The 54492-nt window shown below is 63.7% G+C and carries 61 protein-coding genes (1 of these 61 only partly in view); 27 read left to right on the forward strand and 34 right to left on the reverse strand.

The features are described 5' to 3' along the window. Positions 1 to 308: 308 nt before the first annotated feature. A complete protein-coding gene (locus FJ425_RS08420; protein ID WP_140722735.1) occupies positions 309 to 767 on the reverse strand; it encodes a hypothetical protein in 459 nt (152 codons plus the stop codon). A gap of 118 nt (positions 768 to 885) precedes the next feature. Between FJ425_RS08420 and FJ425_RS08425 the strand changes: the two genes are divergently transcribed. Both FJ425_RS08425 and FJ425_RS08430 read left to right on the forward strand, forming a co-directional pair. Then, complete coding sequence (locus tag FJ425_RS08425) at positions 886 to 1125, forward strand: hypothetical protein (protein WP_140546833.1); 240 nt, start codon at positions 886 to 888, stop codon at positions 1123 to 1125. 51 nt (positions 1126 to 1176) lie between these two features. Further along, positions 1177 to 1341, forward strand: coding sequence for a DUF1127 domain-containing protein (locus FJ425_RS08430; protein WP_140546832.1), 165 nt, complete (start codon positions 1177 to 1179; stop codon positions 1339 to 1341). 53 nt (positions 1342 to 1394) lie between these two features. Here FJ425_RS08430 and FJ425_RS08435 read toward each other — a convergent pair whose 3' ends face one another. Continuing rightward, complete coding sequence (locus FJ425_RS08435) at positions 1395 to 1901, reverse strand: DUF1993 family protein (RefSeq protein ID WP_140722738.1); 507 nt, start codon at positions 1899 to 1901, stop codon at positions 1395 to 1397. 140 nt (positions 1902 to 2041) lie between these two features. Here FJ425_RS08435 and FJ425_RS08440 point away from each other — a divergent pair, with 140 nt between their 5' ends. Beyond that, positions 2042 to 3091, forward strand: coding sequence for a DUF1176 domain-containing protein (locus FJ425_RS08440; protein ID WP_140722740.1), 1050 nt, complete (start codon positions 2042 to 2044; stop codon positions 3089 to 3091). A 16-nt stretch (positions 3092 to 3107) separates the two neighbouring features. On the opposite strand, the gene FJ425_RS08445 is transcribed toward FJ425_RS08440, so the two are convergent. The 7 genes from FJ425_RS08445 to FJ425_RS08475 all read right to left on the reverse strand — a co-directional run bounded on the left by FJ425_RS08445 (position 3108) and on the right by FJ425_RS08475 (position 9480). Beyond that, complete coding sequence (locus FJ425_RS08445; protein WP_140722743.1) at positions 3108 to 3995, reverse strand: alpha/beta fold hydrolase; 888 nt, start codon at positions 3993 to 3995, stop codon at positions 3108 to 3110. A gap of 33 nt (positions 3996 to 4028) precedes the next feature. Continuing rightward, positions 4029 to 5645: a molybdopterin-binding/glycosyltransferase family 2 protein gene (locus tag FJ425_RS08450; RefSeq protein ID WP_140722746.1), complete on the reverse strand. Its 1617-nt coding sequence runs from the start codon at positions 5643 to 5645 to the stop codon at positions 4029 to 4031. Beyond that, positions 5642 to 6346, reverse strand: a complete 705-nt coding sequence (locus FJ425_RS08455) for an XdhC family protein (protein WP_140546888.1) — start codon at positions 6344 to 6346, stop codon at positions 5642 to 5644. The genes FJ425_RS08450 and FJ425_RS08455 overlap by 4 nt, the downstream gene beginning before the upstream one ends. A gap of 6 nt (positions 6347 to 6352) precedes the next feature. Further along, positions 6353 to 6691 carry an XdhC family protein gene (locus tag FJ425_RS08460; protein WP_140722749.1) on the reverse strand — a complete coding sequence of 113 codons (339 nt, stop codon included), beginning with the start codon at positions 6689 to 6691 and terminating at the stop codon, positions 6353 to 6355. A gap of 86 nt (positions 6692 to 6777) precedes the next feature. Beyond that, positions 6778 to 8028, reverse strand: a complete 1251-nt coding sequence (locus FJ425_RS08465) for a VWA domain-containing protein (protein ID WP_181175847.1) — start codon at positions 8026 to 8028, stop codon at positions 6778 to 6780. Positions 8029 to 8033: 5 nt separating this feature from the next. Beyond that, positions 8034 to 8957, reverse strand: coding sequence for a MoxR family ATPase (locus FJ425_RS08470; protein WP_140546891.1), 924 nt, complete (start codon positions 8955 to 8957; stop codon positions 8034 to 8036). Between the two features lie 28 nt (positions 8958 to 8985). Then, a complete protein-coding gene (locus FJ425_RS08475; protein WP_140546892.1) occupies positions 8986 to 9480 on the reverse strand; it encodes a flavin reductase in 495 nt (164 codons plus the stop codon). A gap of 191 nt (positions 9481 to 9671) precedes the next feature. Here FJ425_RS08475 and FJ425_RS08480 point away from each other — a divergent pair, with 191 nt between their 5' ends. Then, positions 9672 to 10742 carry a branched-chain amino acid ABC transporter substrate-binding protein gene (locus FJ425_RS08480; protein ID WP_140627589.1) on the forward strand — a complete coding sequence of 357 codons (1071 nt, stop codon included), beginning with the start codon at positions 9672 to 9674 and terminating at the stop codon, positions 10740 to 10742. Further along, positions 10742 to 11758, forward strand: a complete 1017-nt coding sequence (locus FJ425_RS08485; RefSeq protein WP_140627587.1) for a P1 family peptidase — start codon at positions 10742 to 10744, stop codon at positions 11756 to 11758. Before FJ425_RS08480 ends, FJ425_RS08485 begins: the two co-directional genes overlap by 1 nt. Positions 11759 to 11765: 7 nt before the next feature. On the opposite strand, the gene FJ425_RS08490 is transcribed toward FJ425_RS08485, so the two are convergent. Next, positions 11766 to 12023 carry a DUF2171 domain-containing protein gene (locus tag FJ425_RS08490; RefSeq protein ID WP_140546895.1) on the reverse strand — a complete coding sequence of 86 codons (258 nt, stop codon included), beginning with the start codon at positions 12021 to 12023 and terminating at the stop codon, positions 11766 to 11768. A 275-nt stretch (positions 12024 to 12298) separates the two neighbouring features. On the opposite strand from FJ425_RS08490, the gene purB reads away from it, so the two are divergent. Next, positions 12299 to 13606 carry an adenylosuccinate lyase gene (gene purB, locus FJ425_RS08495; RefSeq protein ID WP_140627585.1) on the forward strand — a complete coding sequence of 436 codons (1308 nt, stop codon included), beginning with the start codon at positions 12299 to 12301 and terminating at the stop codon, positions 13604 to 13606. Between the two features lie 245 nt (positions 13607 to 13851). Here the strand turns inward: purB and FJ425_RS08500 are convergent, their stop codons facing one another. After that, positions 13852 to 14664 (reverse strand): VOC family protein, encoded by an 813-nt coding sequence (locus FJ425_RS08500; RefSeq protein ID WP_140627583.1) that lies wholly within the window; start codon positions 14662 to 14664, stop codon positions 13852 to 13854. A gap of 199 nt (positions 14665 to 14863) precedes the next feature. Between FJ425_RS08500 and FJ425_RS08505 the strand changes: the two genes are divergently transcribed. Beyond that, positions 14864 to 15421 (forward strand): alpha/beta hydrolase, encoded by a 558-nt coding sequence (locus tag FJ425_RS08505; protein WP_140542656.1) that lies wholly within the window; start codon positions 14864 to 14866, stop codon positions 15419 to 15421. Between the two features lie 7 nt (positions 15422 to 15428). Here FJ425_RS08505 and FJ425_RS08510 read toward each other — a convergent pair whose 3' ends face one another. Next, the gene (locus FJ425_RS08510; protein ID WP_095765209.1) at positions 15429 to 16202 is read right to left on the reverse strand and encodes an HpcH/HpaI aldolase/citrate lyase family protein; all 774 of its coding nucleotides are present in this window, start codon (positions 16200 to 16202) and stop codon (positions 15429 to 15431) included. Between the two features lie 207 nt (positions 16203 to 16409). Continuing rightward, a complete protein-coding gene (locus FJ425_RS08515) occupies positions 16410 to 16730 on the reverse strand; it encodes a DUF1476 domain-containing protein (RefSeq protein WP_095765208.1) in 321 nt (106 codons plus the stop codon). A gap of 274 nt (positions 16731 to 17004) precedes the next feature. Here FJ425_RS08515 and purC point away from each other — a divergent pair, with 274 nt between their 5' ends. From purC to FJ425_RS08540, 5 genes are all read left to right on the forward strand, one after another. Then, positions 17005 to 17799 carry a phosphoribosylaminoimidazolesuccinocarboxamide synthase gene (gene purC / locus FJ425_RS08520; RefSeq protein WP_040995384.1) on the forward strand — a complete coding sequence of 265 codons (795 nt, stop codon included), beginning with the start codon at positions 17005 to 17007 and terminating at the stop codon, positions 17797 to 17799. Between the two features lie 64 nt (positions 17800 to 17863). Beyond that, positions 17864 to 18103, forward strand: coding sequence for a phosphoribosylformylglycinamidine synthase subunit PurS (gene purS, locus FJ425_RS08525; protein ID WP_140627581.1), 240 nt, complete (start codon positions 17864 to 17866; stop codon positions 18101 to 18103). 2 nt (positions 18104 to 18105) lie between these two features. Further along, entirely contained in the window at positions 18106 to 18774 is a 669-nt protein-coding gene (gene purQ, locus FJ425_RS08530; protein WP_140627579.1) for a phosphoribosylformylglycinamidine synthase subunit PurQ, read from the forward strand. A gap of 37 nt (positions 18775 to 18811) precedes the next feature. Continuing rightward, entirely contained in the window at positions 18812 to 19222 is a 411-nt protein-coding gene (locus tag FJ425_RS08535; protein WP_140627577.1) for a hypothetical protein, read from the forward strand. A 7-nt stretch (positions 19223 to 19229) separates the two neighbouring features. Then, positions 19230 to 19895, forward strand: a complete 666-nt coding sequence (locus FJ425_RS08540; RefSeq protein ID WP_140627575.1) for a Pr6Pr family membrane protein — start codon at positions 19230 to 19232, stop codon at positions 19893 to 19895. A 3-nt stretch (positions 19896 to 19898) separates the two neighbouring features. Here the strand turns inward: FJ425_RS08540 and FJ425_RS08545 are convergent, their stop codons facing one another. Further along, entirely contained in the window at positions 19899 to 20147 is a 249-nt protein-coding gene (locus FJ425_RS08545) for a DUF1127 domain-containing protein (RefSeq protein WP_140628201.1), read from the reverse strand. A gap of 91 nt (positions 20148 to 20238) precedes the next feature. Between FJ425_RS08545 and FJ425_RS08550 the strand changes: the two genes are divergently transcribed. The 6 genes from FJ425_RS08550 to FJ425_RS08575 all read left to right on the forward strand — a co-directional run bounded on the left by FJ425_RS08550 (position 20239) and on the right by FJ425_RS08575 (position 26907). Then, positions 20239 to 21648: a PLP-dependent aminotransferase family protein gene (locus FJ425_RS08550; protein ID WP_140627573.1), complete on the forward strand. Its 1410-nt coding sequence runs from the start codon at positions 20239 to 20241 to the stop codon at positions 21646 to 21648. 149 nt (positions 21649 to 21797) lie between these two features. Next, positions 21798 to 24029, forward strand: coding sequence for a phosphoribosylformylglycinamidine synthase subunit PurL (gene purL, locus FJ425_RS08555; RefSeq protein WP_140627570.1), 2232 nt, complete (start codon positions 21798 to 21800; stop codon positions 24027 to 24029). A 93-nt stretch (positions 24030 to 24122) separates the two neighbouring features. After that, positions 24123 to 24650, forward strand: coding sequence for a hypothetical protein (locus tag FJ425_RS08560; protein WP_140627568.1), 528 nt, complete (start codon positions 24123 to 24125; stop codon positions 24648 to 24650). A 101-nt stretch (positions 24651 to 24751) separates the two neighbouring features. Further along, complete coding sequence (locus FJ425_RS08565) at positions 24752 to 24985, forward strand: BolA family transcriptional regulator (protein ID WP_140542647.1); 234 nt, start codon at positions 24752 to 24754, stop codon at positions 24983 to 24985. Positions 24986 to 25160: 175 nt separating this feature from the next. Further along, on the forward strand, positions 25161 to 25496 hold the full coding sequence (gene grxD / locus FJ425_RS08570) for a Grx4 family monothiol glutaredoxin (protein ID WP_059185116.1): 336 nt from the start codon (positions 25161 to 25163) through the stop codon (positions 25494 to 25496). Between the two features lie 142 nt (positions 25497 to 25638). Beyond that, positions 25639 to 26907: a multidrug effflux MFS transporter gene (locus FJ425_RS08575; protein WP_140627566.1), complete on the forward strand. Its 1269-nt coding sequence runs from the start codon at positions 25639 to 25641 to the stop codon at positions 26905 to 26907. Between the two features lie 45 nt (positions 26908 to 26952). Here FJ425_RS08575 and FJ425_RS08580 read toward each other — a convergent pair whose 3' ends face one another. The 3 genes from FJ425_RS08580 to rpsD all read right to left on the reverse strand — a co-directional run bounded on the left by FJ425_RS08580 (position 26953) and on the right by rpsD (position 29438). Then, positions 26953 to 27780, reverse strand: coding sequence for an inositol monophosphatase family protein (locus tag FJ425_RS08580; protein WP_140627565.1), 828 nt, complete (start codon positions 27778 to 27780; stop codon positions 26953 to 26955). After that, positions 27770 to 28654, reverse strand: a complete 885-nt coding sequence (gene ttcA, locus FJ425_RS08585; RefSeq protein WP_181164845.1) for a tRNA 2-thiocytidine(32) synthetase TtcA — start codon at positions 28652 to 28654, stop codon at positions 27770 to 27772. The genes FJ425_RS08580 and ttcA overlap by 11 nt, the downstream gene beginning before the upstream one ends. Before the next feature lie 166 nt (positions 28655 to 28820). After that, on the reverse strand, positions 28821 to 29438 hold the full coding sequence (gene rpsD, locus FJ425_RS08590; protein ID WP_140627561.1) for a 30S ribosomal protein S4: 618 nt from the start codon (positions 29436 to 29438) through the stop codon (positions 28821 to 28823). Between the two features lie 361 nt (positions 29439 to 29799). Between rpsD and FJ425_RS08595 the strand changes: the two genes are divergently transcribed. After that, the gene (locus FJ425_RS08595) at positions 29800 to 30003 is read left to right on the forward strand and encodes a hypothetical protein (protein ID WP_140542642.1); all 204 of its coding nucleotides are present in this window, start codon (positions 29800 to 29802) and stop codon (positions 30001 to 30003) included. A gap of 64 nt (positions 30004 to 30067) precedes the next feature. Here FJ425_RS08595 and FJ425_RS08600 read toward each other — a convergent pair whose 3' ends face one another. Further along, on the reverse strand, positions 30068 to 30250 hold the full coding sequence (locus tag FJ425_RS08600; RefSeq protein WP_095765193.1) for a DUF3008 family protein: 183 nt from the start codon (positions 30248 to 30250) through the stop codon (positions 30068 to 30070). Between the two features lie 164 nt (positions 30251 to 30414). Between FJ425_RS08600 and FJ425_RS08605 the strand changes: the two genes are divergently transcribed. Beyond that, entirely contained in the window at positions 30415 to 31812 is a 1398-nt protein-coding gene (locus FJ425_RS08605) for an RNB domain-containing ribonuclease (protein WP_140722752.1), read from the forward strand. Here the strand turns inward: FJ425_RS08605 and murI are convergent. The 3 genes from murI to FJ425_RS08620 form a co-directional block, all read right to left on the reverse strand. Next, the gene (gene murI, locus FJ425_RS08610; protein ID WP_140542640.1) at positions 31809 to 32609 is read right to left on the reverse strand and encodes a glutamate racemase; all 801 of its coding nucleotides are present in this window, start codon (positions 32607 to 32609) and stop codon (positions 31809 to 31811) included. The genes FJ425_RS08605 and murI overlap by 4 nt on opposite strands. Before the next feature lie 168 nt (positions 32610 to 32777). Next, positions 32778 to 33383 (reverse strand): hypothetical protein, encoded by a 606-nt coding sequence (locus tag FJ425_RS08615; RefSeq protein ID WP_140542639.1) that lies wholly within the window; start codon positions 33381 to 33383, stop codon positions 32778 to 32780. An 81-nt stretch (positions 33384 to 33464) separates the two neighbouring features. Further along, a complete protein-coding gene (locus FJ425_RS08620) occupies positions 33465 to 34313 on the reverse strand; it encodes an RNA methyltransferase (RefSeq protein ID WP_140722755.1) in 849 nt (282 codons plus the stop codon). Between the two features lie 208 nt (positions 34314 to 34521). On the opposite strand from FJ425_RS08620, the gene FJ425_RS08625 reads away from it, so the two are divergent. Beyond that, a complete protein-coding gene (locus tag FJ425_RS08625) occupies positions 34522 to 35733 on the forward strand; it encodes an NADP-dependent isocitrate dehydrogenase (RefSeq protein ID WP_140722758.1) in 1212 nt (403 codons plus the stop codon). A gap of 78 nt (positions 35734 to 35811) precedes the next feature. Next, positions 35812 to 36438: a glutathione S-transferase family protein gene (locus FJ425_RS08630; RefSeq protein WP_140722761.1), complete on the forward strand. Its 627-nt coding sequence runs from the start codon at positions 35812 to 35814 to the stop codon at positions 36436 to 36438. Between the two features lie 233 nt (positions 36439 to 36671). On the opposite strand, the gene alaS is transcribed toward FJ425_RS08630, so the two are convergent. Continuing rightward, positions 36672 to 39341, reverse strand: a complete 2670-nt coding sequence (gene alaS / locus FJ425_RS08640) for an alanine--tRNA ligase (RefSeq protein ID WP_140722764.1) — start codon at positions 39339 to 39341, stop codon at positions 36672 to 36674. Positions 39342 to 39768: 427 nt separating this feature from the next. Continuing rightward, positions 39769 to 40866, reverse strand: coding sequence for a recombinase RecA (gene recA / locus FJ425_RS08645; RefSeq protein WP_095765184.1), 1098 nt, complete (start codon positions 40864 to 40866; stop codon positions 39769 to 39771). A gap of 373 nt (positions 40867 to 41239) precedes the next feature. Between recA and FJ425_RS08650 the strand changes: the two genes are divergently transcribed. Together FJ425_RS08650 and FJ425_RS08655 are read left to right on the forward strand one after the other, a co-directional pair. Continuing rightward, entirely contained in the window at positions 41240 to 42178 is a 939-nt protein-coding gene (locus FJ425_RS08650) for a carbohydrate kinase family protein (RefSeq protein ID WP_140722767.1), read from the forward strand. Positions 42179 to 42221: 43 nt separating this feature from the next. Beyond that, complete coding sequence (locus FJ425_RS08655) at positions 42222 to 43139, forward strand: pseudouridine-5'-phosphate glycosidase (protein WP_140722770.1); 918 nt, start codon at positions 42222 to 42224, stop codon at positions 43137 to 43139. Positions 43140 to 43173: 34 nt separating this feature from the next. On the opposite strand, the gene FJ425_RS08660 is transcribed toward FJ425_RS08655, so the two are convergent. Both FJ425_RS08660 and FJ425_RS08665 read right to left on the reverse strand, forming a co-directional pair. After that, positions 43174 to 43674 (reverse strand): N-acetyltransferase, encoded by a 501-nt coding sequence (locus FJ425_RS08660; RefSeq protein WP_140723071.1) that lies wholly within the window; start codon positions 43672 to 43674, stop codon positions 43174 to 43176. 166 nt (positions 43675 to 43840) lie between these two features. Beyond that, complete coding sequence (locus FJ425_RS08665; RefSeq protein WP_140627536.1) at positions 43841 to 44164, reverse strand: TfoX/Sxy family protein; 324 nt, start codon at positions 44162 to 44164, stop codon at positions 43841 to 43843. Between the two features lie 89 nt (positions 44165 to 44253). Between FJ425_RS08665 and FJ425_RS08670 the strand changes: the two genes are divergently transcribed. After that, complete coding sequence (locus FJ425_RS08670) at positions 44254 to 44751, forward strand: GFA family protein (RefSeq protein WP_140627534.1); 498 nt, start codon at positions 44254 to 44256, stop codon at positions 44749 to 44751. A gap of 79 nt (positions 44752 to 44830) precedes the next feature. After that, entirely contained in the window at positions 44831 to 45289 is a 459-nt protein-coding gene (locus FJ425_RS08675) for a RidA family protein (RefSeq protein ID WP_140627532.1), read from the forward strand. Positions 45290 to 45311: 22 nt separating this feature from the next. Here the strand turns inward: FJ425_RS08675 and sufA are convergent, their stop codons facing one another. The 7 genes from sufA to FJ425_RS08710 all read right to left on the reverse strand — a co-directional run bounded on the left by sufA (position 45312) and on the right by FJ425_RS08710 (position 52519). Further along, entirely contained in the window at positions 45312 to 45692 is a 381-nt protein-coding gene (gene sufA / locus FJ425_RS08680; RefSeq protein ID WP_140627530.1) for a Fe-S cluster assembly scaffold SufA, read from the reverse strand. Between the two features lie 93 nt (positions 45693 to 45785). Further along, positions 45786 to 46178, reverse strand: a complete 393-nt coding sequence (locus tag FJ425_RS08685) for an SUF system Fe-S cluster assembly protein (protein ID WP_095765178.1) — start codon at positions 46176 to 46178, stop codon at positions 45786 to 45788. Between the two features lie 5 nt (positions 46179 to 46183). Further along, on the reverse strand, positions 46184 to 47464 hold the full coding sequence (locus tag FJ425_RS08690) for a cysteine desulfurase (RefSeq protein ID WP_246673187.1): 1281 nt from the start codon (positions 47462 to 47464) through the stop codon (positions 46184 to 46186). A 60-nt stretch (positions 47465 to 47524) separates the two neighbouring features. Next, the gene (gene sufD, locus FJ425_RS08695) at positions 47525 to 48796 is read right to left on the reverse strand and encodes a Fe-S cluster assembly protein SufD (protein ID WP_140627528.1); all 1272 of its coding nucleotides are present in this window, start codon (positions 48794 to 48796) and stop codon (positions 47525 to 47527) included. Between the two features lie 25 nt (positions 48797 to 48821). Next, positions 48822 to 49577 (reverse strand): Fe-S cluster assembly ATPase SufC, encoded by a 756-nt coding sequence (sufC, locus tag FJ425_RS08700; protein WP_140627527.1) that lies wholly within the window; start codon positions 49575 to 49577, stop codon positions 48822 to 48824. Positions 49578 to 49603: 26 nt separating this feature from the next. Further along, positions 49604 to 51121 (reverse strand): Fe-S cluster assembly protein SufB, encoded by a 1518-nt coding sequence (sufB, locus tag FJ425_RS08705; protein WP_140542626.1) that lies wholly within the window; start codon positions 51119 to 51121, stop codon positions 49604 to 49606. A 237-nt stretch (positions 51122 to 51358) separates the two neighbouring features. Then, positions 51359 to 52519, reverse strand: coding sequence for a cysteine desulfurase family protein (locus FJ425_RS08710; protein ID WP_140627525.1), 1161 nt, complete (start codon positions 52517 to 52519; stop codon positions 51359 to 51361). 267 nt (positions 52520 to 52786) lie between these two features. Here FJ425_RS08710 and FJ425_RS08715 point away from each other — a divergent pair, with 267 nt between their 5' ends. Next, on the forward strand, positions 52787 to 53461 hold the full coding sequence (locus FJ425_RS08715) for an alpha/beta hydrolase (RefSeq protein WP_095765174.1): 675 nt from the start codon (positions 52787 to 52789) through the stop codon (positions 53459 to 53461). 25 nt (positions 53462 to 53486) lie between these two features. Here FJ425_RS08715 and FJ425_RS08720 read toward each other — a convergent pair whose 3' ends face one another. After that, entirely contained in the window at positions 53487 to 54350 is an 864-nt protein-coding gene (locus tag FJ425_RS08720) for a phosphatase PAP2 family protein (protein WP_181164829.1), read from the reverse strand. A gap of 42 nt (positions 54351 to 54392) precedes the next feature. After that, a protein-coding gene (locus FJ425_RS08725; RefSeq protein WP_140722772.1) for a glycosyltransferase family 39 protein crosses the window boundary here: on the reverse strand, positions 54393 to 54492 show its 3' end. It continues 1544 nt past the right edge of the window; the window shows 100 of its 1644 coding nt (coding positions 1545-1644); its start codon lies beyond the right edge, outside the window — the gene reads right to left on this strand; its stop codon occupies positions 54393 to 54395.

The following is a 54492-nucleotide window of genomic DNA, read 5'->3' on the forward strand; positions in this document are numbered from 1 at the left end:
TTTCAACACGGCCAGTTTGGCACATTCGATGCCGCAAGGGGCCGTCCACCCATCATTCTAGGGCGGAGCAAGGAGCGAAGCGACGCGCGCAGACCCTAGAATCCATTCCGTTACCTTAAGGCGTTGCAGCGATTACAGAATTCTGCACCGTTGCACTCTACGTTGAAGGTCACGGAATGGATCCTTGGGTCTGCGCTCCGCTTCGCGTCGCTACGCCCAAGGATGACGAATATTGGAGAGCTCCAGCCAATTTCGATGGCTTGCGACGGGTCGCCGAAGCGAACAGTTGAAGTCTCTGATGGAGGGAACTACCGCCTGGCCCCGGCCAAAGCCCGCCGCTTGGCCTCGTCGATCAGCATGTTGGCCACCTGCATGCGGATCATGGCGCGCTGGCGCAGATGCGGCGCGACCCGGTCCGGGTGGTTGGCGAAAGCGAAGTTACGGCGGATGCGACCGAAATCGGCGTTCTTGGCGGGGCGGTCGAGGCCGAGCTCGCCGGCGATCGCTTCGGGATCGATCGGCGGCAGCTTCTCCTCCGGCCAGTGCTCTTCGCCGGCAAGCGCCAGTTTCGCCTGATCGAGAAGTGCTGCGAACTCGGCAGCAAGGTCGGAGCCTTGCTCGCGATATTCGGCGGCGACGCTCTCGCCGGCGACCTTGATGCGGCCGGAATGCAGTTCATCGGCAACGGACAGATAATCGAACGGGATGGACGGCCGGGCGCCCTCGTCCTCGCCTTTCTCGGAGGCGACGATCAGGTCGTCGAGCAACGAAGCGAAATCGAGCTTGTTCCCGGTGCCGATCTCAACCTCCCTGTCGTGACGGCATGCAGTGATGCCGCCAAGATAGGGCGCTCTCGTTAAGAATGAATTCTGGTGATGTTAACAATTGGCGGCTTTTCCGCCCGGCAAGACGGCATCGGACAAGACGGCATCGGAAAATAAAAAGCCGGACTGCTCATTCGTGCAGTCCGGCAAGGTCGCCAGGAGTGGCGAGGAAAAAGCCAGCCATGTGCCGGCACGGGTGCCTACGGTCGAGCCTGCCGAAAAGTTTCACGGAAAATCGATTGTGGCGGGAAAAATTGTCGCGGCATGGCAGCCATGCAAATGCTGCACTGCACAATTTTAACAAATCGCCTATATGCTTGGAGTCGGGAGGACCAACTGGGGCAACTGAGTCATGGGGTTCTTCACTGAAATGTTCGCTCGGCCGAGGCCGCAGGAACACCAGCGTTACCGCTCGGCGCTTGCGCTTCTGAACGCGATGAGCAATGCGGACCGCGCCGATATCGGCGTCAAGCCGGCGGATTTTCCGCGCATCGCTCGCGAAATGTCGATCCGCTGAGCTGAGCCAAAGAGGTTTCCCGGAATCCCGGGAAACCTCCAAGCCATTCAAAATCAACGATTTCCGAGGAAAGTCTGCTTGCTGAGCGGCACGCCATTGTGGCGCAGGATGTCGTAGGCCGTGGTGACGTGGAAATAGAAATTCGGCATCGCCAGATGCAGCAGATATTGCAGGCCGGGCAGCGTGGTTTCGCGGCCGCCGAGCCGCACTTCGACCGTCCTGTCCTCAGATCCTTCCAGATCGGCCGCCGCAAACGTCGCCAGATGATCGACCGTCTTGGCGATCCGGGCCTGCAACTCGGCAAAGCTCGCTTCATTGTCCTCATATTTCGGCACCTCGCGCCCGGCGAGCCGCGACGGCGCGCCCTTGGCATGGTCGGTGGCGATCTGGACCTGTCTGGCCAGCGCAAACATGTCGGGCGCCAACCGCGCCGTGAGGAACACCTGCGGATCGATCTTGCGTTCGCCGGCATTCTGCTCTGCCGCCGTCAAGACGCTGGCCAGCGCCTTCAGCCTGGCTGAAAAAACGCCCACCGATATGTCGTACATGGAAATGGTCACGGGCAAATCTCCCCACGCGGCCCAGCGCCGCGGGCCGTGAACTAGCGCCTCCCGCCACGATTCTTCAAGCGGCCATGTCCACGGCGTCACCGCGCCGCCGCAATCGCCGTGGTAGTATTTTCGTTACCGCGGGGGATTCGATGAAAAGAGCTACTTTCGCAGCGACTGTCTTTTTCTCATTGGCCGGCTTCACGCATTCCGCGCTCGCGGCGGATGCGCCCTATGTCGATGACCGATCAAGCGCCGATGCGGTCGTCCGCTCGCTTTACAGCGCCATCAACCGTCACGAATTCGCCCGTGCCTGGGGCTATTTCGGCGATACGAAGCCGGCAAAGGATTTCAACGCCTTCGTCAAGGGTTACGACGGCACCGACAGCGTCGAAGTCAAGACTGGCGCTGTCTCGGAGGACGGTGCTGCCGGCAGCATCTACTACAGCGTCCCGGTTGCCATCCAGGCGACCGACAAGAAAGGCGACGCCAAGGTTTTCGCCGGCTGCTACACGGTCCGCCAGGTCAATGCGCAGATCCAGGAGCCGCCCTTTCAGCCGATCTTCATCGACAAGGGCGCGTTGAAGCCGTCGACCGAGGATTTCGACAGCGCCGTGCCGGCAAGCTGCGGCGAGGGTCCGCCGCCGCCGAAGAAGGACGAGGCCCTGGAACAGGCCAAGAAGGCCTTCCTCGCCACCTATGCCGGTCAATGCGACAAGCAGGATCCAGACGGCAAGCCGATCGGCGAGCCCGAGGCTCATTCCATCCACTATAAGGACAAGGACTCCCAGCCCAGCGACCCGGAACGCGAGACGCGGCTGTTCCGCTTCTTCTGCTCGATGGCCGCCTACAACGAGACGGCGGTCTACTACATCGCCGACGATGTCAACGGCGTCTCACAGTTGCAGTTCACCGAGCCGGATCTCGACATCCGCTATGAGAACAACAACAGCGAAGGCAAGATCGAATCGATCCACATCATCGGTTTCAAGACCAGCGGCTGGGCGACCAACTCGGACTATGACGACAACACGAAAACCATCACCACATCCAACAAATGGCGTGGTGTGGGGGATGCCTCGTCATCGGGAACCTACCTCTTCCGCAACGGCGATTTCTCGCTTGTCCAGTATGACGTCGATGCATCCTACGACGGCGAGCAAAATCCGCAGACGGTCATCGACTACAACACGGCGCCTTGAGCCCCGGCAGAGGAAATCAGGGAGCCCGCGTCAGCATCCAGTTCAGCGTGCCGCGCCAGTCGACCATGCGGATCGGTGTGCCGTGCGTGCCGGTCTCGAAGCGCACGAAGCGGGTCGGATAAGCCTTCCTGGCGAGGATCGAACGGAAAAAGGCTTCCTGCTTCTCCACCGGGAAGACCACGTCGTGGCTGCCCTGGCCGAAGAACACCGGCACGCGGCGCTTGAAGGCGGGGCTGGTGAGAAAGCTGTCGTCCCACAGCGACCCGAGCAGCAGCAGGCCGTTGATGCGGCCGCCAGTATCTTTGCGCGCGGCGAGCTTCCAGCAGATCAACCCGCCCATCGAGCCGCAGGCGACGAAGATCTTCGCGCCCGGCGATGTCTCGGCATAGTGGTCGATGAGCGCTGCGACCTGCGCCGCGCCCTTGTCCCCGAAATCGGGAAAATCCGGCGAAAGATAGAGACCGTTGTTGGCGGCCATCAGGTTCTTGATGCGGTTGAAATTGCCGCCGAAGGTGAAGTCGTCGACGCCTTGCTTGCGGCTGCCGCCTTGCCCGTGCAGGTAGAGCACGATGATGGACGCGCTTTCCGTCCGGCCGACCGCGACATGCCTGATATCGCCGGCATCGGTCTTCAGCATCAGGTCCTGCTGCACCTTGCGCACACCGGGATCGGTGTATTGCGCATGCACGCGCTTTTCCGGCACCTCGTCGCGTTGGTTGATGTCGCGCATCTCGCGATAGTCGAGGACGGTGTAAGCGCCGTTGTCGCCGGTCGACAGTGTCGCCGGATAGGCAAAGAGATCGTCCTTGAAGGATTTTAGCGAAAGCGTTTGCCCCTCGGCCGTCGAGAGGGAAAGCGCTGTCGCGGCGATCAGGGCGAAGAAAAGTCGGAAACGCAAAGCCATGCCGAGAGGCATGCGAAATTCGGCTCCGCTTTGTCAATCCTGCAGAACGCCGCCCGCCCCTTCCAGCGCCTCGCGTGTGTCGACATCGATCGAGGCACCCTGCCCGATCTCGACATCGATGACGTCGAGGCCCTCGGCTTCGACCAAATGCCGCGCCCCGGTATCGCCCTCGAGCTGCGCGACGGCCGCGAAAAGCGATCGCGGCAAAAGCACCGGATTGCCGCGCTTGCCTTGGTGCGAAGCGCGCACCACGGAGCGACCGTCGGAGCTGCGGAACGCGTCGATCAGGCTGTCGAGGTCTTTCGACGAAACGCCGGGCATGTCGCCAAGCACGATCATGGCGCCGGCCGCGTCGGGCGCGACCTTGGCGATGCCCGCCTTCAACGACGAAGCGAGGCCATCGGCGAAGTCCGGATTGTCGGCGACCCTCACACCGAGACCGGAAAGCGCGGAACGCACGCGCTGGCGCTGGTGGCCGGTGACGACGACGGTGGCGGCGGCCTTCGAGGCCAGCGCGCGGGAGGCGGTACGGCGCACCAGCGGCTCGCCGTCAAACAGCGCCAGAAGCTTGTTCGGCCCGCCCATGCGGCTCGAGCGGCCGGCGGCCAGCAGCACGATATCGACTTTCAGCGCCGATCTTGCCGGCTGCGGCGCCGGCTCGCGCGGCTGCGGTCTGGTCGGGATTTCCATCAAAAGCCCGCCGACGCCCATTCCGGCAATATCGCCCGCCGTCACCTCAAGCCCGGCAACCAGGCGATCGAGTACCCAGTCGAAGCCATTCTCCTTCGGACTGCGCGCGCATCCGGGCGCACCGACGACACGCTTGCCGTCGAGCGTTCCGAGCACCAGCAGATTGCCGGGATCGACCGGCATGCCCGCGCGGACGACGGTACCCCCGGCCTGTTCGATCGCGGCCGGCACGACATCGGCGAAGTCGCTCATCGCCGAGGCGCCGAAGATCACCACCATGTCGTTGTCGCGCGCCAGCGCGGTTGCGGCCGCGGCGACCGGCGCCACGTCGTGCGGCGTGCGCCGCTCGGCCGTCAGTCGGCCGCCGAAACGCGCCAGCCGCGCCTCGGTGACGCGCAGCGTCTTGTCGAGCACGCTCGGCTTGACGCCGGGAAGCACCGTCTGGATGACCCCGACAGTAACGGGCCGATAGGCATTGACGGCAAATATCTCGCGGCCGGCGCAAATTCTCACCACGCTGTCCACCAGGCTTGCGGCGACGGCAAAGGGGATGATCTTGACCGTCGCCACCATCTGGCCCTTCTCGACCGGCGTGTGCTGCGCCAGCGTCGCGATGGTGATGGCTGGATCGACGGCATTGATGGCGTCGATCATTGCGGCGTCGACGGTAAAGACGCCCGAGGCTTCCGCGTACAAATTCACCCGCCCGGTCGCAGCCGGCTTGACCTCGATGTTGCGGTGGCTCATGGCGGCGGCGATCTTAGCGGCAGCGGCATCTTCGCCAAGATCGTCCTCGGCAAGAACCGCGGCGACGACCTCGCCGACGCCCGCCGCCTTGAGCGCCGCGATATCCTCGCGGCTCAATCGGTGCGCTTTGCGGAAGCGTTTTTCGCCAGCGGTGGTCGCATGCGCCAGCACCGCCCCTTCCGCCTCGTCGATCGGCACCAGCCCGAATTTCACGCCACGGCGCCTTTTGCTTCGAGACCGCGCGAGCGGAAGGCGTGGATTGTCTGCGCAAGGACGGCGACGGCGATCTCGGCCGGACTGGCAGCACCGATATCGAGGCCGATCGGCGCGTGGATGCGCGCGATCTGGTCGGCACCGGCGCCGAGCGCCAGCAGGCGTTCGACACGCTTGGCGTGGGTCTTGCGGCTGCCCAGCGCCCCGACATAGAAGCATCGGGCGTCGAGCGCCGCCTTCAGCGCGAAATCGTCGATCTTCGGATCGTGGGTGACGGCGGCAAGGGCGGTATAGCTGTCGAGCGGCGCGCGCTTCAGCACATCCTGCGGCCATTCGGCGTGCAGCGCGACGTCGGGGAAGCGTTCCGGGGTAGCGAAGGCGGTGCGCGGATCGATGATCTCGACCGGATAGCCGGCGATCCTGGCCATCGGCGCCAGCGCCTGGCTGATATGAACGGCGCCGATCACCACAAGGCGCGGGCGCGGCAGATGCGCGTTGAGAAAGAACGTCCGCCCTTCCGCCTCCACCGACCTCGAATTGCCGGTGCGGAACGCATCGGAGATTGCCGCCCCGAGATCGCCCGCAACATGGTCGCCCTCGCGCACGATGCGGTCGCGGCCGTCGCCAAGGTCGGTGACAAGCACCGCGGCGCGGCGGGCGCGGCGTTCTTCGTTGAGTGTCTTCAGGACGTAGGGATCCATCTGTGATCAGCCCAGCCGCTCGACATAGACCTTGATGCGGCCGCCGCAGGACAGGCCCACCTGCCAGGCGGTCTCGTCGGCGACGCCGAATTCCAGCATCCTGGCCTTGCCCGAGCCGATGACGTCCATCGCCTCCGTCACCACGGCGCCCTCGACACAGCCGCCGGAGACCGAGCCATGGAAATTCCCCTCGGCGTCGATGACCAGATGGCTGCCGACCGGGCGAGGCGCCGAACCCCAGGTCTCGACCACGGTCGCGATGGCGACATCCTTGCCATCCTTCATCCAGCCTTCCGCGATGATCAGGGGATCGCGGGCCTCATCGAGATAAATGCTCTCATCCATCGTCGCTTCTCGCAAAGTCTGTTTTTCAAGGAAAACCTTGGTCGTCCCTACGGTAAACGTTGGTTTCCCGCCAAGGAAACATATGGCTACGCGGCCTGCCTCTCGCCAGTTCGCGCCCAGCGGCGCGGATCGACCGAAGCCGCCGGCCGCTGGTCGAGCGAGGCGCAAAGATCGGCCAGCGCGTCGAGATTATGCACCGCCCGAAATTCGTCGACATAGGGCAGCATCGCTTTCACGCCACGGGCGCGGGCCTCAAAGCCGTCGAAGCGCAACAGCGGATTGAGCCAGATCAGCCGCCGGCAGGATTTATGCAACCGCTCCATCTCCTGCGAAAGGCCGGCGACGTCGTCGCGCTCCAGCCCGTCGGTGATGAGAAGCACCACGGCGCCCTGCCCCAGCACGCGCCGCGACCACAGCCGGTTGAACTCGGCAAGCGTGTCGCCGATGCGGGTGCCGCCCGACCAGTCCTTCACCGCCGCCGAGCATTCGGCCAGAGCCTCGTCGGGATCGCGATGGCGCATCTGGCGGGTCAGGTTGGTCAGCCGCGTGCCGAAAACGAAGGCGTGCACGCGCCGGCGCTTCTCCGTCAGCGCATGCAGGAAATGCAGGAAGATGCGGGTGTACTGGCTCATCGAGCCGGAAATATCGGCCAGCACGACCAGCGGCGGATGCGCTTCGCGCGGAGAGCGGAATTTTGGCAGGATAAGTTCGCCGCCGGTACGCGCGGCCGAGCGCATCATGGCGCGCGGATCGATGCGGCCCCCTTGCGCGTCCGCCTTGAAGCGCCGCGTGCGGATCAGATCGAAGGGCAGGCGCAAGGCCATAATCGCCTTTTTGGCTTCGGCCATCTCCGCCGCATCCATCTGGGCAAAATCCTTGCCGCGCAGCACCTCATTGCCGGAAAAAGTCATCCGTGCATCGACTTCGATTTCCGGCACTTCCCGGACCGGCTGGTTCTTCCGATGGCCCTCGAACATCGCCTGGCTGACGCGGTTCTCGGCCGCCCGCGGCTTCTGCTTTTCGCAATCGTCCGGTGCGACCGGCGAGAACATCGCCAGCAGTTTCTCGATCAGCTCGCGCGATTTCCAGAACAGGCGGAAGGCCTCGTCGAAGACGGGATGATCCTCGCGCCGCGAGACGAGCACTGCATGCAGCGTCCAGTAGAAATCGTCGCGCGAGCCGATGCCGGCGGCAAGCACCGCCTCGATGGCGTCCTTCACCGAGGCCGGGCCGACGCGCATGCCGGCCTTGCGCAGCGCCCGCGCGAAATAGACGATGTTATCGGCGATGCGCCCATCGGCGAGCGCCTCCTTGGGTTCCGGACGCGGCACAGGCATCGCGCCTACTCCGCCGCCGACAGCTCGGCCTTCACCTCATTGAGGATGCGCCGGCCCTCGCCCTCGCCGATACGGGCGATATCGTCCTGGTATTTTAGAAGCACGCCGATTGTGTCCGACACGGTCTCCGGATCGAGCGCCACCTTGTCGAGCTCGGTCAGCGCGCCAGCCCAGTCGATGGTTTCGGCGACGCCGGGCGCCTTGAACAGCTCGACCTGGCGCAGCTTCTGGATGAAGGACACGACCTCTGCCGACAGCCGGCGGTTCGCCTGCGGCACCTTGCGCCGCACGATCTCCAGCTCGCGCTCGGCGTTCGGATAGTCGACCCAGTGGTAGAGGCAGCGACGCTTCAGCGCGTCGTGGATTTCGCGCGTCCGGTTGGTGGTGATGATGACGATCGGCGGCTCTTCCGCCTTGATCGTGCCAAGCTCGGGAACTGTGACCTGGAAATCAGAAAGGATTTCGAGCAGGAACGCCTCGAAAGCTTCGTCGGTGCGATCGAGCTCGTCGATCAGGAACACCGGCGCCGCGCCAGCCTTGCCGGTCAGCGCGTCGAGCACCGGACGGCGGATCAGGTATTTCTCGGAAAAGACGTTGCGCTCCATATCGGAGCGGACGACCGTGCCCGCCGCTTCCTCCATGCGGATCTCGATCATCTGCGCGGCATAATTCCACTCATAGACGGCCGACGAGACGTCGAGCCCTTCATAGCATTGCAGCCGGATCAGCCGGCGGCCGAGCGCGCCGGCCAGCACTTTGGCGATCTCGGTCTTGCCGACGCCCGCCTCGCCTTCGAGGAACAAGGGCCGCTTCATGCGCAGTGAAAGAAACAGCACCGTTGCCAGCGAACGGTCCGCGACATAATCCGCGCCTGTCAAAAGATCGAGCGTTTCGTCGATCGTCTTCGGCGCGGGGCGCGGCGCGGTCATCTTGTCTCCGTGGATCCCGCTTGCACGTTCAAAGAAAATGATAGCCGCGGTTGTGGTAGATCAGCGGTCGCAAATTATCGCCGATGCGCAGGCCTGTCACCTTGCCAAAAAGCACACGGTGGGTGGCAAGGTCCTTGCTATCGATGATCTCGCAGTCGAACACGGCCAGCGCGCCTTTCAGCGTCGGGGCGCCGGTCGAGATCACATCCCATTCGGCAAGCGCGAAGCGCTCCTCCACCGGCAGGCCGGTGACGCCTGAAAAGGCGACCGATACGGCTTCCTGGTCCGATGCGAGTGTGTTGAGCGCGAACTTGCCGTTCTTGACGAAAGCCTCGTTCTTGGCGTTCTCGCGGTTGAGGCAGACCAGCACCGTCGGCGGGGTGTCCGAAACCGAACAGGCGGCGATCACCGTCGCGCCCCTTTTGCCGCCAGGCCCGTCGGTCGTCACCACATGCACATGGCCGGCAAAATGGGCCATCGCATCGCGATAATGCTGCGGCCCGATGTCATTGATCTTCAGCACCCGATGTCCACCTGTCGAAACCAGTCCGTTATATATGGCGGCATATTGCACGCCACAAGTTGCATAGCATGGGCGAAGTGCTTGACCGCAATCCGCAAATTCGCGTGTTGCGCGGCGCTTAGCCAGCCTTTAGGCATTTCCTGGAATAGTGTCGGGACTGTATTCCCGGCATGGAGGATCTCTTAGCCCGAATGCGTCTTCTCACGACGACATCAGCCGCGCTGCTCTGGTTGTCGCTGGCCGCGAGCGCCGACGCCGAGACGCTGGTCGGCGTTGCCGCGCCGCTTTCCGGCCCATCGGCGATCCTCGGCAAGCAGATCGCGGCCGGCGCCGGCCTGGCGGCCGAAGCGAACGGCATCGCGATCAAGGCCGTGGACGATGCCTGCACCGCCGATGGCGGCGCCGCGGCGGCGAAGGAATTCGTCGACGCCAAGGTCAATGTCGTGGTGGGCTTTCTCTGCACCGACGCGATCGAGGCGGCGCTGCCGATCCTCAAGGATGCCAACATCCCGGTCATCACCGTCGGCGTGCGTACCGAAAGCCTGACCGACCGGCGCGCCAAGACCGGCTGGCCGGTCTACCGGCTCGGCCCGCGCGGCGACGATGAGCGCAATGCGGTCGCCGCCAAGCTAATCCAGCTCTGGCGCGACGACCTGTTCGCCATCGTCGATGACGGCACCATCTATGGCCGCGAGATGGCCGAGACCTTTCGCGCCGCAGCCGAGCAGGCTGCCTTGAAGCCGGTCTTCACCGACACGTTCCGGCCGCAGCTCGACAACCAGATCGGGCTGATCGGCCGGTTGAAGAAGGCCGGCGCGACCAAGGTGTTCGCCGGCGGCGACGGCGACGACATCGCCATCATGGGCCGCGACGCCGCCCGTCTCGATGCCGGCATCACCTTTGCCGGCGGCGAAAACCTGCGCACGCCGCCGGGCGATGTGCCCTATGCCGTCGGCACGCTGATGATCGCCCCGCCGGAATGGTCGGAGATCGCCGATCCCAAGGTGGTGCAGGCATTCGCAGCGAAGAACATCGTGCCGGACGGCTACACGCTTCCGGCCTATGCCGCGGTCGAGGTCGCCAAGGCCGCGCTGGCCGGTGCGGAAAGCGCTGGGCAGCCGCTCGGCGAAGCCCTGACCGGCCGTGATTTTGCGACCGCGATCGGCACCGTCCGCTTCGACGACAAGGGCGATCTCAGCCAGAACCCGTTCCGCCTCTTCCGCTTCGACGGCACGCATTTTGAGCCGCTGGAGGACAAGTGATGTTCCGCACTGGTCCGCGCAATCTGATCACCGACGTCGCCGGCCTTCGCGTCGGCAATACCGCCGACGCCAGTCTCAAATCCGGCGTGACGGTGGTGCTGTGCGACGAGCCCGCGGTTGCCGGCGTCCAGGTACTGGGCGGCGCGCCGGGCACGCGCGAGACCGACCTGCTCGAGCCGCAGAACTCGATCGCGACGATCCATGCCGTCGTTCTGTCCGGCGGCTCCGCCTTCGGCCTCGACGCAGCCTCGGGCGTGCAGGCGGCGCTGCGCGAAAAGGACATCGGCGTCGAGGTCGGCGGCTTCCGCGTGCCGATCGTGCCGGCCGCGATCCTGTTCGACCTGCGCAATGGCGGCGACAAGGATTGGGGCCGCTATCCACCCTATCGCGAGCTCGGCTATGAGGCCGTGCAGGCGGCAACCGTCGACTTCGCCATCGGCACGGCGGGCGCCGGCACCGGCGCCCTGACCTCCGGCCTGAAAGGCGGGCTGGGCTCCGCCTCGACCGTGCTCGACAGCGGCGTCACCATCGGTGCGCTCGCCGCCGTCAATCCGACCGGCTCGGTGACGGTCGGCCGCAGCCCCCATTTCTGGGCGGCGCCCTTCGAGATCGGCGACGAGTTCGGCGGCCTCGGCTACCCGGCCCCGCTGCCTGAAGATGCCAGGAAGATCCTGCTGAAATACCGCGACAGGCAAATGGGCGGCGAGGTCGAAGGCGGCAGCACCACCATCGCCGTCATCGCCACGGATGCTGTCCTGACCAAGGCCGCGGCCAAGCGGCTGGCGATTTCGGCGCATGACGGCTTCGCACGCGCCATCTGGCCGACGCACACGCCGGCGGACGGCGATCTCGTGTTTGCCCTGGCGACCGGCAGGAGCGGCATCGAACTCGGCGCCGATGCCGCGATCGACCTGTTCGCCGCGGCAGGCGCCACCATGGCGCGCGCGATCAGCCGCGGCGTCCATGCCGCGACACCGGCCGAGGGCGACCTGTTTCCTGTTTGGTCGTCGCGTTGACGGCTAATCAAGTCGGATCGGATTTTTCTTCCTCGAAGGTAACCGCGACATCCGAATTCGCGGAGAGCCACACCTTCTGGCCGTCGATTTCCGCGACCAGGGCAAGCGAAATGTAGTGATGATGGTTCTTGTGCGAGCCCATGCCGCTGTCGGCCTTGGTCAGCTTGATCCGGTCACCCTCGACTTTGTCGACTGTGCCGATATGGACGCCGTCGGCGCCGATCACTTCCATGTGTCCGCGTATCTTGCTGATGTCGGTGCTCATGCTGGTTCTCCGCTGGATGGCGATTTGCCCTTTCGGATGCGAGACGGCCGACAATAACCAATGAACGCCGGATTGGATGCATCGCACGGCGCGTCTCGTCCATCGTGGCGTGATTAGCATGACGCTGATGAGACAGATGACAAACCGACGACGCTCTCGGTTTGCAACACTTGTCGGGGTCAGCATCTGGTTTGCGCGGCAGCGGCGTTGAGCATTGGGCCTGGCTCTGTTAGGACGCGGCCGACGCTTTCTCCCAGGCAGGACTTAGAAAACGGATGATCCCTCGCTATTCCCGGCCGGAAATGGTCGCCATCTGGTCGCCCGAAACCCGCTTCCGCATCTGGTTCGAGATCGAGGCGCATGCCTGCGACGCGCTGGCCGAGCTCGGCGTCATTCCGAAGGAAGCGGCGAAGACGATCTGGGAAAAGGGCGGCGCCGCCAAATTCGACGTCGCCAAGATCGACGAGATCGAACGCGTCACCAAGCATGACGTCATCGCTTTCCTGACCCATCTCGCCGAATTCGTCGGACCGGATGCCCGCTTCATCCACCAGGGCATGACCTCGTCGGACGTGCTCGACACTTGCCTTGCCGTGCAGTTGACCCGGGCCAGCGACATCCTGCTTGCCGATATCGACGCCTTGCTTGCGGCGCTGAAGCGCCGCGCCTTCGAGCACAAGGACACCGTCACCATCGGCCGCAGCCATGGCATCCATGCCGAGCCGACCACATTCGGCGTCAAGCTGGCGCAGGCCTTTGCCGAGTTCTCGCGCTGCCGCGAACGGCTGGTGCACGCGCGCGAAGACATCGCCACCTGCGCCATTTCCGGCGCCGTCGGCACCTTCGCCAACATCGAGCCTTATGTCGAAGAGCATGTGGCGGCAAAGCTTGGCCTGAAGCCGGAGCCGGTGTCCACGCAGGTCATCCCGCGCGACCGCCATGCCATGTTCTTTGCCACGCTTGGCGTCATCGCCTCGTCGGTCGAACGCCTCGCCATAGAGATCCGCCATCTGCAGCGCACCGAGGTGCTGGAAGCGGAAGAGTATTTCTCGCCGGGCCAGAAGGGCTCGTCGGCTATGCCGCACAAGCGCAACCCGGTGCTGACCGAAAATCTCACCGGCCTTGCCCGCATGGTGCGCGCCTACGCCATGCCCGCGATGGAAGACGTGGCGCTCTGGCACGAGCGCGACATTTCGCATTCCTCGGTCGAGCGCATGATCGGGCCGGATGCGACTGTGACGCTGGATTTCGCGCTGTCGCGCCTGACCGGCGTCGTCGACAAGCTGCTCGTCTACCCCGAGAACATGGAAAAGAACCTCAACAAGTTCCGCGGCCTGGTGCATTCGCAGCGCGTGCTTCTGGCGCTCACTCAGGCCGGCTTGTCACGCGAGGACGCCTATCGGCTGGTGCAGCGCAACGCTATGAAAGTCTGGGAACACGGCGCCGATTTCCTGGAGGAACTGCTTGCCGACAAGGACGTCACGGCGGCGCTGCCCGAAGCCGAAATCCGCGAGAAATTCGACCTCGGCTATCACACCAAGCATGTCGACACGATCTTCAGGCGGGTGTTCGGGGAAGCTTGAGGCCGAACAAAGGCGCGCTGGCGCCCGGCTGGAACACCCCTCATCCGTCTTGTCGCTTCGCGACAAGCCACCTTCTCACACAAGGGGAGAAGGGGGAATTTGGCGCCCGCGCCTCAGCTAATCACCGATGCCGCGATTGGCAGTGGCGCCGGCGCGGTCTTCCCTTCTCCCCTTGTGGGAGAAGGTGGATCGGCGCGCTAGCGCCGAGACGGATGAGGGGTACTCCAGCTTGACGCAGCCGTCGCTCAAGCCTTCCCAGGCACGGTCCTGATCACCGTGCCCCACGGGTCCTCACGGCTCGTCTCATCCTTGACATTGTCCGAGCGCATCTCGACCCAGGCGAGGCCCGAGCGCGACGGATCGCGGCGGCCGGCGCCGGCGCTCTGCCAGGCATTGGCGCCGATATGGTGGTGGTAATGGCCGGACGACAGGAACACCGCCTGACCGCCATATTTGGCGACGGTGTCGAAGCCGAACTGGTCATGCCACCAAGCCTCGGCGTCCTCCGGCCGGCCGACGCGCAGATGCACATGGCCGACAATGGTGTTATCCGGCGCGCCCTGCCAGCCGGCATCGCCCGCCGGCACGCTACCCACCACCGCCGGCAGATTCAGCCGCTCGGTCGCCATAGCAATACGGTCGCCGTTCCATTTCCAGTCCTGCGGGCGGCGATCGGCATAGATCTCGATGCCGTTGCCCTCTGGGTCAGTGAGATAGAGCGCCTCGCTGACCAGATGGTCGGAGGCGCCCTCGATCCCGATGTGGTTGGCGGCGGCGTGGCTGATCCAGCGGCCAAGGTCCGCGCGCGACGGCAAAAGGAAAGCTGTGTGGAAAAGGCCGGCGCTTCGCGGATCGTCGGGCTTGGCCGACGAAGCCTGTTCGAGCACCAGCAGCGGCCGATTGGCTGCGCCGAGCGTGATCGCGCCGTCGGTGCGGCTCAATTCCTGCAGGCCGACGACGGCGCGGTAATAGGCCGCCAGGCTTTCGGCATCGCGCGCCTTTAGCCCGACACGCGACACGCTGACCGGGGTGGTCGCGGCAAAAGGCAGTTCGCTCATCAAACTCTCCGTTCGGGCAGCGCTTATCCCAGCATGGGATTGTCGTGGCCGCCAGCCATTGTTCCTTGTTCCCCTCCAAATCGTCGATTGCGCTCGTTCACACAAGAGAGCAAGAATCGAACAAGTTGTTCACAATTGTGATCGCTCCGAATTTTCCGACAGGGTTGCAGCCAAGAAGGCCGCTCGCTACATCGGCGCCATGAAAGTCAAAGACGCAGATATCCTGATCGTGCCGGGCTACACCAATTCCGGCCCCGAGCACTGGCAGACCCGCTGGCAGTCGAAACTGTCGACGGCGCGCCGGGTCGAGCAGGCGGAATGGACGAAGCCTGTGCGCGAGGACTGGACGGCGAGCGTGGCGAACGCCGTCAACGAGGCCGAGCGGCCGGTAGTGCTCGTTGCGCACTCGCTGGGCGTGACTGCGGCGGTGCAGGCCATCCCGCAATTCAAGAAGCCGGTCGCCGGCGCCTTCTTCGTCGCGCCGCCCGACGTCTCCAATCCGGAAATCAGGCCAAGGCATCTGATGACCTTCGGCCCCTATTCGCGCGATCCCCTGCCCTTTCCGTCCATCGTGATCGCCAGCCGCAACGATCCGTTCTGCGCCTTCGAGGTCGCCGAGGACATTGCCGCCGCCTGGGGATCGCTCTTCATCGACGCCGGCGAGGCAGGCCATCTCAACCACGACGCCGGCTTCGGCCCGTGGCCCGAGGGTTCGATGACTTTCGCCAAATTCCTGACGGAACTGAAAGAACCCTGATCGGCGTCTAGGAGCCGATCGAATCCCGCATGCTCTTCAACAGCGTTTTCGCGCCGAGCGAGATCAGCGTGTGGTCCGAGCCCATGGCGAGCAGCCGGAAGCCCATCGACACGACGCGCCCGGCAATCGCCGGTTCGATGACATAGATCGCGGCATGCTTGCCGGCCTTGCGCGTCCGCTCGGCGATCGACGCGACCGTCTCCATCATGCTTTCCAGCGTCGAGTTGATGGTGGTGCCGTTCGACCAGGCGATCGAGAAATCCGACGGACCGACGAAGATGCCGTCGATGCCGGGCGTATCCAAAATACCGTCCAGCGCCTCGAGGGCGGCCCGCGTCTCGACCATGGCGAAAGCCATGGTGCGCTGGTTCGTGTCGCGCAGCCATTCGGCATGGTCGCCCTTGCCATGGCGCGGGAAAGCATAGGTCGGGCCCCAGGAGCGTTCGCCCAGCGGCGGATATTTCATCGCGGCGGCGAATTGCCTTGCATCGGCCACGGAGTTCACCATCGGCGCGATCACCGCCTCTGCGCCGAAATCGAGCGCGCGGCTCGCCATATCGAAGCGTCCGACCGGAATGCGCACCAGCGCCGGCTTGTTGGCGGCGAGCACCGGCACCAGGCCGCGCAGCACGCTGTCCTCATGATGTCCGCCATGCTGCATGTCGAGTGTGACGGCGTCAAAACCCTGCTTGGCGATGATTTCGACCGTCAGCGCGTCCGGCACGCCCGACCAGGCGGTGAACAGCGTTTCGTCGGCGGCCAGGCGGGACTTGAGCGACATCGGAAGTTTCCTTGTAAACAATCCGCAGTTTTGGCCGGAAATGATGTGAAGGCAAAGAAAAACCGCCCGGCTTGGCCGAGCGGTCGATTGGTCCAGTCAGAGCAATTTCAGGAGAATGCGCAACGGTTTTCCGTCCGGAATTGCGTAAAAACAAAGAGATGGCGCATGACGCCGAAAAGCGCGAGGCGGTTTTCGGACGACACAGCCTCAGCTGTTCTTGATCTCCTCGATCGCCTGCGCCATCAGCTCGTCCATGGTGCGGCGGATCTGATGGTCGGACTGGGCGACACCGGCCGCGTCAAAATCCGTGCGGATCTTGCGGAAAACATCGTGGTCGCCCGCTTCCTCGATATCGGAGACCACCACTTCCTTGGCATAGGCTTCGGCATCGGCGCCGGATTTGCCCAGTTTCTCGGCGGCCCACAGGCCAAGCGCCTTGTTGCGGCGCGCCGCAGCCTTGAAGCGAAGCTCCTCGTCGAAGGCGAATTTGCGCTCGAAGCCCTCTTCGCGGTCTTTCATGCTGCTCATGACGTCCCTCCGATCAATCCGATTCGCTTGGCGGTGAATATGTGTGATGGGCAAGCACAAACCAAAAGGTCGCGAGCGGGTCAATATGCTTCGTCGCATGCTGCGCTGCGGCATTTCAGTCCCGAAAGCAGTTGATTCGCGGGATTTGCCGATTGAGCAAACAAGGCGATTGCGATAACACCGGCATTGAACGCCGCCTTCGCCATACTAATTTAGGCAGACGGGCAGGAATCGGTCGATTGCCGCCTGCCCGCAGATCCAGAGAAAAAATCAGATGAAAAATCGCCGCCGCATTTACGAAGGCAAGGCCAAGATCCTCTATGAGGGCCCTGAGCCGGGGACGCTGATCCAGTTTTTCAAGGACGATGCCACCGCTTTCAACAAGAAGAAGCATGAAGTGGTCGATGGCAAGGGCGTGCTCAACAACCGCATTTCCGAGCACATCTTCAACCATTTGAACCGCATGGGCATCCCGACCCATTTCATCCGCCGGCTCAACATGCGCGAGCAGCTGATCAAGGAAGTCGAGATCATCCCGCTCGAGGTGGTGGTGCGCAACGTTGCCGCCGGCTCGCTGTCCAAGCGCCTTGGCATCGAGGAAGGCACGGTGCTGCCGCGCTCGATCATCGAATTCTACTACAAGGCCGACGCGCTCGACGACCCGATGGTGTCGGAAGAGCACATCACCGCCTTCGGCTGGGCAAGCCCCCAGGAAATCGACGACATCATGGCCTTGGCCATCCGCGTCAACGACTTCCTGTCCGGCCTGTTTCTGGGCGTCGGCATCCAGCTGGTCGACTTTAAGATCGAATGCGGCCGCCTGTTCGAGGGTGACATGATGCGCATCGTCGTCGCCGACGAGATCTCGCCGGATTCCTGCCGGCTGTGGGACGTCGCCACCCAGGACAAGCTCGACAAGGACCGTTTCCGCCGCGACATGGGCGGTCTGGTCGAAGCCTATCAGGAAGTTGCCCGCCGTCTCGGCATCATCAACGAAAACGAGCCGCCGCGCCCGACGGGCCCCGTGCTCGTCGCCTCTTCCGAGGCGCCCAAGGGCCTGAAGCACTGAATACTGACGGGCCTGCCGGACAATGGCAGGCCTTTCCTAAACGACGATCTGCCCAGGAGCATCGATGAAAGCCCGTATCACCGTGACCCTCAAGAACGGCGTCCTTGACCCGCAGGGCAAGGCGATCGAGCACGCGCTCTCCGGGCTTGGCTTCGACGGCGTCGGCCAGGTGCGCCAGGGCAAGGTGTTCGACGTCGAGCTCACCGGAACCGACAAGGCCAAGGCCGAAGCCGACCTAAAGGCCATGTGCGACAAGCTTCTGGCGAACACGGTGATCGAGAACTACGCGGTGGAGATCGCCTGACAATGAAATCAGCCGTCGTCCTCCTGCCAGGCCTCAACCGCGACCGCGACATGATCGCGGCGCTGACCAAGATTTCCGGCCAGGCGCCGGCGACCGTCTGGCAGACCGACACTGAAATCCCCGATGTCGATCTGATCGCTATCCCGGGCGGCTTCTCCTTCGGCGACTATCTGCGCTGCGGCGCGATCGCGGCACGCATGCCGGTGATGCGGGCGGTTGCTGAAAAGGCGGCCAAGGGCGTGACCGTCATCGGCGTCTGCAACGGCTTCCAGATTCTGGTCGAGGCGGGATTGCTGCCCGGCGCCCTGATGCGCAACGCCTCGCTGAAATTCGTCTGCCGGCAGGTGAAGCTCGAGATCGCCAACGCCAACACCATGTTCACCCGCCGCTACCAGCCGGGACAGATCATCCGCTCGCCGGTGGCGCATCATGACGGCAACTATTTCGCCGATGCCGAGACGCTTGCCCGGATAGAAGGCGAAGGCCAGGTGGTGTTCCGCTATGCGGAAAACACCAATCCCAACGGCTCGATCAACGACATTGCCGGCATCGTCAACGACAAGGGCAACGTGCTCGGCCTGATGCCGCATCCGGAAAACCTGATCGAGGCGGCGCACGGCGGCGAGGACGGACGGGCGCTTTTCCAAAGCGCGCTCGGCATCGCTGCCTGATCCTTCAAAATTTCTAGAACTCGGGGGCGGACTGACCATGAGACTGACGATTGCTCGCCTTGCTCTCCTGGCCGCCGCCGGGTTCGCCTTGGCTTCCTGCCAGTCCAGCCCCAAGACGACGCCGGTTCCCTCAGGCAAGAGCGCCTCGCTGCTCGCCATGGAACAGGTCGCGATCGCTGCGCACAAATGCTGGATCGCCAGCAAGGATCCGGCCTTCAAATCCTACCAGATGGCCAACGAGCTCAATTCCTACAGCGGCACGCCGCGCTTCCTGCTGGTACCCGCCAAGCATTATGGCGGCAAGCCGCTGCTGGTCGTGCAGGCGCAGGGCAATTCCAGCCGCGTCGATGCCTTCGGGCCGCTGATGAACGAGCCGCTCGGCGCGCGCATCGGTTCCGATCTCGCCCGCTGGCAGGCCGGCAACCCGTCCTGCGCGGCTGCCGCCTGAGGTTGCCATGGCCCGGTTCCTGCAGGCCGCGGGACTGGTTATCGGGCTGATTGCGCTTGTCCTGCAATTCGCCATTACCATCCCGGCGTCAATGGCGGCCGGACGCAGCCTGCCCGGCTCGATCGTCTTCTATTTCAGCTTCTTCACCATCCTGACCAACATCGCCGCTGTAATGGTGCACGCCTCGCTGCTGTCACCCGCCGGCTATGCGTGGTTCCCGGCCTTTGCCGGACCGCGGACGCGGACTGGCGTAGCCGTGGCCATGACTCTGGTTTTCATCGTCTACACCACGGTTCTGGCGAGGCTCTGGCAGCCGCAGGGTTTGTTCCTGCTCTGCGACGTCCTCTTGCACTATGTGACGCCGGCGCTGTTCGTGCTGTGGTGGCTGGTGGCGGGCGCCGATGGCAGGCGGCAGTGGAGCGACATCGCCTGGTGGATGATCTACCCGGTCGCCTATCTCGCCTACGCGCTGATACGCGCGTCCTTCACTGGCGAAGTACCCTACCCATTCCTCGACGTCGCCAAGAACGGCGCGGCCAGCGTTGCCGTTTCGGCGCTCGGCGTCACGGCCCTGTTCATCGCATTGAGCGTGCTCGCCGTGCATGTCGATCACGGCATCGGCCGGCTGCGGAGAAAGCCCGCAACCCGCGTCCAATCGAGCCGCCGCTGGTAGGCATCACTCCCAGAACGCCCTGATGCCTTCGCGATGGGCATCGCAGCGCGAGATGCCGATATCCTTCAACTGATCGTCCGTCATCTCCATGAGCGCGAGGCGGCCGCGCCTGCGCTCCAGCATGCGGTCGATCTGCCTTACGATGGAACGGAGCACAACCGCCATACGACCGGCGAAACCGCGACGGGCCAAGAGCTCGACCTGCGCGCGAAAAGCTGGGCTATCGTGTCGAATTGTGTCGATTGTATCCATTGCCGTTCTGCCTTGTCTCGATTGTACCTTATCAATCGCGAGGTTGATATGAATTGACTCGTCGCACGGTGCAATATAGAAAATTGTCACCATGACAAATTGGCTCCCCGATCTTTCCTCCGGCTCCGGTCCGCTCTATCAGCGCCTTGCTGACAGCATTGAGTCAGATATCGACAAGGGCGTCATCGATGCCGGTGCAAAACTGCCGCCGCAGCGCGACCTCGCCTATGACATCGGCACGACCGTCGGCACCATCGGCAGGGCCTATCAGCTGCTGCGCGAGCGCGGTCTGGTGAGTGGCGAGGTCGGCCGCGGCACCTATGTGCTCGGCCAGCGCGCCGCAGACCCGAAGCCGGATTTGGAACCTGCCATCCAGGGCACGCGCCCCATCGATGCGCCGAGCGGCAAGCTGCGCTTCGACAGCACCGCCGCGCCCGATGTCGGCCAGGGCGCGGTGATTGCCGACATGCTGGCACGCACGGCGCAGGAGCATCCGCACGACATTTCGAGCTACACGCGGGATTTTCCCGAACGCTGGTACGAAGCCGGAAGCCGCTGGCTCACGCGCAATGCCTTCCACCCCTCGCTCGATTCGATCGTGCCGACGCTGGGCACGCATGCCGCGGTCATGGCGGCGATCGCGGCGCTGACCATGCCCGGCGACTACGTGGTCTTCGAGCATCTCACCTATTCGCAGATCGCGCGCAGCGCCGGGCTGATCGGCCGCCGCACGGCGTTGGTTTCGACCGACGACGATGGCATCGACCCTGACGATTTCGAGCGTGTCTGCGCGCAAAAACATCCAAAGCTGATGTTCCTGATGCCGACCGCGAAGAACCCGACGCTGGTGACGCTGTCGGCGGAGCGGCGGCAGGCGATCGCAAAGATCGCGCGCGAATACAATGTCGCGCTGATCGAGGACGATCTTTACGGCGAGCTCACCGACGACCCGACGCCGCTGCTGACCGAATACGCGCCCGAGCGCACGATCGTCGCCGGCGGCCTGTCGAAGTCGGTCGCGGCGGGCGTGCGCGGCGGCTGGCTTTCCTGCCCGCCGGCCTACCGCCACCGCATCCGTGTCGCCCACAAGATGATGACCGGCGGCCTGCCTTTCCTGCTGGCCGAGGTCGGCACGCGGCTGGTGATGTCGGGGCAGGCGGGCGAGATCCGCAAGCGCTGCATTGGCGAAATCCAGGCGCGCCTCGCCATCGTGCGCGAAGTGCTGGCGGGTTTTGATTTCAAGGCGCGCGACAACGTGCCCTTCGTCTGGCTGACCTTGCCGGACCCGTGGCTGTCCGGCACTTTCAAGAACGCCTGCCTGGCGCAAGGCGTGCTCATCGACGACGAGGACGAGTTCAAGGCCGGCCGCTCCGAGCAGGTTTTTCACGGCGTGCGCTTTGGCGTGTCGCAGCCGCGGCAAAGCAAGGATGTCGCCGGCGGCGTCGCCGTCATCCGCCGCCTGCTCGACGAAGGCCGCGCCGGCTACGACAGTTTTTCCTGATCAAGCTGGCGAGCTCTAGGCCCTGACCTCCGCCGGCAGGGGCAGTTTTCCGGCTTTTTTCGTCATCCGGTGGGGTGTATCGCGCGAAAGCTTGCGATAAGAGGAGACTCAAAGCAACTCCCCTCTCCCACGGACAAAAATCGCCGCTCATGACCATTTCGAATTCCGTGCCGATCACTCCCGAGCTCGTCGCCGCGCATGGGCTGAAGCCGGACGAATACCAGCGCATTCTCGATCTGGTCGGCCGCGAGCCAAGCTTCACCGAGCTCGGCATCTTCTCGGCGATGTGGAACGAGCACTGCTCCTACAAGTCCTCCAAGAAATGGCTGCGCACGCTGCCGACCAGCGGCCCGCAGGTCATCCAGGGTCCGGGCGAAAATGCCGGCGTGGTCGACATCGGCGACGGCGACTGCGTCGTCTTCAAGATGGAGAGCCATAACCACCCCTCCTACATCGAACCTTATCAGGGTGCCGCGACCGGCGTCGGCGGCATCCTGCGCGACGTCTTCACCATGGGCGCGCGGCCGGTGGCGGCAATGAACGCGCTGCGCTTCGGCGCGCCGGATCACCCCAAGACCCGGCACCTTGTCGCGGGCGTGGTTTCGGGCGTCGGCGGCTACGGCAATTCCTTCGGCGTGCCGACCGTCGGCGGCGAGGTCAATTTCGATGCCCGCTACAACGGCAACATTCTGGTCAACGCCTTCGCGGCGGGTCTTGCCAAGACCAACGCCATCTTCCTGTCCCAGGCCAAGGGCGTCGGCCTGCCGGTCGTCTATCTCGGCGCCAAGACCGGGCGCGACGGTGTCGGCGGCGCCACCATGGCCTCGGCCGAATTCGACGATAAGATCGAGGAGAAGCGCCCGACCGTGCAGGTCGGCGATCCCTTCACCGAAAAATGCCTGCTGGAGGCCTGTCTCGAGCTGATGGCGTCGGGCGCCGTCATCGCCATCCAGGACATGGGTGCGGCCGGCCTCACCTGCTCGGCCGTCGAGATGGGCGCCAAGGGCGATCTCGGCATCGAGCTCGACCTCGACAAGGTGCCGGTGCGCGAGGAGCGCATGAGCGCCTATGAGATGATGCTGTCGGAAAGCCAGGAGCGCATGCTGATGGTGCTGCGCCCCGAGAAGGAAGAGGAAGCCGAGGCGATCTTCCGCAAATGGGGTCTCGACTTCGCCATTGTCGGCAAGACCACCGATGACCTGCGCTTCCGCGTCATCCATCAGGGCGACGAGGTCGCCAACCTGCCGATCAAGGAACTGGGCGACGAGGCGCCGGAATATGACCGCCCCTGGGTCGAGGCGAAGAAACCAACGCCGCTTGCCGCGAACGACGCGCCGAAGGCCGATGTCGCCGACGCGTTGCTCAAGATGCTGGGGGGACCGGATCTCTCCTCGCGCCGCTGGGTGTGGGAGCAGTATGACACGCTGATCCAGGGCAATTCGCTACAGCTGCCCGGCGGCGATGCCGGCGTCGTGCGCGTCGAAGGTCACCCGACCAAGGCGCTGGCCTTCTCCTCCGACGTCACTCCGCGCTACTGCGAGGCCGACCCTTACGAAGGCGGCAAGCAGGCCGTGGCCGAATGCTGGCGCAACCTGACGGCGACCGGCGCCTTGCCGCTTGCCGCCACCGACAACCTCAATTTCGGCAATCCGGAGCGGCCCGAGATCATGGGCCAGTTGGTGGGCGCCATCAAAGGGATCGGTGATGCCTGCCGCGCTCTCGGCTTCCCGATCGTGTCCGGCAATGTCTCGCTCTACAACGAGACGAACGGCCGCGGCATCCTGCCGACGCCGACGATCGGCGGCGTCGGCCTCATCGCCGACTGGTCGAAGATGGCGCGCATCGGCTTTGCCGCCGAGGGCCAGATGATCGTGCTGGTCGGCGCGCCGCCAACATGGGGCAGCCATCTCGGCCAGTCCGCCTATATGCGTGACATCCATGGCCGCGCCGACGGTCCGCCGCCGCCCGTCGACCTCGCGCATGAGAAGCGCGTCGGCGACCATGTGCGCTCGCTGATCGCTTCCGGCGTCGTGACATCGGCCCACGATGTCTCCGACGGCGGCCTGGCGATCGCGCTCGCCGAAATGGCGATGGCCTCCGGCATCGGCGCCACCATCCCCGGCCTCACCGGCACCGACCCGATTCCGGTCTGGTTCGGCGAGGACCAGGGCCGCTATCTGCTGACGCTTTCGATCGATCCGCAAAGCGGCGAATGGGACAGGATCCGCGATGCGCAGGGCAAGCTCGGCATCTTCGCGCCGTGGATCGGCACCACCGGCGGACTTGAATTGAAGCTGGGTGACGCGCGGCCGATCCCGGTCAGTGAATTGACCGCCGCTCATGAGGGCTGGTTCCCACGCTTCATGGACCAGGCCAGTTGACCAGAAGCATGTCTCCCGAAAGTGTGCAGCGGTTTCGGGAAAAAGACATGCTTACAACAAGCGACTTAAATCATGTCGCATAAATCCTTTTTTATGCGACATGATTTAACCGCCAGGGCGCTGATTGCAGTCGTCTTCTGGCCGTCCCTGTTCTTCTTCTGGTTTCTCGGCCCGTTCGTCCTGTTCCTATTGTCGACGACCTCGAGCGAGGTCTGCCCGCGGCTGGAAACCCGCGCCGAGTTCCTGGCGGCGGCAAACGGCACGCTGCCGATGCTCATCTTGCAGACTCTGGTCTACGCAGTTCCAATCGCCTGCCTCGTGCTGTGGAACAGGCTTTCTCCGGAGCCGGCGCGGGCAAGGCACATCGCAACCTGCATGAAACTCTTTGCCGTCGCCGCGGTGGTCGGGGCGGTTTGGGACTATGGCTCGTCTTTGATCTGCGACGGCTACGGTCAGGCTTTCTTCTCAGCCGCATGGCGGATGACGAGCTATCTTCCGATCGTCAGCCTGCTGATCAACATCCCGCTCTACGTGCTGGTCTTCAGCCTCGGCCGCGCGTATTCGACGCGCGATGACATCACCGAAGACGGCGTGGTTCATCCGAGCCAGGAGAATTCTTAGGCTTCCTCCTGCGACGGAACGGCTTCAATCCGGGCTGGAAAGGTTCTAGGCTCACCCCGAGTCACACCACACAGCCTGCCCGCTTGAAACAGGATTTTGCCATGGCAATGGATGCCCACGACATCGAAAAACTGATCAAGGAAGGCATTCCGGACGCCAGGGTGACGATCCGCGATCTGGCCGGCGACGGCGACCACTACGCGGCCGAAGTGGTGGCCGAGAGTTTCCGCGGCAAGAGCCGCGTCCAGCAGCACCAGATGGTCTATGACGCGCTGAAGGGCAAGATGGGCGGCGTGCTGCATGCTCTGGCGCTGCAGACCGGCGTTCCGGACTGAAGGTTGCTTCGCTTCCGCTACCGGCGTGCCCGCAAGTGGCGGCTTGGCCCAAAATCGCGTTATCCCTTGCGCCATTGGGCCAGCGTCACGGCTAACGTCTTGTTTCAGCCAACCTATGGGTTTATTTGAAGGACATGCTTCGAGCCTGACTCCCACAGGCATGAAAGGATTGTCCATGACCGGCATCAACGACTACATCGACAATGAAGTGAAGAGCAACGACGTCGTGCTCTTCATGAAGGGCACGCCCGGTTTCCCGCAATGCGGGTTCTCCGGCCAGGTGGTGCAGATCCTCGACTATATCGGGGCCGACTACAAAGGCGTGAACGTGCTCGACTCGGCCGAACTGCGCCAGGGCATCAAGGATTATTCCAACTGGCCGACCATCCCGCAGCTCTATGTGAAGGGCGAATTCGTCGGCGGTTGCGACATCGTGCGCGAGATGTTCCAGGCCGGTGAATTGCAGGATTTCCTGGTCGAAAAGGGCGTCAGCGTCAAAGGCGCCGCCTGATCGGACTGCGTCGGCGATCGGCCGGCGGACACTAACTTCCGGGGCCGCCCCACCTCGGCATTGTAGTTCTCGGATTTGAGAACGAGACGAATGGATGCGCCGGTAATCCGGCGCATGTTCGTTTGAAGAATCGGATTTCGCGGTGGACAAGCAGGCAGCAGCGCAGCAATCGGCAACAAGCTTGCCCATTCCGCGCTGGGAATTCATCGCGCTCTGCGCGGCACTCATGGCGCTCAATTCCCTGGCCATCGACATCATGCTGCCGGCGCTTCAGCAGATCGGCGCCTCGCTCGGCGTGGAGAGCGAGAACCACCGCCAATATGTCATCACCGCCTATATGCTTGGCTTCGGCGGCGGACAGCTTTTCTTCGGACCCATTTCGGATCGCTTCGGGCGCCGTGCGCCGTTGGTCTTCGGCCTGGTCGTCTATGTTGCCGCCGCGGCTGCCGCCGCCATCGCGCCGAGTTTCGCCCTGTTGCTCACCTGCCGCCTGATACAAGGCTTCGGCGCGGCGGCGACCCGCGTCATCGCCGTTTCGATCGTGCGCGACACGTTCGAAGGTCGTCGCATGGCAGAGGTGATGTCGCTGATCTTCATGGTGTTCATGGCAATTCCGGTGATCGCGCCCGGCATCGGCCAGTTCGTCATGCTGTTTGCCAGTTGGCACTGGATTTTCGTGACCATGGCCGTCGGCGCGCTGGTCGTGTCGGCGTGGGCTCTGTTGCGCCTGCCCGAGACGCTGCATCCGGAATATCGCCGTCCGCTGACGGTAAGCTCCGTCGCCGGCGGCTTCCGCATCGTGCTCACCAACCGCCTCACGCTTTGCTACGCCTTTGCCAGCACCTTCATCTTCGCGGCCATGTTCGGCTTCATCAGCTCGGCACAGCAGATCTATATCGACGTCTTCCATGTCGGCGAATTATTCCCGCTGATCTTTGCCGGCGTCGCCGGCGTGCTGGCTTTCTCGAACTATCTGAATTCGCGGCTGGTCGGACAGATCGGCATGCGCCGCCTGTCGCAAGGCGCGCTGCTTGTCTTCCTGTGCATCAGCCTTGCCTGGCTCGTCGTCTCGCTGGAGATGCGGATGCCGCTCTGGCTCTTCATCGCGTTTTTTGCCGGCGCGATGCTGCCGTTCGGCGGACTTGGTGCGAATTTCAACGCTTTGGCCATGGAGCCGCTCGGCGAACTTGCCGGCACCGCCGCGTCCATCCTGGGCTTCATGCAGACCTTCCTCGGAGCCATCATCGGCGCGCTGATCGGCCAGGCCTATAACGGCACGGTGACGCCTCTGGCCGCCGGCTTCTGCAGTGTCTCGGTCGCGGCTCTGCTGATGATCCTGATTGCCGAGCGTGGCAAGATGTTCCAGCCTCAAAATCCCCCCGTTTCAGGGCACGTCACCGATCTGCATTAGCTGTTATCTGGCAGACGGCGCCGGCCTTAGCGCAGCAGGATTGCCCTATTCCGCCCAGAGCTCGCGACGCAACTCGTCCCAGCTTTGCTTGTCCGGTGCCACCAGCAGGCCGCCATCGACATGCGAGGGCAGGTAGGCGCTGCCGTCGACGCGCGCGACATGGCCGCCGGCTTCCTGATGGATCAGCGCGCCCGCCAGATGATCCCAGGGCATCAGCTTGTTGTAGAGCACGAAATGGGCATGGCCGCTGGCCAGAAGCCGGTATTCATGCGCCGCGCAGCGATAGGCGAATTGCGACAGCGTCTTGGTCTGGTTGCGGGCAAGCCGCGAGCGTTCAGGCTCTTGGAGAAACTGCCAGGAAACGGAACCGGTCATCTGCGACATCGGCACCGGTGCCGCGACGCGAACCTTCTCCAGCGCGCCATGCGCGTGGCGGATATGGCTGCCGGCGCCCTTGGACCCGATCAGCCAGTCCTTGCCCACCGGATCATGGATGATGCCGGCGACGGTCTCGCCGTTGACGACCACGCCGGCCATGACGCCGAACAGCGGCACGCCGGACGCGAAGTTGAAGGTGCCGTCGACCGGATCGATGACGAAGGCAAGCGCGGCATCGCCAAGCCCCGACAGCAGCGCCGGATTGTCGGAGCAGGCTTCCTCGCCGACCACCATGGCGTCGGGATAGCGCTCGCGCAGCCTGGCGGTGATCAGCCTCTCGGCGTTGACGTCCGCCTCGGTGACGAGGTCGGCGGCGGATGTCTTCTGGCGCACGTCACCCTCGCCCAGCCGGCGGAAGCGCGGCATGATTTCGGCGTTTGCGGCATCGGCGAGAAGCTCGGCCAGCCAGTCGATCGCGTTATCGTCAAATCGCATCGGGTATGTCTTGTCCTGGGTTTGAGTCGAGCCCCGCGAAGTCGAACAGCTTCCTGTCCAGGAGATGCGAGGGCCTTACATTGGCCATGGCGCGGATCATCGTGTCCTTGCGGCCCGGCATGCGCTTCTCGATGTCGTCGAGCATCGCCTTCATGGCGTTGCGCTGCAGCCCTTCCTGGCTGCCGCACAGATCGCACGGGATGATCGGAAATTTCATCGCGATGGCGAATCTTTCGAGATCGGCCTCAGCGCTATAGGCGAGCGGCCGCAGCACCATGACGTCGCCCTCGTCATTGAGAAGCTTGGGCGGCATGGCGGCAAGACGCCCGCCATGGAACAGGTTCATGAAGAAGGTCTCGAGAATATCCTCGCGGTGATGGCCAAGCACCAGCGCCGAGCACCCTTCCTCGCGCGCGATGCGGTAGAGATGGCCGCGCCGCAGCCGCGAGCAGAGCGAGCAATAGGTGCTGCCCTGCGGCAGCTTTTCGGTCACCACCGAATAGGTGTCCTGGTATTCGATGCGGTGGGCGATGCCGTTGCCGTTGAGATAGTCGGGCAGGATGTGCTTCGGGAAATTCGGCTGGCCCTGGTCGAGATTGCAGGCAAGCAGTTCGACCGGCAGCAGGCCGCGCCATTTGAGGTCGAGCAAAAGCGCCAGCAGGCCGTAGGAATCCTTGCCGCCCGACAGCGCCACCAGCCAGCGTTCGCCCGGCTTCACCATGGCGAAATCCTCGATCGCCTGGCGGGTGAGCCTCAAGAGCCGCTTGCGCAGCTTGTTGAACTCGACCGAGGACGGCACGTCGCGAAACAGCGGGTGGAAACCGCCGTCGGTCTCGTCGCCGATCGGGTCGAGCGTTTTGACATCTGGCAGCATATTCATGGCGCCGGCTCCGCGTTGTCAGCGCTCGGCTTTAGAGCATTTTGCAGCCGAGTGAAATCACATGGCGTCGCATAAATGCGGCCGAAGTGAATAGCCCTGACCGCCAAAGAAAAGGCCGCCTCGAGAGGCGGCCTTGAATGCTGCGGCTGATTGATACCGATCAGCGCGAGTAGAATTCGACGACCAGGTTCGGTTCCATCTGCACGGCGAACGGAACGTCCGAAAGGCCGGGAACGCGAGCGAAAGTCGCGGTCATCTTGTTGTGGTCGGCTTCGATGTAGTCCGGCACGTCGCGCTCGGCGAGGCCGACCGATTCCAGCACAATGACGAGCTGCTTCGACTTCTCGCGCACCTCGATAACGTCGCCCGGCTTGCAGCGATACGAGCCGATGTTCGTGCGCTTGCCGTTGACGTTGACATGGCCGTGGTTGACGAACTGACGGGCGGCGAAGATGGTCGGTACGAACTTGGCGCGGTAGACCACAGCGTCGAGACGCGACTCGAGCAGGCCGATCAGGTTCTCGGAGGTGTCACCCTTGCGGCGGTTGGCCTCTTCATAAACCTTGCGGAACTGCTTTTCCGAAACGTCGCCATAATGACCCTTCAGCTTCTGCTTGGCGCGCAGCTGCAGGCCGAAGTCGGAAAGCTTGCCCTTGCGGCGCTGGCCGTGCTGGCCGGGGCCGTATTCACGCTTGTTGACCGGGGACTTCGGGCGGCCCCAGATATTTTCGCCGAGACGGCGGTCGATCTTGTATTTCGCGGATTCGCGCTTGCTCATCGCATTCCCTTTCAAAACAATATACCCGGAACCCCATGGCTCCGGGCGAAGGAAACGCGCCCTCCTCTGGCCTCCGTTTTCGAGACCTGACAGGGTTTTCCACGCAAAGCGACGGAAAACCCACGGGACACGTCAAAAGAAACCACCGGGCGTCGCCACCCGGTGTTGGTGGGCCTGTTAAACAGAGATTTAACCGGTGTCAAGCTTACGGCTGGCAGCGCGGGTCGCAACCCGATAACATTTCCCGCGTGGCGTGCGGTGCCGGTTGTGGCGAAGGCCGTCGGCAGCAGAGCGGCTTGTGCTTTCAAGGAGCCGCGCTGCTCTGCCATCTTAATGAAGGGACTGGAGCAGAGGAATTCCCATGAAGAAGTTCTTCCTTACCCTGACCGGGGCCGCCGTATTGGCGGGATCTATGGCGGTCATGACGCCGGAACCTGCCATGGCCAGGCATTGGAGCGGCCACAGGCAGATATGCCGCGTCGTGGTGACGAAAAGAGTGGTCTGGCGCCACGGCCATCGCCACGTCATCCGCTACAAGACCAAACGCTGCTGGTGGCGCCGCTAGCTCATCTTGCGCCAAAAGGGGTTGACGGAGGCCCGCGGCCGACGCCGCGGGCCTTTCATTCGACCTACGACTTCTTGCTGGGCAGACTTTTGCGCTTGGTCTCGGCGAACTCTTCGAGCTGCTTTTCGCTCATCGATTCATACATTTCGCGCGAAGCGCCCTTGAGCTCGCTCTTCTTCGTCTCGCCGCGCTTGGCGGACAGCGCTGCGCCGGCAGCCTTTTGCTGGGCTTGCGATTTGGCGGGCATGGCGATTTCTCCTTTGCTGTGAGAAGAAACGCCGGGCTGAACCGGCAGTTCCAGCGGCAGCGGCTCGGCCCGCCGGTCCGCTTGAGCCGCTCGTCAGACAGCCGGCCTTGGCGGTATCGCCGGCAAGCCTTCCCGCGCCCGGAATGCCAGTGTAGGACGGTTGCATGAAATCGCTTACCGATCCCTCACAGGCGCTCTCCACCGGCCTTGCGAAAATCCGCGCAGAATTCCATGTGCCGGATGGATTTCCGACTGCGGTAGTGGCCGCGGCGGAGGCGGCGGCAAAGCGTGTGCCCGGGCAGCATGCCGACCGGACGGCAATACCCTTCGTCACACTCGATCCGGCGAGTTCCACCGATCTCGACCAGGCCTTCTCGATCGAGGTCAGCGGCGGCGATCTTCTCCTGCACTATGCCATTGCCGACGTGGCCTGGTTCGTCGAGGACGGCGATACGATTGATGGCGAAGCCTGGGGCCGGGGCGAGACGTTTTATCTGCCGGACGGCAAGACCGGGCTCTACCCGCCACTGCTTGCCGAGGCCGCGGCGAGCCTGTTGCCCGATGGACCGCGTCCGGCGGTCGTCTTCACGGTTCGGGTTGCTGGAGACGGTGCGGTGAAGCTGGACGGCGCGGAGCGGGCAATCATTCAAAGCCGCGCCAAGCTCGCCTATGACAGCGTCAAGGCCGCCGACGTTCCGGCCGGCTTCGCGGAACTGGCGCGGCGCATGGCGACGAACGAAGAGCGCCGCGGCGCTTCGCGCGTCGATCCGCCCGAGCAGGAGGTGGAAAGGCTCGTCGACGGCACGTTCCGGCTTTCGTTCAGGCCGCTGCAGCAATCCGAGCAGGACAATGCAGCACTTTCGCTGGCCGCCAATATCGCGATTGCCGACGCCATGCTGGCGCACAAGACCGGGTTGTTCCGGGTGATGTCGGGGCCGGATGCTTCCAAGGTGCAAAGGCTGCGCAACGCGGCACAGGCGCTCGGCCTGCCCTGGCCAGCCTCCACCAGCTTGCGCGACTATCAACGCACACTCGATCCGGCCGACCCGAAACAGGCGGCGCTAATGCTGGAAATCCGCCGCGCGGGCAATGGCGCGTCCTACCAACCCTATCAGGAGGGCATCGTCCCCTGGCATGAGGCGATGGCCGCGACCTACGCGCATGCCACCGCGCCGCTCAGGCGGCTGGCCGACCGCTACGTCGTGCGCTGCGCGCTGGCGATCGCCAACGGCCAGCCCGTGCCGCAGGCCGTCACCGACGCCTTCGCCAGATTGCCGAAGGTGATGGGGCGTGCGGATGCCCGCGCCTCGCAGATTAATCACGCTGCCATCGACCTTGCCGAGGCCGTCATGCTCAAGGGACATGAGGGCGAGACGTTCAAGGCCATCGTCACCGACTTCGTCGACCATGGCGTGCGCGTGCAGCTTGCCGATGTGCCTGTCGTTGCCAATGTAAGGGCCTCAGGGCTCCGGCAGGGAGACGGCCTGACGCTAAAGCTGGTCTCGGCCGACCCGGATCAGCGCAGCATCGTCTTCGAGCCCGCCACCCCCCTTGAGCACTAAGGTGCGGTCAGCCCAAAACCCTGGATGAGCCGCCTCGTGGCGAAATCCACCTTGCCCGAGGTGAAGACGGCCAGATCGGGCTCGCTGTCGCCGGATGTCTCCCCAACGGGTTCGAGCAGCGACATGGCGCGCCGCGCAATCGCCTCGGCGGGATCTATCCAGTCGACCGGCCAGGGCGCGGTCTTGCGCATGCGGTTGGCGAGGAACGGGTAATGCGTGCAGGCAAGCACGACGATGTCGGTGCGGTTGCCGTCGCGCTCGATGAAGCAGGGCGCAGTTTCGGCGCGCACGGCTTCCTCGTCGACGAAACCCTGGCGCATATAGATCTCGGCCAGCCCCGCCAGCCGATCGCTGCCGACCAGGCGCACATGGCATTTCTGCGCCCACTTGCTGATCAGGTCGCGCGTGTATTGGCGCTTCACCGTGCCGGGCGTCGCCAGCACCGAGACCAGGCCGGAGCGGGTGCGTTCGGCGGCCGGCTTGATCGCCGGAACGGTGCCGACAAAGGGATGACCGGGGAATTTGTCGCGCAGCGCATCGATCACCAGGGTCGAGGCGGTGTTGCAGGCAATGACCGAAATCGCCGGCTGAAGTCGGTCGAGCAGTTTGCCGAACAGCGCAAGAATGTGTTCCTGGAGCGCCGGTTCCTCCCAGGCGCCATAGGGAAAAGCCGCGTCGTCGGCGACATAGACGAAGCGGCGGTCGGGCATCAGCACGCGCGCCTCGCGCAGCACGGTCAGCCCGCCGACGCCTGAATCGAACATCAGGATCGGGCGCTGGCTTGATCGATCGCTCATTGTCATCCGGTTATAAGAAGCGGCAGGGCCCGGAATTGGACCGACGCGCTTCTATCGCGAATGATCGTGGTCTTGAAGAGGCGAATGCGAGCAGCTTTCGCGCAATCGCTAGAGCAGGATGCCGAAAAGTGTGAAGCGGTTTTCGGACGACATCATGCTCTGTCTCACTCATATCCCGCGCTTGCCGAAACCGGCGGGGCGCGGCCTGCCGAAGGGCTGCGGCGCGGGCGGAATGCGAGCGGCTGAAGCGGCAACCGCGGCGCGTGGAGCGGCCGGCACAGCGGTGCGTGCGGCGCGCGTCGATGCCGGCAGCGGGCCATCGAAGTCGAAGACATCGGTCAATTCATCGATGTTGCTGCCCGCGACGGGCTTCGCCCACCAAATCGTGCACCAGAGGCCGAATACCGAAAGCCCAAGCAGGTTCAGCCCGCCGGGAATGCTCTCGGGATCGTCGAATTTGACGACCAGCAGCACGCCTGCCTGCAGAAGGGCATAGACGGCCGAAAGGGCGATGTAGGCCCACAGGATCCAGCGGCGTCCGTTGGCGTCGCGGGAGCGGCACGAGGCGATGTTGCCGCGAAGCGCGACGAAGATGAGGGAGGCGATGAGCACCGCGCCTGCCATGCCCTGGCGCGCCGGGCCGGGTCCTGAATTGATCAGCCCTTCGAAGCCGATCGTGCTGACAATGCAGATGACGATCACCACGGTTTCGGCTACGGCGAGACCGAGAGAGTAAAGGAAAAAGCGCAGTCGACCAATATTGGACGTAAACATGTGCCACCCCCACTATTGCAGCAAGGATGAGGCGCAACCGAATAAAATTCGGTTACTTCAAATGCTCGCAGCTTACCGATCTTAACTTTCTTCGTCTTTGGCGCGACTGCGCGCGCCGGCCGGCAACCGTCTCGGATCGTCCCCGGGCGAGCCATCGCCCCGCGGCATGGCCGGCGAGAACCGGTCGAGCGAGGAGATGATGCCGCGCAGAACCTTGATCTCGGGTTCGGCGAAGCCCGCGCGCGTCAGCACCGCGCGCAGATTGTCGACCATCTTCGGCTTCTTTTCTTCGGGGCGAAAATAGCCGCGCGCTTCCAGCGCGTTCTCGAGGTAGGCGAACAGGCTGTGCAGCTGCTCCTTGGGCGCCGGCGCCAGCTCCGGCCCGGAGAAGTTGGTCTGTGTCTCGTCGGCGAGGCCGGACTTCATCCATTCATAGGACATGAGCAGCACCGCCTGGGCGATGTTGAGTGAGGAAAAGCTGGGATCGACCGGAAAGGTGACGATCTCGTCGGCGAGCCCGACCTCGTCATTATAGAGGCCGAAGCGCTCGCGGCCGAACAGGATACCGGTGCGCAGCCCCGCCTCGCTGCGCGCCCTGAGCGCCCTGCCCGCTTCCACCGGACCGCGCACCGGCTTGAAGCCGTCGCGCTCGCGCGCTGTCGTGGCGAAGACGAAGTTCAGGTCGGCGACCGCCGAGGGCAGATCGTCGAAGACCCGGGTAGCGTCGATGACGTGGTCGGCGCGGCTGGCGGCTGCGCGCGCCTTCTCGCTCGGCCAGCCGTCGCGCGGGTTGACCAGCCTGAGCTCGGACAAGCCGAAATTCGCCATGGCCCGCGCGACCATGCCGATATTCTCGCCGAGCTGCGGCTCGACCAGGATGATCGCCGGTCCGGCGGAAGCGATCTTGGTTGTGTCTTCGAAGGCTGGCATGGCTTTGGGTAACCGGGGTTTGCGGCGTTTCGGCGTCCCCTGCCACATCCGGACCGGAAAATGAAGCATTCACAACAGCGGCACCCGTCTGCCACGGCGCGGATCGCGGTTTGCGCGCTGAAAAAGCCTTTGATATACGCTCCGCATCCCCGGCCGAAGCCATGCGGGCAAGGCCGTTCAGATCCCCCAGCAACGAGGCATTCTTTCCATGGCGAAGATCAAGGTGGCGAACCCGGTCGTCGAGCTCGACGGCGACGAGATGACCCGCATCATCTGGCAGTTCATCAAGGACAAGCTGATCCACCCCTATCTCGACCTGAAGCTGGAATATTACGACCTCGGCATCGAGCACCGCGACGCCACCAACGATCAGGTGACGGTCGATTCGGCCAATGCCATCAAGAAATGGGGCGCCGGCGTGAAATGCGCGACGATCACCCCCGACGAGGCGCGCGTCGAGGAATTCAAGCTGAAGAAGATGTGGAAGTCGCCCAACGGCACCATCCGCAACATCCTCGGCGGCACCATCTTCCGCGAGCCGATCATCATGAAGAACGTGCCGCGCCTGGTGCCGGGCTGGACCAAGCCGATCGTCGTGGGCCGTCATGCTTTCGGCGACCAGTACCGCGCCACCGACTTCCGCTTCCCCGGCAAGGGCAAGCTGACGATCAAGTTCGTCGGCGAGGATGGCCAGGTGATCGAGCACGACGTCTATGACGCGCCGGGCGCCGGCGTGGCCATGGCTATGTACAATCTCGACGAGTCGATCCGCGAGTTTGCCCGCGCCTCGCTGAACTACGGCCTGTTGCGCAACTTCCCGGTCTACCTGTCGACCAAGAACACCATTCTCAAAGCCTATGACGGCCGCTTCAAGGATATCTTCCAGGAGGTGTACGAGAAGGAGTTCGAGGCCGAGTTCAAGGCAAGGAAGCTCTGGTACGAGCACCGCCTGATCGACGACATGGTCGCCTCCAGCCTGAAATGGTCGGGCGGCTATGTCTGGGCCTGCAAGAACTATGACGGCGACGTGCAGTCCGACACCGTGGCGCAAGGCTTCGGCTCGCTCGGCCTGATGACCTCGGTGCTGATGACGCCGGACGGCAAGACGGTGGAGGCGGAAGCCGCACACGGCACCGTGACGCGCCACTACCGCCAGCACCAGAAGGGCGAGGAAACCTCGACCAATTCGATCGCCTCGATCTTCGCCTGGACGCGCGGCCTCGCCCACCGCGCCAAGCTCGACGACAATGCCGAGCTCAAGCGCTTCGCCGAGACGCTGGAGAAGGTCTGCATCCAGACGGTCGAGAGCGGTTTCATGACCAAGGACCTGTCGCTGCTGATCGGTCCCGACCAGCCCTGGCTCTCGACCACCGGCTTCCTCGACAAGATCGACGAGAATTTGCAGAAGGCCATGGGGTAAACCCACATTCGGCATACAGAAGGCTCCGAAAGGAGCCTTCTTTTTCGATACTCCGACGAGCGCAGGGAGAGCTGATCGATGGCCAAGCCAACTCTCTACGGCGCGGACTACAGCGTTTATGTGCGCATCGCGCGGATGGCGCTGGAGGAGAAGGGCGTCGTCTACGAGCTGGTGCCGCTCGACATCTTCGCTGCCGAGGGCATTCCCGCCTGGTATCTGGAGCATCATCCGTTCGGCCGCATACCGGCCTTCGAGCACGACGGTTTTCGTCTGTTCGAGACCGGTGCGATCACGCGCTATGTCGACGAAGCCTTCGACGGCCCGGCCTTGCAGCCGGCCGACGCGCGCGGCCGCGCCAGGACGGTCCAGATCAGCGGCATGCTCGACGCCTATGGTTATCGCGCCATGGTCTGGGACGTGGCGGTCGAGCGGCTGGAGAAGGTGCCGCCGGATGAGGCGCTGATTGCCGGCGGGCTGAGCCGGGCTGAGACGGTGCTCAAGGTTCTGACCTCGCTGAAGGCTAAGGGCCCGTGGCTGCTAGGCGAGCAACTGACACTGGCCGACCTGCACGCGGCGCCGATCATCGCCTATTTCCTCAAGGTCGCGGAAGGACGCGATCTGCTGGCGCGCTTTGCGGATATCCGGGATTGGTATGCGCGAATAGCTGGACGGTCGAGCTTTGCGCGGACAGAAAAGGCTGGCTGATAAGAATCAGGACGGTCAAGGGACAGCCCCCTCTGTCCTGCCGGACATCTCCCCCACTTGGGGAGAGATCGGACGGCGCATCGGCTTTCGCCAATCTCCCACGTTGAAATATAACCGCGCAGAAAAAGGCGAGTGGCTGACGCAGCTAATCTCCCCTCTTGTGGGGGAGATGTCCGGCAGGACAGAGGGGGGCGCTGTCCCGCCAAGCGTGCGGTAAATTCAAACCCGCTCGCTTAAGCTGCCTCCAGCGCCGCTCTCACCGCCGCGATCGCGTCGTTGGCCTTCGACGCGTCGGGGCCGCCGGCCTGCGCCATGTCGGGCCGGCCGCCGCCGCCCTGGCCGCCAAGCGCGGCGGACGCGACGCGGACGAGATCGACGGCGCTGAAGCGGCCGGTCAGATCGTCGGTGACGCCAACGACCACGCTTGCCTTGTTGTCCTCGCCGGCGCCGACAAAGACGACCACGCCGGAGCCGAGCGTCTTCTTGCCGGCATCCGCCAGCGGCTTCAGGTCCTTCGGCGCGACGCCGCTGACCGCCTTGCCGAGGAAGCCGACGCCTGCGACAGTCTCGTTGGTGGGCGGAGCATCGGATACGGCTGGGCCTGCGCCAAGCGCCAGTTTCTTGCGCGCTTCCGTAAGCTCCTTTTCGAGCTTCTTGCGCTCTTCAAGCAATGTTTCGACGCGCGACGGCACATCGGCCGGCGCGATTTTCAAGGTCGCTGCCGCGGCTTTCAGCCGCCTGTCCTGCTCGTCCAGATGCTTGCGCGCCGCCTCGCCGGTCAGCGCTTCGATGCGGCGCACACCGGCCGCCACCGCGCTGTCCGACAGGATGCGCACCAGGCCGATATCGCCGGTCGATTTCACATGCGTGCCGCCGCAAAGCTCGACGGAATAAGGCCGATTGGCCTTGGCGCCATGCAGGCCGGTGCCCATCGACACGACACGCACCTCGTCGCCGTATTTCTCGCCGAACAGCGCCATGGCGCCCTCGGCGATCGCGTCGTCGACCGACATCAGCCGCGTCGTTACCGGGCTGTTCTGCACGACGATCTCGTTGGCCATGCGCTCGACCTCCTCGAGATCCTCGGCCGAGATCGGCTTGTTGTGCGAGATGTCGAAGCGCAGCCTTTCGGGCGCAACCAGCGAGCCCTTCTGCGCGACGTGGGTGCCCAGCACCTCGCGCAGCGCCTCGTGGACGAGATGCGTCGCGGAGTGGTTGGCGCGCAGCCTCGAGCGGCGGGCATGATCAACCTTCAGCTCGACGGCATCACCCGTCTTGACCGTGCCTTTGGCCACCTTGCCGAGATGCACGAACAAACCATCGGCCTTCTTCTGCGTGTCCGAGATCTCGATTGAAAAACCCTCGCCGGAAATCACGCCGGTGTCGCCCATCTGACCGCCGGATTCGCCGTAGAACGGCGTCTGGTTGACGACCACGGCGACCGCATCGCCCTGGCTAGCGCTGTCGATGGTCTTGCCGTCCTTGACCAGGGCCTGGACGATGCCTTCCGCTTGCTCGGTCTCATAGCCGAGGAATTCGGTCGCGCCGGTCTTTTCGCGTACCGAGAACCATACCGTTTCGGTCGCGGCCTCGCCCGAGCCAGCCCAATGCGCGCGCGCCTCGGCCTTTTGCCGCTCCATCGCGTCGGTGAAGCCGGCGATATCGACCGAGATGCTGCGCTGGCGCAGCGCATCCTGCGTCAGATCGAGCGGGAAGCCATAGGTGTCGTAGAGCTTGAAGGCCGTCTCGCCGTCCAGCATGTCGCCGGCTTTGAGCGTCTCGGTCGCGTCCGAAAGCAGGCCGAGGCCGCGCACCAGTGTCTTGCGGAAGCGTGTTTCCTCAAGCTTCAGCGTTTCGGTGATCAGCGCCTCGCCGCGCACGAGCTCGGGATAGGCCTGGCCCATCTCGCGCACCAGCGACGGCACCAGCTGCCACATCAGCGGCTCCTTGGCGCCCAGCAGCTGCGCGTGGCGCATGGCACGGCGCATGATGCGGCGCAGCACATAGCCGCGCCCCTCGTTGGACGGCAGCACGCCGTCGGCCACCAAGAACGAGGACGAGCGCAGATGATCCGCGATGACGCGGTACGACCCGACGTTCTCCTGGCTTGGCCCCTGGCCGAGCGCGGAGGACGCAGCGTCGATCAGATGCTTGAACAGGTCGGTCTCGAAGACGCTTTCGACGCCCTGCAGGATAGAGGCCATGCGCTCCAGGCCCATGCCGGTGTCGATCGAGGGACGCGGCAGGTCGACGCGCTCATCCTTGGTCACCTGCTCGTATTGCATGAACACCAGGTTCCAGAATTCCAGGAACCGGTCGCCATCCTCTTCCGGGCTGCCGGGCGGTCCGCCCCAGATATGCTCGCCGCGATCGATGAAGATTTCCGAGCACGGGCCGCAGGGGCCGGTGTCGCCCATCGCCCAGAAATTATCCGAGGTAGGAATCCGGATGATGCGATCGTCCGAGAAGCCGGCGATCTTCTTCCAGTAAGTCGCCGCCTCGTCGTCGGTATGGTAGACGGTGACGAGCAGCTTGTCCTTCTTGAGGCCGAAACCCTTGGTGATCAGGTTCCACGCAAGCTCGATCGCGCGCTCCTTGAAATAGTCGCCGAACGAGAAATTGCCGAGCATCTCGAAGAAGGTCAGATGGCGCGCGGTGTAGCCGACATTGTCGAGGTCGTTGTGCTTGCCGCCGGCGCGCACGCTCTTTTGCGCGGTAGAGGCCCGCGAATAGGGACGCTTCTCCAGGCCCGTGAAGACGTTCTTGAACTGCACCATGCCGGCGTTGGTGAACATCAGCGTCGGATCGTTGCGCGGCACCAGCGGGCTGGAGGCGACGATCTCGTGGCCCTCCTTGCGGAAGTAGTCGAGGAATGTCGACCGGATGTCGTTCACGCCACTCATTGCATACTGCCTTTTTCGCAAGAACCGCCGGCCCGGCCGGCGGCAAATGGGCTTTGGTGTTTCAGAAGATAGATTGGCCTTTTAGCGATAGCTCTTGTGCCTGTCCAGAAACACGCAAAACAGGCGTGTCGCTCAAAACTGCGCAAGCGGTTTTGGGAAAACGACATGCATAAGCATGGACCAAAGCGCATTGCCTGAATTCATTGCAGCGTGGCCAATCGGCCGACGAGCGGCGGCTCAGCGCTGCCCGCGAAACGCAAAACCGCCGGCACGAAGGCCGGCGGTTCGGGTTACGCAATACAAGAACTCGGTTACATAAGCATAAGACGATAAACCAGGATTGTGGCCGAACTCCGGCTAAGCCAACCAACTATTCTCAGCCGCCCTCGGGTCGCGCAGAGCGCAAAATCCCAGGCGTAAACACACTTTACAGGGCGCCGGCTTCGTCCTCGAAACCGTCGTCACCGCCTTCCGAGCCGCCATTCTCGAGGAATTTCTCAGCGATCAGCCCGGCATTCTGGCGCAATGCAAGCTCGACCTCACGCGCCGTGTCGGGATTGTCGCGCAGGAACAGTTTTGCGTTCTCGCGACCCTGGCCGAGGCGCTGGGAATTGTAGGAGAACCAGGCGCCCGACTTCTCGATGACGCCGGCCTTGACGCCGAGATCGATCAGCTCGCCGGTCTTCGACACGCCCTCGCCATACATGATGTCGAACTCGACCACCTTGAAGGGCGGGGCCAGCTTGTTCTTCACCACCTTGACGCGGGTCTGGTTGCCGACGACCTCGTCGCGGTCCTTGACCGAGCCGATGCGGCGGATGTCGAGGCGCACCGAGGCGTAGAATTTCAGCGCGTTGCCGCCGGTGGTCGTCTCGGGCGAGCCGAACATGACGCCGATCTTCATGCGGATCTGGTTGATGAAGATGACCATGGTGTTGGAACGCGAGATCGAGGCGGTCAGCTTGCGCAGCGCCTGGCTCATCAGGCGAGCCTGAAGACCGGGCAACGAATCGCCCATCTCGCCTTCGATTTCAGCGCGCGGCGTCAGTGCCGCCACCGAGTCGACGACCAGCACGTCGATGGCGCCCGAACGCACCAGCGTGTCGCAGATCTCCAGCGCCTGCTCGCCGGTGTCGGGCTGCGAGATCAAAAGGTTCTCGAGGTCGACGCCAAGCTTGCGGGCATAGACCGGATCGAGCGCGTGCTCGGCATCGACGAAGGCGCAGATGCCGCCCTTCTTCTGGGCTTCCGCCACCGTGTGCAGCGCCAGCGTCGTCTTGCCCGAGCTTTCCGGCCCGTAGATCTCGATGATGCGGCCGCGCGGCAGGCCGCCGACGCCGAGCGCGATATCGAGGCCGAGCGAGCCGGTCGGCACGGTTTCGATCTCGACCACCTGCTCGTTGGCGCCGAGCCGCATGATCGAGCCCTTGCCGAACGCGCGCTCGATTTGCGACAGCGCCGCGTCCAGAGCCTTTGATTTGTCCACTGCCTTATCCTCTACAAGCCGCAAAGAATTCTGAGCCATGATACATCACCCCTTGGTCGTCAATGAAGGCCGGACAATCCGTGATCCCTGCTTGTTTTGTACCTTTTTTGTTCTCATTTGGCAAGGGGCAACAAATATCTGAAAAATAATCAATATCTGGATTTGTTCTATTTTTGTCTCACCAGGGCTGGTACGGGGTGCAACCACCGGTCCAGAAGAGATTTCGATATCCGGCCGTCCGAATCGCGACCCCGATTGCAGGGCGACCTGAGGAAACCTAGACCAATTGCAGGAAAAGTGCGTAGCGGTTTTCCGTCCAGGATAAAGACTTAGGGCAGTTCGGCGATTCCGTGAAACGCTGAACCGCTCTAGTGTGCGCAGCCGCACGACCAACGAAAGTCACCGACCCGAAATGCCGACATCCCCCACAATCTTGGCGCTTGGCGGCGCCCATATCGACCGGCGCGGCCAGGTTTCGGGCGTCTATGTGCCCGCGGCTTCGAATCCCGGCATCATGCGCGAGGACGTCGGCGGCGTGGTTTTCAACGCGCTGCGCAGCGTGGTGAAGCGCGGCGTGTCGGCCTCGCTGATCTCGGTGCGTGGCGGTGACGCTGCGGCGGACACGGTCGCCTCGGCGATCGACAGCGCGGGGATAAAAGACCTTTCGGTGGTGTTCCTCGACCGCACGACGCCGAGCTACACGGCGCTGATCGATGCCGAAGGCGAGTTGATCGTCGGGCTTGCCGACATGGCGCTCTACGACCTTGCCTTCCCCAAGCAAATAAGGCGTGCCAAGGTGCGCGAGGCGATCGCCGCCGCCGACGCCATCCTGTGCGATGCCAACCTGCCGACGGCCGCGCTGGAGCGCCTGCTGGCGCTTGCCGGCGGTCGGCCGGTCTTCGCCATCGCCGTCTCGCCGGCCAAGGTCGTCCGCCTGGCGCCGCTGCTCGACCGTCTGTCGCTGCTCTTCATGAACCGCCGCGAAGCCGCCGCGCTGGTCGGCGCGGGACCATCCGGCAAGACCCTTGTCGACGCGCTCAGGCGCGCAGGCCTGAATGCCGGCGTGGTCACGTCCGGCAGCGCTCCGGTGCTGGGCTTCGACGACACCGGAATCTTCGAGATCGACCCGCCCACGGCGCGCAAGGTGGCCGACGTGACCGGCGCCGGCGACGCCTTGACCGGCGCAACCGTCGCCGCCTTGCTGCGCGGCCTGCCATTGCGCGCCGCGCTGCGCGAAGGCCTTGCCGCGGCGATGCTCGCCATAGAGTGCCCGCAGGCGGTGCCGTCCTTCACGATCGCCAACTTCACGCAGGCGCTTGCCCTTGTGCCGGAGCCGCGGGAAGTGGCATAGGGCCATCCACTGCCGGAGCAATCCCTTCGGATCGGAGACAGCCATGACGCCTGATACCGCCCGCCCTTTCGTCGATATCCATCCGCCCGTGGCGGAGGCGCTTGCCGCCGGCCGGCCGGTGGTGGCGCTGGAAAGCACCATTATCACCCACGGCATGCCCTACCCCGACAATGGCGCCATGGCTGCCAAGGTCGAGCAGATCATCATCGATGGCGGCGCGGTACCGGCGACGATCGCCGTGGTCGAGGGCCGCATCAAGATCGGCCTCTCCGACGGCGAGCGCGAATCGCTTGCCATGACGGGCGACGCCATGAAGCTGTCGCGCGCCGATCTCGGTTTCGCGGTCGCTCAAACGCGTACCGGCGGCACCACGGTCGCCGCCACCATGATCGCCGCGCATATGGCCGGCATAAAAGTGTTCGCCACCGGCGGCATCGGCGGCGTCCACAAGGGCGCTGAGAAAAGCTTCGATGTCTCTGCCGACCTCGACGAGCTGGCGCGCACGCCGGTCATCGTCGTCTCGGCCGGCGCCAAGGCGATCCTAGACATCGAAAAGACGCTGGAAGTCCTGGAAACGCGCGGCGTGCCGGTTATCGGCCATGGCTGCGAGACGATGCCCGCCTTCTGGTCGAGGCAGTCGCCCTTCCGCGCGCCGCTGACCCTTCATGCGCCGGAAGACATCGCGCATTTTTACCGCACGCGTCAGGCGCTGGGCTTGGGCGGCGGCATCCTCGTCGCCAACCCGGTGCCGCAGAATGACGAAATCCCGGCCGCCGAGATGGACGGCTATATCCAGGCCGCGCAAAAAGCGGCCGAGGCGCAAAACGTCACCGGCAAGGCGGTGACGCCGTTCCTTTTGTCGAAGATCCTGGAGCTGACCGGCGGCCGCAGCCTCAAGACCAACATCGCGCTGGTCGAGAACAATGCGCGGCTGGCGGCGGAGATCGCCAAAGCTTTATAGGGCAGAATCTAATCCCCTCAGCTTTGAATCCGTTCTACCGGTTGAATGCAGGGCTGAATTTCAGCTGTCCGTTGGCGGGTTCGCTCTGGAAAGGCAGTGATTGCACATATTGCGCGGGCAGATCTTGATAGCTCAAGTTGCCGTCGCTTCTGAAGCCGAAGCGCCCGTAATAGGCCGGATCACCGATCAACACGCAGCCTTTTGCTCCGTTCGCCCTGAGGATTGCAAGCCCTTCGTTAATCAATGCACTTCCGATGCCTTGCCGCTGCTTATCCGGCCATACAGATACCGGACCAAGCCCGTACCATCCATGGCTTTCAGCTCCAATTGTCACTGGTGAGAAGGCCACGTGTCCCACAATGTCTCCGCCGCTGACGGCAACAAGTGAAACCGTCAGGTCGCCATCATTCCGCAACGCGGTAATGATCGGGGCCTCCGAACCATCGCTAAACGACATGGGTTCGAAAGCGGCAATAGTCAGGTCGTGAATGACCCGCACGTCGCCAGGTTGCTCTGGTCTAATGATTACTGCCATGAAAAATTGGGCTTTAAGTACGGTTAAATCAGGTTCTTGAGCGCTGCGGAAATCTCGCCGCGACGATACAGACTTGCAAACTACCGTTCTCTCAGCAAGGTCGCCAATGACCGCTTCCGCCGGCATTGGCGTGCCAGCTGCTGGCTGAATTTTAACGCCGGGGTTATTACTTCCCCGCCCTTCGTCCCGCTTCATAAGCCCGCTGCGCCCACACCGCCATCTCGTCCGGATCGTCGAAGGCCTCGTCGGGAACGCTCCAATATGGCATCGCCACCTCCTTGCCGCGACGCGAGCCGGTATAGGTCCACTGGCGGCAGCCGGCGGCTTCGAAGTCTGGGATGCTCTCCTCGTCCGCCTTCAGCATCAACTCGCCACGCACGACGACCGCGACGATGACGCCGTCGCAATAGATGCCCTTGCCGTCGAACAGTTTTCGGATGGCGATCGGTCCCAGGCTTTCGAACAGTTCTTCAAGACGCGCATTGTCCATGCCGCGATCATCTCATCCGTCACCGGCCTTGTCATCGCCGCAACCAAAAGCATGCTGACAGGTTGAAACCTGGAAACGGAGTTCCCGTCATGCCCGTCCTGCTCAAAGGCTCCTGCCGCTGCGGCGCCGTCCGCTTCGAGGTGGAAAGCCACACGCCCGTGCCGTTCATGCTCTGCTACTGCTCGATCTGCCGCAAGCAGCAAGGCGGCGGCGGTTTCGCCATCAATCTCGGCGCCGACTACGAGACGCTTGATACCAGGGGCAAGCGCAATCTCGGCGTCTACCGGGCCGAGATCGAGGATGACGAGCATCCGCATTGCGAGGTCTCGACCGGCGAGCGCAATTTCTGCAGGAAATGCGGCGCAGCACTCTGGCTCTACGACCCGACGTGGCCGGACCTCGTTCACCCCTTCGCTTCGGCGATCGACACCGACCTGCCGAAACCGCCGGAAAAGGTGCATCTGATGCTGAAATACAAGGCGAACTGGGTCGAGCCGGTCGTCGGCAAGAACGACAAGGTATTCGACGTCTATCCGGAGGAATCGATCGCCGACTGGCACAAGAGAACCGGCATGTGGGTTGATTAGGGCAATTCCAGCAAAGCTGCGCAGCGGTTTTCCGCCCGGGAATAATATCAAGCCAGCTGTCTGGCGACAGGAGGCAGAAATGAACCTCACGACGCACAAGAAATTCAAAGGCGATCGTTTGATGCCTTGGGGCAAGGGCACGGTCGTCTCGGACGCCAAGGGATATGTTTTTCTGTCCGGCAACACCGCCACCGTCGACGACTACGATCCGTCGAAACACCAGGGCGGCGCTGTCGGCGACGCGGCAACGCAGTGGCGCGAAATCCTGGCCAACGTCAAGTCGGATCTGGAGGAACTCGGCAGCTCGCTCGACCACCTGGTCAAGGTGACGTTCTACGTCAAAGGGCCTTTTCCGTCCGGCGGCGTTCTCAGCTCACCCAACTTTCGTCTGGACGTGCTGGACGAATTCTTTGCCGAACATTGCCCGAAGCATTGCAGCTACAACAACCCGCCGCCATCGGAGGTGATCGGTGTCGCCGCCCTGGCGCAACCTGACCTCGTCGTCGAGCTTGTCGTCATCGCCGCGCTGCCGGACTGAGTGGAAGCGCTGGCGGGCCTGGTCAAGCCGAGGCGCGTGCCTCGGCAAGCGCCTTGAGGTCGGCCGGCTTCAGCTCGACGGATTCGCCGCAGCCGCAGGCCGAGCTCTGGTTCGGATTCTTGAAGGTGAAGCCGGTGCGCAGCGTCGTCTGCTCGAAATCCATCTCGGTGCCGAACAGGAAAAGTGCCGCCTCCGGCGCGACATAGACATGCGCGCCGTCGCGCTCGATATGGTCGTCCTTGGGATTCGGCTCGGTCACAAGGTCAACCGTGTACTCCATGCCGGCGCAGCCGCCCTTCTTGATGCCGAGCCGGATGCCATGCGCACCTTCCCGCGTGGCGACGATCTCGCGCACCCGGTCGGCGGCCTTTTCGGTCATCGTGATGACGGCGAAGCGTCCCATATCTTTCCTACTCCATTCCATGCAGGTTCAACGCCTGCCGAATGATTCTCACCTAAAATGGTGAAGTTTTACAACTGGCGCAAGGTACAGGCCTCAATACCATCCGACCGCGACCTGCGCCTCTTCCGACATCCGGTCGGGCGTCCATGGCGGATCGAACACCATAGCGACCTCGACACCGGACACGCCTTCCACGGCGCCGACGGCGTTCTCGACCCAGCCCGGCATCTCGCCCGCCACCGGGCAGCCCGGCGCGGTCAGCGTCATGTCGATCTTGACTGAGCGGTCGTCCTCGATGTCGATCTTGTAGACGAGGCCGAGCTCGTAGATGTCGGCCGGGATTTCCGGGTCGTAGACGGTCTTCAGCGCCGAAACGATGTCGTCGGTCAGCCGCGCCAGCTCGTCGGCGGGGATCGCCGAGGCCGAAACGATGCCGTTCGCGGCCGTTTCCGGCGCTTTTTCCGCGGTGGTGCTCACGTCGTCCATCATCGTCACCCGAAGAACTTTCGCGCCTTTTCCAGCGCCTCGGCCAAAGCGTCGACTTCGGCCCTGGTATTATACATGCCGAACGATGCCCTGCATGTGGAGGTGACGCCGAAGCGTTTCAACAGCGGCTGGGCGCAATGCGTTCCGGCCCGGACCGCGATACCTTGCCGATCGATCACCATCGACACGTCATGCGCATGGATACCTTGCAATTCGAACGAGATGATGGCGCCCTTGCCGGGCGCGTCGCCGAAGATGCGCAGCGAGTTGATGGCGCGCAGCCGCTCATGCGCGTAAGTCTTGAGGTCCGCCTCATGCGCGGCGATGCGCTCGCGGCCGACCTTCTCCATGTAGTCGAGCGCGGCGCCCAGGCCGATCGCCTGCACGATCGGCGGCGTGCCGGCCTCGAAGCGGTGCGGCGGCTCGTTGTAGGTGACGATGTCCTCCGTCACCTCCTCGATCATCTCGCCGCCACCCATGAAGGGCCGCATCTGTTCCAGCCTGTCCTTTTTGCCGTAGAGCACGCCGATGCCCGACGGGCCATAGACCTTGTGGCCAGTGAAGACGAAGAAATCGCAGTCGAGATCCTGCACGTCGATCGGCATGTGCACGGCGCTCTGGCTGCCGTCGACGAGCACGGGAATTCCGCGCGAATGCGCGATGCGCACGATCTCCTTGATCGGCGTCACCGTGCCCAGCGCATTGGACATCTGGGTGATGGCAACCAGCTTGGTGCGGTCGGTCAGGCGTTTTTCGAATTCCTCGATGTGGAAGGCGCCGAGATCGTCGACCGGCACCCAGACGAGCTTGGCGCCCTGCCGCTCGCGGATGAAATGCCACGGCACGATGTTGGAGTGATGCTCCATGATCGACAGCACGATCTCGTCGCCCTCGCCGATCCGCGGCATGCCCCAGCCATAGGCGACCGTGTTGATCGCCGATGTGGTGTTGGAGGTGAAGACGATGTTGTCGGTGCTCGGCGCATTGAGAAACCGCTGCACCGACTTGCGCGCATTCTCATAGGCGTCCGTCGCGGCGTTCGACAGGAAATGCAGGCCGCGATGCACGTTGGCGTATTCCTGGGAATAGGCGTGCTGGATGGTGTCGAGCACCACCTGCGGCTTCTGCGCCGAGGCGCCGTTGTCGAGATAGACCAGCGGCTTGCCATAGACCTGGCGCGACAGGATCGGGAAGTCGCGGCGGATCGCCTCGACGTCGTATGGGCGGCCGTCATCCTCGGGCTTGTCCCGAGGATCTATTGCCTTCTCATCGACGGAATCGACCATCACTTTACTCCGAAACGCCGCAGATCCTCGGGACAAGCCCGAGGATGACGTCAGTACCAATTACCCGTGCGTCGAAAACCAGCCGTCGAGCCGGGCTTCCAACGCTTCGACCAGCGCCTCGTCGTCCAGTTCCTCGATCACTTCGGCGACGAACGCCTTGACCAGAAGACCCCGCGCCGACTTCTCGTCGATGCCGCGCGCCATCAGGTAGAACAGATGGTCGTGGTCGATCTCGGTGACGGTTGCGCCATGGCCGCAGACGACGTCGTCGGCGAAGATCTCCAGCTCCGGCTTGGTCGAGAACTCGCCGTCGTCAGACAGAAGCAGCGTGTTGCAGGCCATCTTGGCGTTGGTCTTCTGCGCGTATTGATGCACGTTGATGCGGCCCTGGAAGACGCCGCGCGCCTTGCCGGTCACCACGTTGCGGATCACTTCGGTCGACGTCGTGTGCGGCACGGCATGGTCGAGCACCATGGTCACGTCGGTGTGGGTGTCGCCGGCGAGAAGATTGATGCCGCGCAATTTGAAGTCGGCGCCCTCGCCTGTCGTCCTGACGACGACCTCCTGGCGAACGAGCCTGCCGCCGGCGTTCATGACGAACAGCGTCAGCTTGGCGTCCTTGCCGATATGCGCCTTGAACTGTGCGAGATGCGTGGCCGTGTCCGGCTGCTCCTGCACGATCAGCCAGGTCACCTCGGCGCCGTCGCCGATCACGAGCTGGCTGACCGAAGAGACGAGCGCCTCGTCGCCTTCGCCCGTCTGGCGCTCGACGACGACTGCCTTGGCGCCGGCCCCGACACGCGCCAAGAGCCGCACATGCGACTGGCCGCCGGCCTGCAGGTTCTGCAATTCGACCGGCTCTTCCAACTCGGCGCCGTCGGCGATGTCGACGAAATAGCCGTCGGCGACGAAAGCCGTGTTCAGCGCGCCGATCGCGTCATCGCTGCCATAGGAATCGAGCCCGGGCGCGGCGCTGCCGTCGGTCAGCTTCTCCGACAGGCGCTGCACTGTCACGCCGTCGATCTCCGGCAGCTTCGTCTGCGAGACGCCGTTCAGCACCGGTAGGACCGCCGACCCTTCAAGAACCGGCGCAAGCGCTTTGACGACGGCGCCGGCCTCGAAAGCCGGCACCGACGTCAGCAGCCGGCGCAGGTCCGTATAATGCCAGGATTCGACGCGGCGTGTCGGCAGGCCGTGCTTGATCGCCTCGATCGCGTCGTCGCGCTTGACCATCACCGCGCCGTCGCCGGGCAGCAGCGACAGCCGTTCGCCGAAGGCATCGATCAGCGCCGTCTCGGCCAAGGTCCGCTGGGGCTGTGCATGCATGTTCATGACTTTCGCCTCGACCGCTCCCATGTCACGCGGCTTGCCCGATCACGCCGGCATAGCCATTGGCCTCGAGATCGAGCGCCAGCGACTTGTCGCCCGACTTGATGACCTGGCCCCTGTAGAGCACGTGCACCGTATCAGGCACGATGTGCTCGAGCAGGCGCTGGTAGTGGGTGATGACGACGATGGCGCGGTCGGGCGAACGCAACGCATTGACGCCGTCCGAGACGATCTTCAGCGCGTCGATGTCGAGGCCGGAATCGGTCTCGTCGAGCACGCAGAGTTTTGGCTCCAAGAGCTTCATCTGCAGGATCTCGGCGCGCTTCTTCTCGCCGCCCGAGAAGCCGACATTGAGCGGCCGCTTCAGCATGTTCATGTCCATGCTGAGCGAGGCTGCCGCCTCCTTCACGCGCTTCAGGAATTCCGGGATCTTCAGCGGCTCCTCGCCGCGCGCCTTGCGCTGCTCGTTCATCGCGACCTTCAGGAATTCCATGGTCGCGACGCCCGGTATCTCCATCGGATACTGGAAGGCGAGGAAGATGCCGGCGGTGGCGCGCTCGGCCGGATCCATCTCGAGGATCGACTGGCCGTTATAGAGGATGTCGCCCTCCGTCACCTCATAGTCCTCGCGGCCGGCGAGGATATATGACAGCGTCGACTTGCCCGAACCGTTCGGACCCATGATGGCGGCGACCTCGCCGGCTTTCACCGAGAGATTCAGCCCACGGATGATCTCGGTGCCATCGTCGATGATGCGGGCGTGCAGGTTCTTGATTTCAAGCATGATTTCTTCCTGAATGTCTTTTGCGGTCAGCCGACCGAACCCTCGAGGCTGATGCCGATCAGCTTCTGCGCCTCGACGGCGAACTCCATCGGCAGCTGCTGGATGACGTCCTTGACGAAGCCGTTGACGATCAGCGCGATCGCCTCTTCCTCGGGGATGCCGCGCTGCATGACGTAGAACTTCTGGTCCTCGGAGATCTTCGAGGTCGTCGCCTCGTGCTCGAACTGCGCCGTCGAATTCTTGGCTTCCATATAAGGCACGGTATGCGCGCCGCACTGGTCGCCGATCAGAAGCGAATCGCAATTGGTGAAGTTGCGCGCGTTGGTCGCCTTGCGATGCGCCGAGACCTGGCCGCGATAGGTGTTCTGCGAGAAACCGGCGGCGATGCCCTTGGAAATGATGCGGCTCGACGTGTTCTTGCCGAGATGGATCATCTTGGTGCCGCTGTCGACCTGCTGGTAGCCGTTCGACACCGCGATCGAATAGAACTCACCGCTGGAATCGTCGCCGCGCAGGATGCAGCTCGGATATTTCCAGGTGATGGCCGAACCGGTTTCGACCTGTGTCCACGAGATTTTCGAGCGATCGCCGCGGCAATCGCCGCGCTTGGTGACGAAATTGTAGATGCCGCCCTTGCCCTCGGCGTCGCCGGGGTACCAGTTCTGCACCGTCGAATATTTGATCTCGGCATCGTCGAGCGCGATCAGCTCGACCACCGCGGCATGCAGCTGGTTCTCGTCGCGCTGCGGCGCCGTGCAGCCTTCGAGATAGGAGACATAGGCCCCCTCCTCGGCGATGATCAGCGTGCGCTCGAACTGGCCGGTGTTCTTCTCGTTGATGCGGAAATAGGTCGACAGCTCCATCGGGCAGCGAACGCCCTTCGGCACGAAGACGAACGAACCGTCGGTGAACACCGCCGAATTCAGCGTCGCGTAGAAATTGTCCGAGGTCGGCACGACGGAGCCGAGATATTTCTTCACCAGCTCCGGATGCTCGCGGATCGCTTCCGAGATCGAGCAGAAGATGACGCCGGCCTGAGCCAGCTCCTTCTTGAAGGTGGTGACCACCGAAACGGAATCGAACACCGCGTCGACCGCGACGCGGCCCGATTTGTAGACGTTGTCGCTGGCTTCCTCGAGCTCCGAGGCATCGGTCTTCTGCACGCCGGCCAGGATTTCCTGCTCCTTGAGCGGAATGCCGAGTTTTTCATAGACCTTGAGCAGTTCAGGGTCGACTTCGCTCAGCGACTTCGGCCCCGGCGTGCTCTTCGGCGCGGCGTAGTAGTGGATGTCCTGGAAATCGATCTTCGGATAGTGGACGCGCGCCCAGGTCGGCTCTTCCAGCGTCAGCCAGCGGCGATAGGCCCCCAGACGCCATTCCAGCATCCAGTCCGGCTCATCCTTCTTGGCCGAGATGAAGCGAATGATGTCTTCGCTCAGGCCCTTGGGGGCCTTGTCCATCTCGATCTCTGTCTGGAATCCATATTTATACTGGTCGACGTCGATCTTTCGAACCCGATCGATCGTCTCCTGCACTGCAGGCATAAGCGTTCTCCATCCACGCCGGGGTCAAGGCCCGGCAGTTTTCAAACTATGGCACCGCCGAAATCGCGTCCCAGGGAGGGACTCGCGGCGGAGTAAGCTCCATATAGTGCGTGTCCGCCGGAAATTCACCCGGCCAGGACAAAACGCACGGCTCTACCAGGCCCTAAAGCCCGAATTCTTGTTCGAGCAGCGGAAATCCGAGAACCGCAAGGCGTTTCCCGCTCCAATGCTCCGCCGTCAGGCGGCTTCTTCCTTGCCCGCGCGGCGGGCGACGATGCCGGCCAGTGCCGCCCGGAACGCCGCGATATCCTCGGCGCCGGTCGCACGGCCGATCGAGACGCGCAGCGCGCCCAGGCTGTCGCCATGCCCCATCGCCTTCAGCACATGGCTTGGCCCGACTTTTCCCGACGAGCAGGCCGAACCCGCAGACAGCGCGACGCCGGCAAGATCGAAAGCGATCTGCGCCGTTTCGGCCTTGACGCCGGGAATAGCGAAGAATGTCGTGTTGGCAAGCCTGGCAGCGTCATTTCCGAAGATTTCCGCGTCCGGCGCGAGGTCGCGCACAATCGCCTCGACCTCGTCGCGCCGGCTCGCGATGGCGTCCATGTCGGCGAGAGCGGCAAGCGCGGCACGCGCCGCGGCGCCGAAACCGGCGATCCCGGCGACGTTTTCCGTGCCGGCGCGGTGGCTCTTCTCCTGGCCGCCGCCATTGATCAGCGGGCGCGGCATCATCAGGTCGGATGCCCCCACGATCGCGCCGACGCCCTTCGGGCCGCCGATCTTGTGCGAGGACAGGATCAGATAATCGGCATAAGGAATTGACATATCGAGCGGAATCCGCCCCGCAGCCTGCACGGCGTCGACGACCAGCACCCCGCCGGCGGCCTTGACGACCTCGCCGATGCGCGCGATCGGCTGGATAACGCCGGTCTCGTTGTTGGCGGCGTGGATCGCCACCAGCGGCAGGCCAGCGGCCTTATCATGCGCGGCAAGCGCGGCGGCCAGCGCCTCGATATCTGCAATGCCGTTCCGGTCGACGCCGATCTTCGTCACCTGCGCCGCGGCAAACCGGCCGCCATTCAGGATGCAGGGATGGTCGGCCGCTGAGACATAGAGATGGCTCATGCGGATAGCCCCGCGCCCCATCTGCCAGTCGGGCGTGAGCAGCGTCGAGGCGGCTTCGGTGGCGCCGGACGTGAAGACGACATGTTCAGGCCTGGCGTTGACCAGCCGCGCCACGTCGCGGCGCGCGTTCTCGACCAGCCGGCGCGAGGCGCGCCCTTCCGCGTGGACCGATGACGGGTTGGCGGCATCGAGCGCGGCGACCATCGTTGCCCGCGCTTCCGCAATGAGCGGCGTGCTGGCGTTGTAGTCGAGATAGGCGCGGGTTGCGGCCATTTTCGCTCAGTTCGTCCTTCCGCCGACTATCCCGCCAGGATAGCGCGTTATTTCCTTGAAATTGCAAGGCAAGCCGTCCTATTTACCCGGCTTGCGGCGCGGGTGGCCGGACCATCGGGTTTCGGCCTCCCAGTTTTGAACAATTCTAAACTAGCTTCTAGGAACACGCTCGCCCGGCGTCAAGGCCACAGAAGATGTGGGGCCGCGGGTGAGTCGGGATCAGGAAAGTCCCGGGCTAGCGCATTCATATGCCATGTGGAGTATTTTATGCCTGAGGTCATTTTCGCCGGTCCGGCTGGTCGCCTGGAGGGACGTTATCAGCCCTCGAAGGAAAAGAGCGCCCCGATCGCTATCGTGCTGCATCCGCACCCGCAGTTCGGCGGCACGATGAACAACAAGATCGTTTACGACCTCTTCTACATGTTCCAGAAGCGCGATTTCACCACGCTGCGTTTCAATTTCCGCGGCATCGGCCGCAGCCAGGGCGAGTTCGACCATGGCACCGGCGAATTGTCGGACGCGGCCGCCGCGCTTGACTGGGTGCAGTCGCTGCATCCGGATTCGAAGAGCTGCTGGGTCGCCGGCTATTCCTTCGGCGCATGGATCGGCATGCAGCTCCTGATGCGCCGGCCCGAGATCGAGGGTTTTATTTCGGTCGCGCCGCAGCCCAACACCTACGACTTCTCGTTCCTGGCGCCCTGTCCGTCGTCCGGCCTCATCATCCATGGCGATGCCGACAAGGTGGCGCCGCCGAAGGATGTGCAGGGCCTGGTCGACAAGCTGCACACGCAAAAGGGCATCACCATCACGCAGAAGACGATCCCAGGCGCCAATCATTTCTTCGCCAACGATTCCGAGCTGCTGATCCAGGAGTGCGCCGACTATCTCGACCGTCGCCTCGCCGGCGAGCTGGCCGATCCGAGGCCGAAGCGGCTGCGCTAAGCGCGGAGGCGCCAGTCAAGGCGCCTTAAGGAATCTGGGTTTGATCGACGCCGGCCTCGACCGAATTGGCCGTCGAAGCCCTGCCTCTTGGCGCGCGGGACGGTACCAACCGGAATGTCCGCTTGCGCACCGGCAGCTTCGAGCCTGTCTGGCTGAAGATAAAGCCGAGCCGGGCAAACACCAGTCCCGATAGCACCGCGAACGCCAGGCCGAGCCCGAAGCCCGCGACCGTGTCGCTTGGATAGTGCGCGCCGACGAAGATGCGTGTGGAGGCGATGCAGGCCGTGACCGCCAGCGCGATGGTCCAGCGCCGCGGGAACAACAGCAGCAGGATGCCGAAGACCGCGCCCATCGTCGTGGCATGGCCGGACGGGAAACCGGCAAAGCGCGCGTCCATGGCGAAAGGGTGCAGCGACAGGACGCCGAAACTGTCAAAATAAAGCGGCCGAGCGCGGCCGATACCGTATTTCAGCACGTTGACCGCAAGACCGGACAGGCCGACGGCGCAAAGCACCAGGAACGCGAAACACGTCCAGTTGTAGACGATCACCCGGCCATGCCGGGACAGGCCGCGCCAATCCATCAGATTGGCGGCAACAAGGCAGAGCGCGGCCGGAATGAGGTACCAGCCGCCGAGGCCGAATTGCGTGAAGAAATCGGTGAAGCGCACGAAGCCGGGGGACCATTCGCCGCGCATCTCGCCCGCACCGGCGTCGAGGCGCAGGAAGATCGCCATGGTGAGCAGCGCCCAGGCTATGAGCCAGACGTTCCACAAAATTCTCGGATAGCGCGCCGGCCGCACGGCAAAGCGTCGCCTCACGATCGACATCGTGTCGCGGAAATTGCCGAGCGAGCGGCGATAGAGGGCAAGGGGCGGCGCGGCGGACATGGCTTGGCGCTTATAGGGACATTCGATGCCCGACGCTATTCATCACGGCGCCACCCGGTAAAGCCCGAGCGACAGCTTGTCTCCCGACGAATAGTTGATGCCGTCGATCTCGGTCAGTCGCTTTGCCGACTTGCCCTGAGCG

This window comes from Mesorhizobium sp. B2-7-2 (genome assembly GCF_006440775.1).
Classification (GTDB): Bacteria; Pseudomonadota; Alphaproteobacteria; order Rhizobiales; family Rhizobiaceae; genus Mesorhizobium.

Coding starts and splice junctions, on each gene's coding strand:
- grxD (WP_059185116.1), top strand. CDS start 25,161: ATGACCGGCATCAACGACTACATCGACAATGAAGTGAAGAGCAACGAC.
- FJ425_RS08545 (WP_140628201.1), bottom strand. CDS start 20,147: ATGGATACAATCGACACAATTCGACACGATAGCCCAGCTTTTCGCGCG.
- FJ425_RS08505 (WP_140542656.1), top strand. CDS start 14,864: ATGAAAGTCAAAGACGCAGATATCCTGATCGTGCCGGGCTACACCAAT.
- FJ425_RS08465 (WP_181175847.1), bottom strand. CDS start 8,028: ATGCCTGTGCCGCGTCCGGAACCCAAGGAGGCGCTCGCCGATGGGCGC.
- FJ425_RS08535 (WP_140627577.1), top strand. CDS start 18,812: ATGAGACTGACGATTGCTCGCCTTGCTCTCCTGGCCGCCGCCGGGTTC.
- sufC (WP_140627527.1), bottom strand. CDS start 49,577: ATGCTTGAAATCAAGAACCTGCACGCCCGCATCATCGACGATGGCACC.
- FJ425_RS08650 (WP_140722767.1), top strand. CDS start 41,240: ATGCCGACATCCCCCACAATCTTGGCGCTTGGCGGCGCCCATATCGAC.
- FJ425_RS08550 (WP_140627573.1), top strand. CDS start 20,239: ATGACAAATTGGCTCCCCGATCTTTCCTCCGGCTCCGGTCCGCTCTAT.
- FJ425_RS08720 (WP_181164829.1), bottom strand. CDS start 54,350: ATGTCCGCCGCGCCGCCCCTTGCCCTCTATCGCCGCTCGCTCGGCAAT.
- FJ425_RS08615 (WP_140542639.1), bottom strand. CDS start 33,383: ATGTTTACGTCCAATATTGGTCGACTGCGCTTTTTCCTTTACTCTCTC.
- FJ425_RS08460 (WP_140722749.1), bottom strand. CDS start 6,691: ATGGATGAGAGCATTTATCTCGATGAGGCCCGCGATCCCCTGATCATC.
- FJ425_RS08630 (WP_140722761.1), top strand. CDS start 35,812: ATGGCCAAGCCAACTCTCTACGGCGCGGACTACAGCGTTTATGTGCGC.
- FJ425_RS08670 (WP_140627534.1), top strand. CDS start 44,254: ATGCCCGTCCTGCTCAAAGGCTCCTGCCGCTGCGGCGCCGTCCGCTTC.
- FJ425_RS08560 (WP_140627568.1), top strand. CDS start 24,123: ATGCGACATGATTTAACCGCCAGGGCGCTGATTGCAGTCGTCTTCTGG.
- FJ425_RS08440 (WP_140722740.1), top strand. CDS start 2,042: ATGAAAAGAGCTACTTTCGCAGCGACTGTCTTTTTCTCATTGGCCGGC.
- purC (WP_040995384.1), top strand. CDS start 17,005: ATGAAAAATCGCCGCCGCATTTACGAAGGCAAGGCCAAGATCCTCTAT.
- sufA (WP_140627530.1), bottom strand. CDS start 45,692: ATGGGACGCTTCGCCGTCATCACGATGACCGAAAAGGCCGCCGACCGG.
- FJ425_RS08655 (WP_140722770.1), top strand. CDS start 42,222: ATGACGCCTGATACCGCCCGCCCTTTCGTCGATATCCATCCGCCCGTG.
- FJ425_RS08710 (WP_140627525.1), bottom strand. CDS start 52,519: ATGGCCGCAACCCGCGCCTATCTCGACTACAACGCCAGCACGCCGCTC.
- FJ425_RS08430 (WP_140546832.1), top strand. CDS start 1,177: ATGGGGTTCTTCACTGAAATGTTCGCTCGGCCGAGGCCGCAGGAACAC.
- FJ425_RS08625 (WP_140722758.1), top strand. CDS start 34,522: ATGGCGAAGATCAAGGTGGCGAACCCGGTCGTCGAGCTCGACGGCGAC.
- FJ425_RS08485 (WP_140627587.1), top strand. CDS start 10,742: ATGTTCCGCACTGGTCCGCGCAATCTGATCACCGACGTCGCCGGCCTT.
- purL (WP_140627570.1), top strand. CDS start 21,798: ATGACCATTTCGAATTCCGTGCCGATCACTCCCGAGCTCGTCGCCGCG.
- FJ425_RS08580 (WP_140627565.1), bottom strand. CDS start 27,780: ATGCGATTTGACGATAACGCGATCGACTGGCTGGCCGAGCTTCTCGCC.
- FJ425_RS08715 (WP_095765174.1), top strand. CDS start 52,787: ATGCCTGAGGTCATTTTCGCCGGTCCGGCTGGTCGCCTGGAGGGACGT.
- FJ425_RS08445 (WP_140722743.1), bottom strand. CDS start 3,995: ATGGCTTTGCGTTTCCGACTTTTCTTCGCCCTGATCGCCGCGACAGCG.
- FJ425_RS08515 (WP_095765208.1), bottom strand. CDS start 16,730: ATGAGCAGCATGAAAGACCGCGAAGAGGGCTTCGAGCGCAAATTCGCC.
- FJ425_RS08605 (WP_140722752.1), top strand. CDS start 30,415: ATGAAATCGCTTACCGATCCCTCACAGGCGCTCTCCACCGGCCTTGCG.
- FJ425_RS08660 (WP_140723071.1), bottom strand. CDS start 43,674: ATGGCAGTAATCATTAGACCAGAGCAACCTGGCGACGTGCGGGTCATT.
- FJ425_RS08685 (WP_095765178.1), bottom strand. CDS start 46,178: ATGGACGACGTGAGCACCACCGCGGAAAAAGCGCCGGAAACGGCCGCG.
- sufB (WP_140542626.1), bottom strand. CDS start 51,121: ATGCCTGCAGTGCAGGAGACGATCGATCGGGTTCGAAAGATCGACGTC.
- ttcA (WP_181164845.1), bottom strand. CDS start 28,654: ATGCTGCCAGATGTCAAAACGCTCGACCCGATCGGCGACGAGACCGAC.
- purB (WP_140627585.1), top strand. CDS start 12,299: ATGATCCCTCGCTATTCCCGGCCGGAAATGGTCGCCATCTGGTCGCCC.
- sufD (WP_140627528.1), bottom strand. CDS start 48,796: ATGAACATGCATGCACAGCCCCAGCGGACCTTGGCCGAGACGGCGCTG.
- purS (WP_140627581.1), top strand. CDS start 17,864: ATGAAAGCCCGTATCACCGTGACCCTCAAGAACGGCGTCCTTGACCCG.
- rpsD (WP_140627561.1), bottom strand. CDS start 29,438: ATGAGCAAGCGCGAATCCGCGAAATACAAGATCGACCGCCGTCTCGGC.
- FJ425_RS08565 (WP_140542647.1), top strand. CDS start 24,752: ATGGCAATGGATGCCCACGACATCGAAAAACTGATCAAGGAAGGCATT.
- FJ425_RS08540 (WP_140627575.1), top strand. CDS start 19,230: ATGGCCCGGTTCCTGCAGGCCGCGGGACTGGTTATCGGGCTGATTGCG.
- FJ425_RS08470 (WP_140546891.1), bottom strand. CDS start 8,957: ATGACCGCGCCGCGCCCCGCGCCGAAGACGATCGACGAAACGCTCGAT.
- recA (WP_095765184.1), bottom strand. CDS start 40,866: ATGGCTCAGAATTCTTTGCGGCTTGTAGAGGATAAGGCAGTGGACAAA.
- FJ425_RS08480 (WP_140627589.1), top strand. CDS start 9,672: ATGCGTCTTCTCACGACGACATCAGCCGCGCTGCTCTGGTTGTCGCTG.
- FJ425_RS08455 (WP_140546888.1), bottom strand. CDS start 6,346: ATGGATCCCTACGTCCTGAAGACACTCAACGAAGAACGCCGCGCCCGC.
- FJ425_RS08510 (WP_095765209.1), bottom strand. CDS start 16,202: ATGTCGCTCAAGTCCCGCCTGGCCGCCGACGAAACGCTGTTCACCGCC.
- FJ425_RS08595 (WP_140542642.1), top strand. CDS start 29,800: ATGAAGAAGTTCTTCCTTACCCTGACCGGGGCCGCCGTATTGGCGGGA.
- FJ425_RS08690 (WP_246673187.1), bottom strand. CDS start 47,464: ATGGTCGATTCCGTCGATGAGAAGGCAATAGATCCTCGGGACAAGCCC.
- FJ425_RS08490 (WP_140546895.1), bottom strand. CDS start 12,023: ATGAGCACCGACATCAGCAAGATACGCGGACACATGGAAGTGATCGGC.
- purQ (WP_140627579.1), top strand. CDS start 18,106: ATGAAATCAGCCGTCGTCCTCCTGCCAGGCCTCAACCGCGACCGCGAC.
- FJ425_RS08600 (WP_095765193.1), bottom strand. CDS start 30,250: ATGCCCGCCAAATCGCAAGCCCAGCAAAAGGCTGCCGGCGCAGCGCTG.
- alaS (WP_140722764.1), bottom strand. CDS start 39,341: ATGAGTGGCGTGAACGACATCCGGTCGACATTCCTCGACTACTTCCGC.
- murI (WP_140542640.1), bottom strand. CDS start 32,609: ATGAGCGATCGATCAAGCCAGCGCCCGATCCTGATGTTCGATTCAGGC.
- FJ425_RS08500 (WP_140627583.1), bottom strand. CDS start 14,664: ATGAGCGAACTGCCTTTTGCCGCGACCACCCCGGTCAGCGTGTCGCGT.
- FJ425_RS08675 (WP_140627532.1), top strand. CDS start 44,831: ATGAACCTCACGACGCACAAGAAATTCAAAGGCGATCGTTTGATGCCT.
- FJ425_RS08665 (WP_140627536.1), bottom strand. CDS start 44,164: ATGGACAATGCGCGTCTTGAAGAACTGTTCGAAAGCCTGGGACCGATC.
- FJ425_RS08620 (WP_140722755.1), bottom strand. CDS start 34,313: ATGCCAGCCTTCGAAGACACAACCAAGATCGCTTCCGCCGGACCGGCG.